The following is a 57671-nucleotide window of genomic DNA, read 5'->3' on the forward strand; positions in this document are numbered from 1 at the left end:
GCGGTATCAAAAAATGTCACACCGCGCTCAACGGCTGCGCGAACGAGTGTAATGGCTTGACGAGTATCCGTTGCCGGGCCGTAGCCTTGGCTCAATCCCATGCAGCCCAGACCTAGCGCAGATACTTCAAGCCCAGACGTTCCCAAATAACGTTTTTGCATTACTACGCTCCTACAGTTAACGGCTTTACCGATATTCAGCAAGCATAGCGCAGCACGATTAATTCGATTAGCCACGTTAATTCGCTAGGGTTTATTAACTGAATTCATTAATTACCGCCCGCGTTTGGTATTTAGCGCGAGAAGGTAGTTAACCAGCGGGTCACGGTTTCCGTGGTTCTTCGCTCCTGATCGCATTCGATAATAAGCGGTTTTTCTCGTCTGGCATGGGGTGCCAGTGTCGCTAATACCGCTTCGCTGTTACCAACGCCATATCCGCCATGGGTGATAAAAGGAACCAGCGCTTTGTCTGCCAAATTGTGGGTAGTGAGAAAGGTTTGCACCACCGGGGGAAGGGTTGTCCCCCAAATAGGAAAACCTAAATAAATCGTTTGATAATGTTCAATGTTGCTGACACTGCTTTTTAACGGTGGCCTGAAGCCACGGTCGCGTTCTATTTTTGCCTGCTCTACCGTCTGAAAATAATCATCCGGATAGGGCGTGGCAGGCTCAATCTCAAACAGATCGCTTTGCAGGCTGCGATGAATAACCCCCGCGATGACGCGTGTGTTACCACTGCGGGATAAATAAGCGACCAGAGTGCGTCGGTCTTTTAGGGGTAACTCAGCGCTGGCGCTAGCGGAGGAAGGAAGAACCATCTTCGCCACAGTTAAGCTGGCCAATGAGGTAAGCAGCGCTCTTCGAGTGCGATCGTGTTGGTGTGACATGTATGATTCTCCGCAGAAATGGATGCTAGACAACCCGCGCGGTGATGCAGGAGCAGAGCAGCATCAGCGAGCCCAAGATAACAGAAGATGTACAGTGAGATAATCGTATTGTATTGATTAGTATTATGAATATGCCTCATTAAAGGCATAGCACTGTCTCAGTGAGTGACAGTAGTGTTTCGTTATTTAACGGTGTGAGAAGTAATGTGTTAAAGAAATGGCATAATTGTCTTAAATATACATAAAAAATCATCTTAATATTTAAAGTTACACTGTATTTTTTTAAACAATATTTATATGTTTTGCGAAGAATAACGTGACGCTTGGCGTGTGATATGGGTTTTGTTTTTTTAAAGCATGCAATTATGTAATTGATCTTCTTGTTGTTTTCAAGTTTTTTGATGATTGTTTATATGTATCGTGGTATTAAAATATTAATGGTGATAATTTCATAATGTGCATAGGTGAATAGATTGTCATCCAGTCATAACCCTATTTTTAAATTTTTTATTACATTATAGAGTGTGCCGCTTTTGTATTTTTATAAATCATATTTTGTTATGTTTATTATTGAGGGCACATTTGTGTTTAATAAGTTATGAATGATAATTTAACATGTCGTTTCTTTCGGCAACTGGGGATGGTTTTCGCTTTGGTTAGTTGTTCTCAGGCGAATAAAAGTGATGAGAAAACGCACACGCCTGTTATTAAATATACAAAAGAGGATACGAGACGCCATTTGATTTCACCATCAGTCACAGATAATACCTCTATTAGGCATTCCGCTACGTCAATGAAAAGGGAAGACATGAATATTCGGGGAGAGGCACAGGCTGGTTTGGGCGCGTTTGGCCGCCAGTCTGGGAGTACCACGCTGAATGTATTACTGCCATTGCAAGAAAATGAAAAGCGCATGTTGTTCGGCCAATTCGGTGGATATCATCACAAACATAAAAACAGCGTCAGTGTGGGAGTAGGTCAGCGTCATTTTGGCAATGACTGGGGATTGGGGTATAACATTTTCTATGATGCGCAGATGTCAAAATCAATTTACCACCGCCTTGGTGTTGGCGGGGAGTTATGGTTTGATAATGCTCGTTTTACGGCAAATGGATATTATGGCCTAACCCGTAACCGGGATGTTGATGAAAAACCAGGGTATTACGCGGATGTCGCTCATGGTTATGATGTCAATTTGCAAGCGTGGATACCGGGGTATCGTCAGCTTAGTGGTCGGGTGAAATTTGAGCAATACTTTGGCGATAGCGTTGCGCTTACCAAGAAAGGGAAAGATGCCAGAAATCCACATGCGCTATCATTAGGGCTCAGCTATGCGCCTATTCCACTGCTACAGTTTGATATTGATCGCGTATTGGGTAGCCAAAAGCAGACTGAAAACCGTTTTGGGGTCTCTGTTCGTTACCAATTTGGGGTCCCCCTCTCTTTGCAACTTGATCCAACCTACACCGCATCCCAGTACTTAAAGAAAGCAAAAAATTATCATGTTGTTGATCGTAACAACGATATAAAGCTTTCGTTTCGAGAGAAGCCCTCTCAACGGATAGAAAAACCAGTAATAAAAGCCCCCGTTGCGCCAACGCCAGTACCACCAAAGGCACCACCAAAGGCACCACGAGAGGCACCACGGGAGATACCACGGGAGACACCGCGGGAGATACCACGGGAGACACCACGGGAGACGCCGCGGGAGATACCACGGGAGACACCACGGGAGATACCACGGGAGACGCCGCGGGAGATACCACGGGAGACGCCGCGGGAGATACCACGGGAGATACCACGGGAGACGCCGCGGGAGACGCCGCGGGAGATACCACGGGAGACACCACGGGAGACGCCGCGGGAAATACCACGGGAGACGCCACGGGAGGTACCACGGGAGACACCAACCCCATCAGGGGGGCCTGAATGGCCAGAACCACCCGTCTCAACGCCAGAAGGAGCTCCATGTTTAGAGTGTGAAGATTTAGTGCCAGGAGCAATCCCTCCTGTTGACGATGAAGCTTTTGAGGATGAAGACAGGGCAGTAAACCCTAAAGGGGCGCCGGAATGGCCAGAAGGGCCAAAACCACCTGTTGTAACGCCTGAAGGCGATCCATGTTTAGAGTGTGGAGACCTAGTGCCAGGAGCAAACCCTAACGATGACGTAGAACCGATTAATAGACAGCCTGATATTTATGTTTATCCACCCAGCCCTGATGGTATACCACTCAAAGCAAGCCCTGCTAAGCTGGAGCGTCATACATTAGTTGATGAAGCCGTGAATTCCGAAGGGTTTGTGATTGTTGAACCCTCGGGAACAAAAAGGGATTCGTCAGACAAGCAATATGGTTTTGAGTTTGTCGACGCCTCTTAACGTGTGGTGGCATCTGACCTGACCACCACCGCAGGGCTATAAGTAACGTGCAAGCGGCGTTCGCTAGGTGGCAGTGATGTCGATGCTATTGGAAATAGGCAATCCCTTGAGGTCTGCGTTTGTCAGGGCTGCGTCAGCAGCCCATGCCAGAAGCAGAGAGTGCTGATATTATTTCTTGTTAAGCATCGACTTCAAATCGGCAAACGGATTATAGGTGGCAGCCGCAACGTCTTTTTGCGCATCCTCTCCCGCCACAACGGTTGTGCCGTATTGGTCAGCCTCAGTGTACTTCGAGTGTTCATGATCATGGCAATACAGACACAGCAACTCCCAGTTGCTGCCATCTTCCGGGTTATTGGTATGGTCATGATCGATATGATGCACCGTTAATTCGCGCAGGTTGGAATAAACAAACTCCCGCGAGCAGCGTCCGCACACCCACGGGTAAATTTTTAGTGCTTTCTCACGGTAGCCGCTTTCCAGCCGTGCGTAGTTTTTGGGAATCAGAGCCATTGCCGATGTTACCTGTTATAAAGAGAGTGTTTACGATAGTGTCCCCAATATATCTCATAGTAGAGCAAGAGAAAAAATGAAAGCAGAAGATCCGGTTGGTTTTAATGGTACATACTCCATACCGTCACGATGCATATCGCAAAAGAATGAGAATGGCGCCGTCGACGCATTGACAGAGGAAATTGCTTGTGGAAACTTATCTGCTACATCGTGGTAGGCTTATCGATCATATTCAGCTCGTTGTAAACGACTTCGAGCTAAGCAAAGCGTTTTATCAGGCCGTACTGGCCGTTCTTGAGATCCCCATCATAAACACATCTGACGATTATTTCTGGGCAGATGAACTTGTGGTGTGTTCAGTCAAAAGCGAGGGTTCTCTGGGAAAACCGACAGGGCGTCACCATCTGGCTTTTCAGGCCAAAGATCGTGAAACCGTAAAGGCTTTTTATCATACCGCACTGACACATGGGGGGCGTGACAACGGCGCGCCTGGTGAACGAACCTACCACCCTGGGTACTACGCGGCTTTTGTGATCGATCCCGATGGGAACAATATCGAGGCGGTTTACCATGGCGAGGCAGAGCGCAGCACACACGCCGTGGAAATCCGTTTCAACCTCTAAGCTCAAAGGTTCACTGTCTCCGCACATCTCTCGCTACCGATGCCATGTGTACCGTCTGCCTGGCTGGAAGCGAGCATAACCTTTATCAAGATGTGTGACTCAAGCCGGTGCTGGTGAGGTAAAGCGCCAAACTTCAGTGTCCCGCAGTCATTTTGCCGGGTTTACCGGTTGTCGTTTTCGGGAAACACGCAGGGCGTCGACCACCAGTGAGAAAGCCGGAGACACTTGCTTACGACTCGGGTAATACAAATAGTACCCAGGAAAAGGCTGACACCACGCTTCAAGCACCCGGATCAGGCGTCCTTCTTCAATATGGGTTCCAAATTCTTCCTCAGGTAAAAAAGCGATGCCCAATCCCGCCAGCGCGGCATAAATAATATGTTCCGAAGTGTTAAACGTAACCTGCCCACTGACCCGCACGTTCAAATCACCACCGTCCTGATCAAAATCCCAGACGTAGAGCCCGCCGGATCTGACCATTCGCTGGTTAATACAGCAGTGTTGCGTCAGCTCATGCGGTGTTTGCGGAATGGGGTATCGCGAGAAATAATCCGGCGAAGCCACGGCCGCCATGCGTAATTCCGGTCCAATCGGTATGGCTATCATATCTTTATCGATGGTGTCACCAAGGCGAACGCCGGCATCGAAACGGTCGGCAACGATATCGCGGAAACCGTGGTTGGCATCGAACTCGATATGGATATCCGGGTATTCACGCAGTAGTGGCGTCAGTTTGGGTAACAACGTGGAACGCAAAACGTCTGGTCCACAGGTGATGCGCACCGTACCGGCGGGTTTGTCGCGCAACTCTGTGAGCATATCCAACTCGGCTTCAATCTCATCAAGGCGGTTGCCGATGGCCTGCAACAACCGTTCTCCGGCAGTGGTGGGCGATACACTGCGGGTGGTTCGGGTGAGGAGCCGAATTTTCATGCGTTCTTCCAGCGCGGAAATCGCCTGGCTGAGCGCAGGTTGCGTTACCCCAAGATGAGCTGCCGCACGGGTAAAACTGCCTTCGCGGGCGACGGTGACAAAATAGAGAAGGTCATTCAAGTTGCGTTTCATCTGGCAGGCGTTCCCAATTAATAATCAGGGCTTATAAGCCCATTAAGTATTCATTAGCTAGTCAGCCTACACCCGGCGTGTAAAACTTTCAGCAACAGAACATCGTGATCGGCACGTTTTATTCATGCGCTTTTTTGACGCCATTCCCGTGAATGGTGCCCGGCAGAGGCTTGCCTGAATTTGGCCGGGTCGATATTCAGAGGTAGCCGCTAATGTCCACACCGATCCGCGAAACACACCACGTAAACGAGAGGAAGTACTTCATGAAAAATATGACCCTGGCGCTGGGGCTGCTCATCAGCTCATTCGCCGCCACCGCGGTGGACCTGTCAAAAGGCGCGGACAACTTTTATAAAAGCGATAAAGTTACCCAGCAAAAAGTGACGTTTAAAAATCAGTATCAGATGAACGTCGTGGGCAATTTGTTTATCCCGAAAACGCTGAATCAGCACGCTAAAAACCCAGCGATTGTTATCGGGCACCCGATGGGCGCGGTAAAAGAGCAAAGCTCAAATCTGTATGCACAAAAACTGGCGGAGCAGGGGTTTGTAACGCTGGCGATCGACCTCTCCTTCTGGGGGGAAAGTGAAGGCAAGCCGGGTCATCTGGTTTCACCGGAAATTTATTCTGACGATTTCAGCGCGGCGGTCGACTACCTTAGCACGCAGCCGTATGTTGATTCTGACAATATCGGTGTGCTGGGGATCTGCGGCAGTGGCAGCTTTGTTATTAGCGCGGCCAAAATTGACCCACGTATGAAGGCGATAGCCACCGTCAGTATGTATGACATGGGCTCAGCGTTCCGCAATGGCCTCAATCATTCCCTGACGCCAGAGCAGCGTAAGGCCCTTATTCAATCGGCTGTCCAGCAGCGATTCGCAGAATTTAAAGGTGCAGAGAAGGCGTATATTCCAGGGACCGTGAATACGTTGGATGATTCAACACCGGCCATTCAGCGTGAATTCTTCGATTTCTACCGTACCGCGCGAGGCGGCTACACGCCGCAAGGCGAGAAAGAAGAGCTGACCACCAAGCCACTGTTAAGCAGCATCGGCAAATTTATGAACTTCTATCCGTTCAATGATATTGAAACGATTTCACCGCGCCCAATGCTGTTTATTACTGGCGATCGGGCACACTCGAAGGAGTTTAGCGAAGATGCCTACAAACGCGCGGGCCAACCGAAGGAACTGTACATCGTTCCTGGGGCGGGTCATGTTGATCTGTATGATCGTACTGACCTCATTCCATTTGAGAAACTGACATCGTTCTTCAATACCAATCTGAAATAATGATACACGCCGCACCGGCCAAGGTGCGGCGCATTTGCGCAATAGTCGGTTTGAAAGAAAAGCGATTGCTGCTACTACCATTGATATGATATTTGAGATATCAGTTGCGTGAACCGTTGGGATTGACGAGTAAAAACAGACCGTGTGAATCGGAGGCTTTGAAAGGTTTGGCGGATGCTTTTAAGTTGCGGATTTTTAGATCGTTAAGAGCCATTTGGGAGTCACTCCATTATCGAACCAATCTGACCCCAAATTTGACCACCACATTCTGCCGACACAGCGGGGAAAACGCACACGCATCGGGAAAGATTCTTGCGTTATTCTCTTGAATCTAAAGCAAAAAGCAGACGCCCGAGGACATCTGCTTTTTTGAATTTGGCTCCTCTGACTGGACTCGAACCAGTGACATACGGATTAACAGTCCGCCGTTCTACCGACTGAACTACAGAGGAATCGTGTGAACGGGGCGCATAATAACGGCGTGGTGCGGGGATGTCAAAGGAAGAACATGCAAAGGACGATCGTTTGCTGAGAGATTAGGCAGATCGCCCTTTTTTTCTGCGTTGCGGCGAAAATCAGGGCAAATCAGCGGTGTTTATCGCGGTCAACCTTGGTGCATAAAAGTGGTGGGGCATCGTTCTCAGGCAGCAATCGGGTGATGGGGCGTACCCTGATGGCTGGGATGGCGCGGAGAGTGGGCGAAATACCACTCAACGGTTTTCTTGATCAGTGCATCCGTTGCATCAATGTAGTGTTCTGGTGCTGATGTCATATCGTGCTGGAGAATTAACGGCAGCTCAGTACAGCCGAGAATCAACTTTTCCACGCCCGCATCAAGCAATCTGTCTCTGACCGGTGCCAGAAGTCGATGCGCATCGGCAATGCGGCCTGCCTTGTAGGCATAAATGCTTTCCATTACCGCCTGCTGTGCAGTGTCATCCGGGATCTGACAGGTGACACCCAGCGCGCTAAGGTTATCCTGATAAATTTTTGCTTTGCACGTGGCGGTGGTTGCCAGTAATCCAACAGCGTGCAAATGTTGCTGTTTAATCAACTCGCAGGTGGTGTCGATGATACTGATCATTTCGACATGAGTGCGTTTTTTTAATTCATCAAACCAAAAATGAGCGGTATTACAAGGAATGATAATACATTCTGCTCCGGCATTTTCGAGGATTTTCATATATTGAACCATTTTATCCAACGGTGATGCGCCATGGTTCAAAATACATTGCGTTCTATCCGGGATGTCAGGGATGGATACCGCAATGGTAGGAATATGATCCTGGTCTTTATTGGCCGGTGTGTTGTTAATTAATTTCTGCATGGCGTCAACCGTCGCCCCTGGCCCCATTCCACCAAGAATACCGATTAAATTATTCACGTTATTAACCTCAATACATGAAAGGATTGAAAATATCTTCGCACAACCAGCAGGAATGTGAATTGCTAAATTCCCATCCCCTATGTATGATTTGCATAGCCAACCCGGTGGCTATGCTTTTCCTGGTTATGCTACTGCGCAGGCTGTACAGCAGCGGTGGTGGTAGCGTCAGGCGCTGTGCGGCCTGAGGATGAATAGAGGTGAGTGTGCTTAATAACATTGAAACAAAATGGCTGTATGACTTTATTGCGTTGGAAGAACATCGCAGTTTTACGTTGGCTGCGGAAAAACGTAATATTTCTCAGTCGTCATTCAGCCGTCGAATTCGTGCGCTGGAAACGGCCATCGGCATTGAATTATTTGACAGAAATGCCACCCCGTTAAAACTGACGGAGCAAGGGCGGCTATTTCATGCCCATATTCGTAATACGCTAGACGATCTGGCCTATCAGTTAAATAAATTACACGGCGGTAGCCACTATAAAAATAAAATCACCCTGGCCGCCGCTCATTCACTATCGGTATTTATTCTTCCTGAATTGTTAAAAACGGTACCGGAACCACAGGAAAAAATATTCTATGTGGAATCTATCGATGTCGATGAGGCTGTTCTCAATCTTAAAGAGGGGAAAAGTGATTTTATTTTTTCCTTCTTTAATGAAGAGCTAATGTCTGAACCTTTTATGCACACCAAGATCCTCGAATCCCATCTCTATCCGGTCAGCGCTTGCGATAAAACCGGAAAGCCCGTTTTTAACCCCCGATCCGAAACGGTGCCGCTGCTCAATTACACCGATACCAGCTATATGGGGCGGCAGGTGAACCGTTATCTTTCTGCCACCAACAGCGAGCGTTTTTCAATAACGTTTGTTTCTTCGATGAGCGACCTGCTTAAACGTATGACGTTGCAGGGCTACGGCATTGCCTGGTTACCGGATTACTCCATTCGGGAGGAACTTAAAAATCGGGAGCTTGCAGTGCTGGATATGCCCGATGCGGTAATGCGCATGGGGGTTTACCTGTATCGAATGAATGCCAAACTCAATGTCGCGTCTGAGAAATTTTGGCGCTATATGAAGAGCTTGAATCATTAGCCAGCGGTGCGTAGTTACGCAGATAAAAAAAGCGGCCAATCGGCCGCTTTTCAGTTGTGTGCTATTTCACTGATGTTGATGGTTTAGCTGACTTTGACTTCGTCGTATTCGACTTCTTCGTCAACGTCATCTTCAATCAATCCATTTTTCTGTTCGAGCTTCGCGACCACTGCGGTGGAGATACTGTTACCCACTACGTTAGTGGCAGTACGGCCCATATCCAGGAACTGGTCGATACCGATAATCAGCAGAATACCGGCTTCCGGCAGGCTGAACATCGGCAGCGTTGCCGCCACGACAACAACAGAAGCGCGTGCAACACCCGCCATGCCTTTACTGGTGATCATCAGCGTTAACAGAATCAGGATCTGCTGAGTGATGCTCAGGTCAATGTTGTATGCTTGCGCGATAAACAGGATGGCAAAAGACTGGTACATCATCGAGCCGTCGAGGTTGAACGAATAACCCAACGGCAATACGAAGCTGGAGATCTTTTTCGGCACACCAAACTTGTTCAGTGCTTCCATGGTTTTAGGATAAGCCGATTCGCTGCTTGCCGTAGCGAAGGCCAGCATGGTGGGTTCGCGAATCAGTTTGGCCAGGTGGAAAATCGGTTTGCCGAGGAACAGATAGCCAGCGCCAAACAATACCGCCCACAGCACAGCCAGACCAATATAGAACTCGCCAATCAGTTTACCAAAGTCATAAATCAGACCCAGACCTTGCGTAGTGATAGCAGAAGCCAACGCAGCAAACACGGCGATGGGTGCCAGATTCATCACGTAGTCAGTGACGCGGAACATCACTTTAGCCAGTTCATTAATCAAAGAATCGATGGCTGTGGCTGCTTTGTTTTTCGCTTTGACATAGGCCAGCGCAGAACCAAAGAACAGTGAGAACACTAAAATCTGGAGGATTTCGTTGTTCGCCATGGCTTCTACGATGCTTTTCGGGAAGATATGGCTGATGAAGCTCTTCAACGTAAAGCCGTCAGTATTCAGTCCAGTTGCAACCGCTGTGGCTGGCGCGGTCAGGTTCATGCCTGCGCCTGGTTGGAAAATGTTGGCAAACAGCATACCGATCAGCAGTGAAATAACTGAAGCGGTAATGAACCAGGTCATCGCTTTAAGACCGACACGGCCTACATCCGATGAGTTGCCCATACTTGCCAGCCCGGAAACCAGGGTAGCAAACACCAGCGGTGCGATGATCATTTTGATCATGCGTAAGAAGATGTCGGTGACCATGTTGAAGTATGATGCAACTTCTTTTGCTCGTGCGCCATCCAGAAAATGATGACAAGCCCAGCCAATCAATATCCCTAAGATGATAGCCAGCGCTATCTGCTTAAATAACTTCTGCCTTTGCATAGTGACCTCATGTTGATGAATAAACTCAGGCAATAAACATTGTTATTGGCAGTCAGCAGATCTCGGCGGCCATGCCTGCGAAAAGCACGACCTGCTGCACCAGTCATGTTTTATGGGTGATATTGCCTGGGCCAAGATATTACAACGATTCTACGGTTTTACCTTTTTTTTCTTATACCTCGCCATGCAAAGACAGAAACAATTATGCAAAAAACGCATTTATTTTAGTTTTTTTATCTAAAATGAGAATTAAATGGTGATTGTTCATTCGTTGAGCTGAATTGAATTTATATTTAAAACAATAAGTTAATGGTTGTTGTTGTCATTGATATGCATGGTTATCATTTTTGCTTATGAAAACTGCGCTCTTAGTAATTAATAGAATGAAGAGCTGAGGGAAAAGTGTGCTGCAACAGCGCGCCGATCGCAGACAAATTCTCTGTTGCGGCATTCATTTATTGCAGTAATTTTCTGTGAGTAATATCAAAATTCGTTAATACGGGCCACCCTGGTTGTCTTCAGGAAAATGAATCACGATTCAGATCAAGCTATGGCTATCGCATCGTGTCATTTCCTGTGGTCAGCCCTTACACTATTACCCTTAAGGATTATGGTGATTAAACTGCGGTGGCTATGGCGATACATTTGACGGATTCTCCATCCCGACAGTCTATTCTCTGGCAGGATACGCTGTTAAAGGTTTCCCAATCATTGTTGCAACAACGCACAGTCGACGATCTGTTGCAGGTTTTGCAAGGGGCCTCCTTTTCGGTGGTGAGGTTTCAGCGTGTCCATCTGCTCTGGTTGAACCCCCTACATAATCAGATTCGCTTTTACCGCTACGATCCGCTTACCGACAAGGTGACGAGCAGTGAAGAGGGGGCATTGCTGGCTGAAGGGCCGGGCAGTGCGAGCTGGACCTATGCCACACTCCAGCGGCGCGATCGTTTGCATTTTTTGCGCGATTACCCTTATCTGGCGCAACATCCTGCCTATTTAGGGTTAAGCGATTACTGCCTGGTGCCACTGGTACGAACGGGTGCGGATCGCGTGATGGGTGGCCTGGAGTTTCTCAAGGCGGATGGCAGCCTGTTTGATGACAGTGAAATCGCTTTTTTTCAAGCATTGGCCAGTGTAGTGACCTGCGCACTGGAAAATATCATGACGCGCGAGCAGTCGCAGAAAGAGACAGAATCCCTGCGCCATGAACGCGATCACTACCGCATTCTGGTGGATGTTACCAATACCGTTATCTCCAAACTGGAATTAAAGGCGTTAGCGCAAGAGGTCTCGCGCGAGATCCACCGTTTCTTTGGCATTGATTTTATCGCGCTGGCGCTGGGGGATGGTGAGAACGAGGACGGGCCGTTAACCTACTATGCCACTCATTATCCTGCTGGAGAAAGTCCCGCAGGAAAAACCTCATACCACAAACAAGGCAAAGTGCCGCTGACGGAAACCCTGGCAGCGCAAGTAATGCAAAACAATGCCGTGGTGCTGAGTGCACCGGGGGAGGGGATACCCGGTACACCGACGCGTTGTTCGTTGGCGCAGCGACTTGACGGGGGCTTAACCCACGCGTGTCTATTGCCGCTAACCTTTGGCACCAGAGTATTAGGGGTGTTGGAGTTGGCCCACCGTCATGAATTGGCGGTAACCGACGCGGATATTCGGCTGTTGCGGCAAATTGCGGCACGTATCGCAATTGCGCTGGATAACGCCGTGGCCTACGAGCAGATAACCCGCCTGAAAGACAGCCTGATCCATGAAAACTTCTATCTGACGGAACAGTTGACCGAGCATGTACGTCAGCATGGCGACGATGCTTTTGGTGAAATCATTGGTTGCAGCCAGGCCATTCGTCAGGTGTTGGAACAAGTAGAGATGGTGGCCGCCAGCGACAGCACGGTGCTGATTTTGGGCGAGACGGGCACCGGCAAAGAGTTGATTGCCCGGGCCATACACCGCTTGAGCCCAAGGCAGGGCAAACGCATGGTAAAAATGAACTGTGCCGCTATCCCTTCCGGGCTTCTGGAGAGTGATCTGTTTGGTCATGAAAAAGGGGCTTTTACCGGGGCAAGTGCGCAACGTCAGGGCCGTTTTGAACTGGCGGATAACAGCACGCTGTTTCTCGACGAGGTGGGCGATATTCCACTGGAGTTGCAACCCAAACTGCTGCGCGTGTTGCAGGAGCGAGAAATTGAACGACTCGGTGGCAGTAAGGTCATCTCTGTTGACGTGCGCCTGATTGCAGCCACCAACCGTGATTTAAAACAGATGGTGGCAGATCGAGAATACCGCAGCGATCTCTATTACCGGTTGAATGTCTTCCCCATCGTCATTCCCCCGTTGCGGGAGCGCCCAGAGGATATTCCGCTGCTGGTGAAGTTCTTCACGCACAAGATAGCCCGCCGGATGAACCGCACTATCGACAATATTCCCTCTGAGGTGCTGCGTCGTTTAAGCCGCCTGCCGTGGCCGGGCAATGTGCGGGAATTGGAAAATGTCGTCGAGCGCGCGGTGATCCTCACGCGTGGCACCACCTTGAATCTGCAACTGGCGGAGTTTCAGCAGATGCCACCGTCAGCGAGCGATGTTCAAAAACCTGTTGCTGCCCCACAGGATATGCCATCCCGTCAGCCGTTACAGGACGACGAAGTGGAATCCGAGCGGCAAAAAATTATCCGCGTGCTGCGTGAAACCAACGGTATCGTCGCCGGGCCAAAAGGCGCAGCGGCGCGCATGGGGGTGAAACGTACCACGTTGTTATCGCGGATGCAGCGTATGGGGATCTCGGTGAAAGATATTGAGGAGATGGAGTAAGACAGCGTGTCTCCGCTTTTTCAACGGCGGTAATTTCATGTGCTATTGCGTAGGGTTTCGTGCGCGAAAAAAGCGGTATTTCTCTGCCTACCGCGTGGCACGCGCCCGACATGGGGCGGCTCAGTCGCCGTCGCCCCATGGCCCCTGGCTGTGCGCGGAATGACGTCGCTGCGCGATGCCTTCAGAAATGGTGGCCGCCGGACGGACCGCGCTCGACGCGTTCCTGACGCGGCGAGCGCTTTCGCGACATCCCTGTCGCTCATCCTGGCGGCAACCCTTTCCTCAGCGTCATTTAACGCGGAACGTCAACCCCTGCCGCATTGACAATCGGGGTTTACGCTCCCGCCACTTCGGCTTCCTTCCGCAGGCGGGCTTTCAATGCGCTGTATTCTTGTTGCACAAAGTTTTCAGCCCATGCCTGATTCTCAATGGCTTCCAGTTTCACCGCGCAGTGCTTGTATTCTGGCGTTTTGGATATGGGGTCAACTTCATCCAGCGTCAGCTCGTTACAGGCACCGATCCACCATTGATAGGTCATGTATACCGCACCTTTATTGATGCGTTCGCTGACCATCACGCGGCTGATCACCTTGCCACGACGGGAAGAGACCCACGCCAACTGCTGATCGCGCAGGCCAAGGTGTTCAGCGTCTGCCGGGCTGACTTGTACGTAGCCCGGTTCGTCCGCCAGCGTTTGCAGCGCAGTACAGTTGCCGGTCATGGAGCGGCATGAGTAGTGGCCCACTTCGCGCACCGTGGAGAGCACCAACGGATAATCGCTGTCGGTTTGTTCCATCGGCGGACGCCATTCCGTGGCAAACAACAATCCTTTGCCGCCAGGACGGTCGAACTTGTTACCGGCATACAGCCACGGTGTGCCGGGGCTATCCTCCGTCAGACACGGCCAGGGAATGTAGCCCAAACCGGACATTTTCTCGTAGGTTGCGCCGAAGTAGAGCGGGCACAGGTGGCGCAGTTCGTCCCAAATTTCTTGAGTATTGTTGTAGTGCATCGGGTAGCCCATCGCCGTTGCCATCAGGCTGATGATCTCCCAGTCAGGCTTGACGTTGCCTTTTGCCTGCACCGCTTTGTAGAAGCGCTGGAAGCCACGGTCAGCAGCGGAATACACCCCTTCATGTTCTCCCCAGGAGGTCGCCGGGAAGATAACGTCCGCCATTGCCGCCGTCTTGGTCATAAAGATGTCTTGTACGATCAGCAGTTCCAATTCGGCGAAGGTTTCACGCACCATCGACAAATCCGGCTCCGTCTGAAGTGGGTCTTCCCCCATCAGGTAGTTGGCCTTGATCTTACCTTCCTTGATTTTGTGCGGCACATCCGTCAGTGAATAACCGACATGTCCGGCCAGATCTTGCACGCCCCAGGCTTTGGCAAACTTGGCTCGCACGTCTGGGTCGGTCACATTCTGGTAGCCGGGGAATTGGTTCGGCAGCGCGCCCATGTCGCACGCACCCTGCACGTTGTTTTGACCACGCACCGGGCCAACGCCGACGTTGGGACGCCCCAGATTACCGGTGAGCAACGCCAGACCGGAAAGCCCTTTCACCACGTCAACGCCCTGCGTCCACTGTGTGACGCCCATGCCCCACAGGATGGTGGCAGACGGTGCGGCGGCATACATACGCATGGCATCGCGAATCAACTGCGGAGACAGACCGGTGATTTCTGCAACGTATTCCGGAGTGTATTTGGCCACCAACGCACGGTATTCATTAAATCCTTCCGTGTGCTGTGCAACAAAGTTGGTGTCGTAAAGTCCCTCGTTGATCAATACGTTGGCAAACGCGTTAACCAACGCCATGTTGGAGCCGTTTTTCAGCGGCAGCCAGAGATCGGCGATGCGGGCTGTTTCGATGTGGCGCGGATCGCACACGATAACTTTTGCGCCACGCTCTTTGGCTTTGATGATGCGACGTGCCACGATGGGGTGAGAGTCAGCGGCGTTGTAGCCAAACACCAGAATGCACTCAGTATTCTCAATCTCGCAAATGGAGTTGCTCATGGCACCGTTGCCGAGCGTCACCTGCAATCCGGCCACGGAAGGGCCGTGGCAGACGCGGGCGCAGCAGTCGATATTGTTGGTGCCGGTCACTGCGCGCGCAAATTTTTGCATCACGTAGTTGGTTTCGTTACCGGGACCGCGTGATGAACCGGTATGCATGATGGCATCCGGGCCGTACTTTTCTTTGATGGCGAGCAGCTTAGAACTGGCAAAACCGATGGCTTCATCCCAGGACACTACCTCAAACGGCGCGCCTTTTTGGCGCCGGATCATCGGTTGGGTCAAACGCGGGGTGAGCAGTTTGGTGTCGTTGAGAAAATCCCAGCCGTAGTAGCCTTTCAGGCACAGTTCGCCCTCGTTGGTTACGCCGTTCGCACCCTCTGCGCCAACCACTTTGCCGTTTTCAACCAGCAGGTTGATCTTGCAGCCTGACCCACAGTAAGGACAGACGGTAATCACTTTTTGCATGATGTTGTATCTCCTTGCACGTACCTGGACGGCACCGTTCAGAACTGGATTCCTGCGGCGTCATCAAGTGCCGCACGCCGTTGTTTTTGTTGGATCATGGTGTCGATATCATCGCGGCTGACCAGATGCAGCGCCTTGGTGGGGCACACCTGAACACACGCCGGGCCAGCCGTGCGCTCCTGACACAGATCGCATTTATGTGCTTCGGCTTTCATCCCACTCCCCATCAACTGATGATGGCTGATTCTGACGACCGGTTTACTGATCACGGTCATGGCACCGTAGGGACATGCCACCACGCAGGTCTTGCAGCCGATACATTTTTCCTGCCTTACCTGAATGCTGTCCTGCGCGCGGACAATGGCGCCGTTGGGGCACACATTGGCACAGGGGGCGTCCTCACAATGGCGGCATTGAACGGTGGTGCTGACATCAAGGCTCTTTACCACCGTGAGACGCGGTGCAAACTGCGTTGCACTGAGCGATGCCGTATTGCCATCGCCGTGGGCCAGCACGCAAGCGACTTCGCAGGTGCGACAACCGATACATCTTTTGGAATCTGCAATAACGAACCGGTTCATGACGGGCTCTCCTTCCTCGGCTCTGTACATAACGTAGGTGTCGACACTTTGCCGGTGTCGGCGGATCGCCCTACATAAAGCAGGGTTTATGCCAACCTGATAATAAAAATGTAATATGTTGATTGGTATATTAAAAAAATAAGATGTTGTTGGGTGTCGACATCCGGTGACGACACCACTGAAGCTGGATTTCGGCAGATTTGACGATGGCAGTGACGGGAATAAAGAGCGTTTTATGTAATTTGCCTCACGTTTCCTTATTCACTGCCTATACTTCAAAAGGGTGCCTGTAATGGACTCGGCGTGCATATTTTATAAAAAAGGGTTTCTTATTTAACGGTGTTCTCATTGGCCGATATTCCGGTGCAGGCAAGCTTTCAGGGCGCATGTCTGAAACTCGGTAATGTTTCCTGCTGGCTCCTGTCGGTGGGTCTGACTATACGATGGCGATTCAACCTCCTTCCGTTTTTCGGTGCAGTGTTGTGCCTTTGGGCTTGCCTGTCACTGATGTATGGGAAGGCATGATGGAGTGGTGATATGAGCTTTCTGAAGAACATCAGTATAAGAGTTATGGTGTTGATGATTGTGGCGTTTCTCTTGGCAATCTGGGGCGTAGCATCTGGCTATAGCCTGTACTCCCTGCAACAGGCGACCCAGCTTATCGCGCAAAGTGAAGTGCAAAAAAAGAGCCATGCGCAACTGCTCTACGGTGTTGAACAATCTTTTCGTGCCATGACGACGCTCGAACGGGCGGCAAACTACACGCAAAACGGTGAGGCGGAAAATGCCCGGCAGGCGCTGGCGCAGGCGCAGCCGACGATTGCCAATGTGAAATCGGCGTTGGACGCGTTCAAAAACAGCGCGCACGGCGATGTCACATCCGCTGCGGTTGAGGGCGTGGTTCGCACTTGGTCGGCGTTGGTGACTTCTGCATTGGAACCGTTACAGCAGGCGTTGCAGCAAAATGATGCGGATGCGTTACGGCAACGTCTGAACCAAACCTCTCCCATGGTGAATGCCTTTGGCGATGAAATCAAACGCTACACCGATCAGGTTGCCGCATCGCCCGCCATCGGCGAAGCGCAAGGCCACCACGAGAATAACCGTAATGCGCTGATTGCCGCCTTGCTTGTCGGGGTGTTGGCACTGTTTTTCACCGAATATTATCTGAAAAATTATCTGGTGAAGCCGATCAGCGTGCTGAAATCCCATCTGGCACAATTAACGGCGGGGCGTTTGGGCTATGAACTCACCGAGTTTGGCCGCAACTGCGCGGGCCGTCTGATTCCCGATATCAAACTGCTACAGAAAACCTTGCGCGATACCGTCACCTCTATCCGACAAGGCGCAAGCGTTGTGCAGGATCGCACGGCCAACATCAAGGAGGGGAACGATAGCCTTTCCTCGCGCACCGAGCAGCAGGCGGCGGCGCTACAGCAGACCGCTGCCAGCATGGAACAGATGAGCGCCACGGTAAAACAGAATACCGAAAACGTGCATCAGGCGCGTCGTTTGGCGCAGGATGCGTCAAATATGGCGAAACGCGGTGGTGACATCAGCAAAAATGTAATGCAAACCATGAATGACATCAGCGCCAGTTCGCGCAAGATCTCTGATATTAACACCGTGATTAATGGTATCGCGTTCCAGACCAATATCCTGGCGCTGAATGCGGCGGTAGAAGCGGCGCGGGCCGGTGAACAGGGCAAGGGTTTTGCCGTGGTGGCCGGTGAGGTGCGCAGTCTGGCGCAGCGCAGTGCTCAGGCGGCGAAAGAGATTGAAGCGCTGATTGCGGAATCAGTGACGCGTGTGTCAGCCGGGGCCAGTCAGGTGCAGCAATCCGGTGAAGCCATGAGTGGCATTATCGAGTCAGTGAGCCACGTTAATGATGTGATCAGTGAAATTGCTGCGGCGACCGAGGAGCAGAGCCACGGCATTTCGCAAATCAGCCAAACGGTGCATGAAATGGATCGTGTGACACAGCAGAATGCGGCGTTGGTGGTGCAGTCTGCCGAAGCGGCGGCCGAGTTGGAAGACGAAGCCGACGGCTTGTTGGCGGCGGTCGATGTGTTCCACCTGACGGAGTCAGCGCCTGCATCCCGACCGACACAGAGTGTCATTAAACCGCTGGTCAAACGGCCAGGCGTAGCGCCTCGACCCACGGCGCTGCTTTCCGGCGGGCAGAACTCGGCCCATGGCGGCTGGGAGAAATTCTAAGCCGCAATAGCAACGCCCCGCCTATCGCGGGGCGTTTTGCTTTTTGATATCCGTAACTGTAAATGCTTACAATCGCGCGAATCCGCCGTCACCGTGCCAGTGCGGTAACTGCTGATAAATCTGCTCTACAGCCTGCGTGACTGCGCGGTTGACCGGGCAATAAAATGCCACCAGTGCTGGCTGAATGCCGACAAAAATCACTTCCGGAATAAACGTTTGCAGCGTATCAATCATAAAGGTGAGCGGCATGCTGTGGGTATTCATCAGCATATCTTCGGCAATGCGCGTCGGATCGACGATGCGTATGGCTCCCGGTTCGAGTCCCATGTCCGTGGCGTCTACCACTAACAGGCGCTGCGGCGGCGCGGCGCGCAGGCGATGCACCGCATTTTCCGGGATGGCACCCCCGTCGATGACCGCCCAACCCGCTAGCGGGCTCTGTTGCAAGCGCTCGGCGAGCAACGGGCCTGCGCCGTCGTCACCCATCATCACATTGCCTACCGCCAGCACCATGTTGGGTGCGGAGCACTGCGTATCGGTATCAAGGGTGTCCAGACTGGCAAGATGCGTTTCCCAATCCATGGCTTACTCCTCCCTCCGTTTAACCATCAGGTACAGTGCAGACTCGCGCTCAATGGCGACCAGATAGTCGAGCAGGGTGGCGCTCCAGGCGGCAAAACGATCGCCGTTTCCCAGCGCGCTAAATGCCTGATGCAACAACCGGGTATGTGAACTGTCGAGGGTAATTTCGCCAAATTTCAGCAAGCCCGCCATTTTGCGCTGTGCATCACCGGCAGGCAATTGGGCTATCCATGTCTGATAGTCGTCGAGCGGGCACGTCAGCACCGGTTTCAGGCAGTCGATCACGCCGACATGGTGGCCGATGGCCAGCGAATAATACATGACTTGCTGCGCCTGTTCCGGCACCTTCTCTTTACTGTCGAGAAACTTTTGGCTTAGCGCGTAAAAGATGACTTTTGCACTCATAGTGGCCGAACTCCCTGCTGCCAGCCGTGATATTGCGCCAGTAAGCGCCGCACGATTTCACTCAAACGCGGATCGTTTTGGTGTGCCAGATAGGCGTTAACGCGCGCCTCCAGCATCTCCTGCGGTGACTGGAGCAGCAGGTTGATAAACGCGTCGCTGATTTCTCGGCCCTGACGATAGCCCGCCATGCGTCTGGCTTCCCGCTCCAACTGCACGCGTAAATCCAGCGGCGCGTCAGGCAACAGCAGCGCGGCCTGCTCATCTTCTCCTTGTTGCGTGCTGACGCCCTGCAGTTTCTGCTCCAGCAACCCCAGCGCCACGGCAAAGCCGTATATCGTGGCGGCTGGCGTAGGGGGGCAGCCGGGGATATACACATCAATCGGCACGATGGTATCGCTGCCGCCCCACACGCAGTAGAGATCGTGGAAGATACCGCCGCCGCAGCCGCAGGCACCGTAGGAGATACAGATTTTCGGGTCGGGTGCAGATTCATAGGCACGCAGTGCCGGGCTGCGCATCGCCCGCGTGACCGCGCCGGTAAACAGCAGAATATCGGCATGGCGCGGCGAGGCCACCACCTTGATGCCAAAACGCTCGGCATCGAAAACCGGGGTGATGGCGGAGAATATTTCGATTTCACAGCCGTTGCAGCCACCGCAGTCGACACGATAGACGTAGGCAGAACGCTGGATATCTTTCAGCAACGTTTTCTTTAACTGCTGGGTCTGTTCATCTAGCTGGATGGGCGTGCTGCGCGTATGGACCGATGAAGGAACATCTACGCCGTTGAGTGGTTCACTCATGATGGCCCCCTTGACTGAAAGCCGCCGCAGGCGGCGTGATAAAATGCTGGCTCAGCGTTACGTTACCTTTATGCGGCATGCTCTGTTTGCGTTTGCATTCCGGGCAGGTTTCGAACTGCGCGCGTCGGGCTTCTGCATCTTCCGCCGACATGCCAGCCTGTTGCAGCAGGGCTACCGTATAAGCCACCTCTTTCTCCGGGGCGAAGGGGCGGTGGCATTCGTGGCATGCCAGCAGTCGGAAGGTGGCGCGTTGAAACAGATCCGCTTTATTGGCGACAGCCATCTCAAACTCTTGCGACAGCACGATCGCACGCGTCGGGCACACTTCCTCGCAGCGTCCGCAAAAAATGCAGCGTCCGAGAAACAGTTGCCAGGTACGGGTGCCGTTCACCACATCGGTTTCCATGGTCAGCGCATTAGCCGGACAGGCAACGGTGCAGGCCGCACAGGCAATGCACTGCTCGGGGTCGTACTGCGGTTTGCCGCGAAACCCGGCGGGCACCTCGAGCGGTGCAAACGGGTATTTGACCGTACTGTTGCCCGCGTCGCGCAGGATTTTGAACAGTTTTAACATGGTGTCATCCCTCTATTTCAGCGGCGAACGCGTGCGTTCAAGCCCATAGCGCTCGATCTCTTTATAGGGCACGGTAGTGATTTTCTGTTTGCGCACGTCGATCAGCGTCACCCGATCGGTACAGGAGTAGCACGGGTCCAGGCTGCCGATGATCAGCGGCGCGTCGGACACCGTATTACCGCGCAGCATATAGCGCAGCACCGGCCAGTTGGCGTAGGTAGCGGCACGGCAGCGCCAGCGGAACAGTTTCTGGTTATCGCCGGTCATGCTCCAGTGCACGTCTTCGCCACGCGGCGCTTCTGCGTACCCCAGGGCGAACTGATAAGGTTTATACGCAAACCCTTCGGTCAACAGCGGGCCTTCGGGCAGATTGTCCAAACCGTATTCCACGATAGCCAACGAGGTCAGCACTTCGCGAATGCGCACCAGCACACGGGAATAGACGTCCCCGGCGCTCAGGTGGTGCAGTTCCATCGGCAAATCCAGGTAGGCGGAGTAGGGGTGATCGATACGCATGTCGCGTTGGAAGCCGCTGGCGCGAATCATCGGGCCCACCGGGCTGTAATCACGTGCCACCTGTGATGACAAAATGCCAATGCCCTGCGTGCGTTGCAGCATATTAGGCGTATTCAGCAGCATGTCAGAGAGTTGCATAACTTCGGTGCGCATCTCACGAATCAGCTTGATGGTTTTCAGCCTGTCCTCTTTCAGAATATCGCGGCGAATGCCGCCAATCAGGTTCAGGCCATAGGTTTTACGCGCGCCGGTCAGCATTTCGGCAATGGTCATGGATTTTTCGCGGATGCGAAAGAATTGCATAAACCCGGTATCAAAACCGACGAAGTGGCTCGACAGACCGATGTTCAGCAGGTGACTGTGCAGGCGCTCCACTTCCAGCAGAATACTGCGAATGGCGTGTGCCCGTGGCGGCACCACAATGCCCATCGCATTTTCGATCGACGTGGTGTAGGCCACGCTGTGGGTGAAACCGCAGATGCCACAGACCCGGTCGGACAGGAAGGTGACTTCGTTATAGCCCATACGGGTTTCCGCCAGTTTCTCCATGCCGCGGTGGACGTAGAACAGCCGGTAGTCGGCGTCGATAATTTGCTCGCCGTCGACAAACAGGCGGAAGTGACCGGGTTCGTCGGAGGTGATGTGCAGCGGCCCAATCGGCACCACGCGGGTGTCGCCAGTGGCTTCGTTCACAAAGGAGTAGGTTTCATTATCCTGTGTCGGTGCCGGGCGCTGGCGGTAATCCATTGCATCTTTGCGCAGCGGGTAAAGATCGTCCGGCCAATCATCGGGCAACACCAGACGGCGTTCGTCCGGCAGACCGACGGGGATCAGGCCATACATATCGCGCACTTCGCGCTCGCCCCACACGGCGGCAGGCACGCGCGGCGTCACCGAGGGAAATTCAGGGTTGATCGGGTCTACCAGTGCCTTGACGATCACCCAGCATTTTTCTCCCTGTTCCATCGACAGCACATAGTAAATGGCAAAATAGCCGTTCAACGTCCGCTCATCGTTACCAAACAGGACTGACAGCCAACCGCCATGCTGATAGTAGAGATGCTCCACCACATCCGGCAGGCTTGCCAGTTTCACCGTCAGCGTCAACTGGTCGTCGGTTTGCCACGCCTGTTCCAGTATGGCGTGGGGGAACCGCTGCTGCACCTGCGCGGCATAACCCGCGCCGCGTTTGGCGTTGGTTGCAGCAGCCACGGGGGGAGTAGGATGTTCATTCATCACGGGACGTCTCCTGACGAGAAAGGGTAAGCGGTGCGCGTTCGATCGGCGACAGTGCCGTGGCAGTGGCGGCCTCGGTGGTGTGCGATTGCAACACCAGCGCGCTGGCGCTTTCCAGTAAACGGGTAACGGGTTGTGGAATATGCGTGCCCATCAGCAGCATTAATGCCAGCAGAATCGCCATCGGTGCGGTGGTCAGAATGCCTAACTCACCTTTGCTGACGGCAGCGGGGCTGTTGCCCAACACGGTGCTGGCGACCATGCGTACCAACCCAGCCAGCACGATAGTCAACAGAAACAGCAACACGATAACCAGCCACAGATAGCCCGCATTGATGCCGGCGGTGACGGTCATAAACTCGCTTAAAAACAGATTGAATGGCGGCATGCCGCCCAGCGCCAGTGCGCCACCGGCCAGCAGCGCGCCGGTAATCGGGGTGACACGCAGGATGCCCTTCACCGCATCCATATCGCGCGTGCCATATTTAAGCAGCACGTTGCCGGAGCCGCAGAACAGCAGGGTTTTCGCCAGACTGTGATTCAGCGTGTGCAACAGTGCCGCCAGCACGCCGAGCGGGCCACCAATACCGAGCGCCACGGCAATCAATCCCATATTTTCCACGCTGGAGTAGGCGAGCAGACGTTTCATGTCGCGCTGAACCAGAATCAGAAACGCGGCCACCGCGACAGACAGCAGCCCGAACACCAGCAACAGTCGCTGCGGAAATACCGGGCCGATGGCGGCGCTGACGATCATGGTATAACGCACGATAACCAGCAGCGCGCAGTTGAGCAGCACGGCAGAAAGCAGGGCGCTGGTCGGGCTGGGCGCTTCGCTGTGGGCATCCGGTAACCAGGCGTGCATCGGGAACAACCCGGTCTTGGTGCCGAAGCCGATGATGACGAAGATAAACGCCAGATGCATCAGCGTGCTGTCCAGTTCGGAAGCGTGTTGCAGCACGTCGGTCCAGAAGATGGCATCACCCGGTGTTGCCATCACGTTGGCGGCGTTGGCGTAGACCAATACGGTGCCGTATAACCCAAATGCGACCCCGACAGTACAAATGATGACATACTTCCAGGCGGCCTCCAGCGACGAGCGCTGGCCGTACAGGCCAACCAGAAATGCAGAGCTGAGCGTGGTGGCCTCAATCGCGGCCCACATCACAATCAGGTTGTTACTGGTGATCACCAGTAACATGGTGAACAGAAACAGGTGGAAGAAGCCGTAGTAGTGGCACAACGTCGGGACAGAGACCTCGCCGCTGTTCACTTCATGGTTCATATATCCCACTGAGTAAAGCCCGGTGAGAAAGCCGATAATGCCGAGAATGGCGAGAAACAGCGCGCTCAGGCTATCCAGATGCAGCCAGCGATGTGCTGCCAGAATCTCGCCCTGAGAAGCAATCATGCCCACCACGTACAGCGACAGCACCAGCAGCAGGCTGATGCCGCACAGGTGAATAATGCTCACCGCCGTGCGCGCCGCGCCGCCGCACCAGCGGCAGAGAAACGCCAGCAGCGCGGTGATGAACGGCGTGGCAAGCAGGGTGAAAAGCAAGGTCGAACTGGTCATGCGCTTACCCCTTCAGTGCCGTAAGTTGTTGAACATCCAAGGTATGCAAGGTGCGATGGATTTTGCGTGCCATCAGCGCCATGACGATAACGGCAAAGATGGCGTCGGTGGCGATACCAATCTCCACCAGCTCCGGCGCGCGGTGCGCCAGCAGCGCCAATGTCAGATGCGCGCCGTTCTCCATCAGGCAATAGCCAAATACCTGTTTGAGGATGTTACGTTGGGTGACGATACACAGCAGACCGATCATAAAGTGACCGAGCGACACCGCGAGCGCCGGTTTGAGCGCACTGACCATCGGCAGTTGCACCGGGGCCACCACAAAGTAGCTCAGCACCACAATCAATACCGCCAGTAGCAAGATAGCCACCGGGCTGATAATGCCGCCGTCGGCGCTGGGGTCGTCAAGTCGACGAAAGGCGCGATACATGATGGCGGGCACCAGAATCACTTTGGTGACCAGCGCGGTCAGCGACCAGAGATACAGCTCGTGCGCTTGCAACAGGTTTGCCAGCGCGACGAATATCAGCACCAGCACCAGCGATTGCAACGCGTAGAGTAACGATGAGGTGGTAGGCCGTTTGGCGACGATCACCAATAGAGAGGTGATGATCAACAGTCCGGCCAAATTGTTGACGATAAGCGAACCAGTCATTTCATTTTCTCCTTTCGCCCGTGCCTATTGCAGCCACAGCGCAGCAAACACGCTGGAACACAGCGACATGATGATTAACACCACCAACACGCCCTGCATGGTGACAGGGAGCGGTGCCGCCGTTGCCACCTCTTCCGACGGCTCACCCGGTACCGTGCGTCCGAACCAGTAAAGGAACCAGGCAAAGCTGGCGACGGACTCCACTAACGCGATCGCCAGTAGCGGTAACAGCCAGAGGTGCTCTGCCGAAAGCGAGAAACCGGCGGCAAACAGCGGGAATTTGCTGAAGAAACCGTTAAACGGCGGCACCCCGGTAATCGCCAACGCGGCCACGCAAAAACCAATGCCGAGCAACGGCGTTTTACGCATCAATCCTTTCAGTCGTGGCAACATGCGGGTGCCGCAGCTGTAGCTGAGCGCACCGGCGACCAGGAAGAACAGGCTCTTGGCGAACGCGTGGTTGAAGATGTAGGCAATCCCAGCGTCAAACGCCATGCGTGAGCCGAAGGTCGCCAGTGACAGTGCGAAAAAGATGTACGACAGTTGGGTGATGGTGGAGTAGGCCAGCAGGCGTTTCATGTCCTTCTGCGGTAAATACATCAGAAAGCCGTACACCAGCGTGAAGGTGGCCATTACCAGCCCGACCACGCCGATCACATGCGGGATGTCGTCCGTCGCCAGAATGGCGCGGGCAAAAATATACACGCCCACTTTCACCATCGAGGCGGCGTGCAGATAGGCACTGACCGGCGTCGGTGCTTCCATCGCATCCGGCAGCCAGACGTGCAGCGGCCACTGGGCCGATTTCCCCCAGGCGGCGAACATGATGCCAGCGAACACCACAATTTTGTCGGCACTGTCTAACTGGCTGATGGCGCTCAGAGCAAAGGTGCCGGTTTTGGCAAACAGCCAGGCGGTGGCAAGGTAGAGGCCGATAGAGGCCACGTGGGTGATCAACAGCGCTTTTAACGCCGAGCGCAGCGGCTTGGGTTGCTGGTAGTAACCAATCAACGCCCAGGAACACCCGCCGGTGATTTCGAAAAACAGCAACTGCCCGAGCAGCGTTGAGGAGAGCGTCAGGCCTGCCATCGCCCCGATGAACACCAGCAGAAACGCATAGTAGCGATTGGTGCCTTCGTGCGGGTGCTCCCGGTTGCCTGAGGTCAGATAGCCGCAGGAGTAGACGCTGACCAGCAGGCCGAGGAACACCACGGCAAAACCAATGAGCAGGCTGACGCGGTCAAACACAAAGCCGAACAGCTCGGCGTCGCCGTAGCGATACAGCGTAATCACCGTATCGTGCTGCCCTGCCGCATGCCAGCCCCAGGCCAGCGACGCCATACCTAACGTCGCCAACAGGGCAAACAGACTGCACAGCACTTTGGCGTGACGCTGTGGCGCAATGGCAATCCACAGCGCGCCGATAAAGGGCAGCAGCAGCGTCGCCAGCGCGCGACTTTCTATAACGAACGTATCCATAATCGCGATGGGCTCCTATAGACCGGTGAGGTAAAAAACAAAGGCCAGCGCGGCGATACCGAATCCGAGCCAGGTAACGCGCCCGGTCAGCAGAAAGCGCCCGCGCGCCAGGCTGTTTTCAAACACCGCAGCGGCGACAAACACCAGCAACAGCTTTAATAGCAGCGTGATGCTGCCCCACAGCATGGCACCGAGGGTGAAGCTGTCCGCCTTGCCAAACGGCACGAAAATGGAGAGAAACAGCACCGCTACCACTACCTGCTTGAGGCTGATCCCCCATTTCACCAGAGCCAGTCCGGCACCAGAATATTCGGTCAACGGGCCTTCCTGTAGCTCCTGTTCAGCCTCGGCAACGTCGAAAGGAATTTTCCCCATCTCGATAAAGGTGGCGAAAGCGCAGGCCAGCAGCGCCAGACCGGTCGCGGTAGGCGAGAGCCAGGCCCCCTCTGCCAGCACATGGCTGATATTGCCGATATTGGTTGAACCGGCAATCAGCGCCACCACCAACAGAGACAGAATCAAAATCGGCTCGACCAAAATACCGAGCGTCAGTTCGCGGCTGGCACCGATACCGGCAAACGGGCTGCCGGAATCCAGTCCTGCCAGTGAAAAGAAGAAGCGAAACAGGGCAAACAGATAGAGCAGGGTGATGATGTCGCCACCGGCACCAAACGGCGAACGCAGCGTCACGGCCGGCAGCGTCATGGCAACCAACAGCATGGAGCCGATCAGCACAAAGGGCATCAGGCGAAACACGCCGCCAGCGTGCTCCGGCGCGACGGATTGCCGCTTCAGCAGCTTGATGATGTCGCGGTAGTCCTGTAACAGTCCCGGCCCTTGACGCGAATGCATCTTGGCGCGAATCACCCGCGCCAGCCCGGAGAACAGCGGGGCAAGCGCGAAGAGCGCCAGCGCCTGTAACAAGGCGCACACCAGACGGATGAGGAGCGGGGCGGCACCGGATAACGTGGTTTCAGTAAACATCGGATTCTCCTTATGCCATCGTGATCAGCAGCAGCACCACCAGCGCCGCTACCACGTACAGGCAATAGAGCCGGAAATCGCCGTGTTGGATCCACTGCATCGCACGGCTCACCCGCTGCAAGGCGCTGGCTAGCGGCATCACCACGCGGTTATCCAGCATGGGCTCGGCGTTTTCAGCGGCACGCGTCGTCTGTTCCAGCGCCCGTTGTAGCATCGGGCCCGGTGCCAAGGTTTTCCGTATGCGGTAGAGCGGCGCAAACAGCACGCGCAGCGGCTGGGTAAAGCTGCCCGCCGAAGCGGCCATGGCACCTTCGTACTCATAGCCGCATGCCCAGGGCGTGCCACGCTGGCGAAATGCCTGACGACCGCCTTTTGCGCCCACGTAGAGCAGCAGTGGCAACAGCGGCAGCGCCAGCAGCAAAATAAAGATCAACGGGGTCGACAGCGAGGTTTGTGCCGGATTGCCGGGGAACAGTGTCAGCCCGTGTGCCACCACCGGAGCAGCTGTGCCGGTCAGACTGACGGCAACCTGGGTGATAATCGGTGCCACCAGACTGGCACCGACGCCCAGCGCGACACACAGCAGCGCCAGCAGGCCCATGGCGAGGGTCATCGGCCAGGGCACTTCCCGTGCCCGATCGGCTTTCTCACTGCGCGCGGCACCGGAGAAGCTGATGCCATACACTTTAACGAAACACATGGCGGCCAGCGCACCGGTGATGGCGAGCATCACAATGGCAATCGGGGCAATCAGTCGCAACCCAAAGCTCCCCTGATGACTCAGGGTGAACAGCGACTGATAGGTGAACCATTCGCTGACAAAGCCGTTGAGCGGTGGCAGCGCGGAAATCGCCATACAGCCGACCAGAAACGCCAGCGCGGTATAAGGCATGCGGCGGGCAAGGCCGCCCATCTTTTCCATGTCTTTGGTGTGCAGCCGGTAGATCACCGCGCCAGCGCCAAGGAACAGCAAGCCTTTAAACAGTGCATGGTTCAGCAGGTGATACAGCCCGCCCAGCAGGCCTAACGCGGCCAGCAGCGGCTGATGCGTGGCGATACCAATCATGCCAACGCCGACGCCCATCAGAATGATGCCGATGTTTTCTACCGTGTGATAAGCCAGCAGGCGCTTGATATCGTGCTCTGCCAGCGCGTACAGCACCCCCAGCACCGAAGAGACCGCGCCGAATGCCAGTACCACCACGCCCCACCAGGCTGCGGTGGCACCGAGCAGATCGATCCCCACCTTGATAATGCCGAAGATGCCGATTTTCACCATCACGCCCGACATCAGCGCAGAGGCGTGTGACGGTGCGGCGGGGTGGGCGCGCGGCAGCCAGCCGTGCAGCGGCAACATCCCGGCCTTTGCGCCAAAGCCGAAGAATGCCAGCAGGAACACCACGGAAGCCTGTAGCGGCGGCAGTTTTGCCTGACGGAAATCGGCAAAATCCAAACTGCCGCTGGCGCGGTAAAGCAGGAAGAATGCCACCATGATCAGCACCGATCCGGCATGGGCGATCAGGAAGTAGAGCAACCCGGCGTTGATGGCTTCGTCATCCTGATCGGAGATCACCAGGAAGTAGGAACTGAGCGACATCACTTCAAACAGGATGATGAAATAGAAGGCGTTATCCGTCACCACCAGCGCCACCATCGAGGCGATAAACAGGTTCATATAGAACCCCATCGCCCCGGCGCGTCCGCGGTACTCTTGCAGATAGGCTAACGAATAGAGGGCGGTGATGGTCGCCAGCAGTGAAATCACCAGTACCATAAAGGCGGCCAGTGCATCCAGTCGCAGCGTTAATCGCGCGAACGCGACAAACGGGCCATCGAACGTCGCCAGTAACGGCTGGGCACTGGTCAGCACCGGAAGCGCGGCGGTGACACCAGCGAGTCCGGCGAGCAATGCAGCGGCGCCACTGAGCTTGATCGCCCAGTCGTCGTTGCGGGCCAGACAAAGCGATAACAGCGCGCCCGCCACATAGAGCGCCAGTGAGAGAGCCAGCCATGCAAAGGGGGTCATCATGATTTTGGCTCCCATTCCGTTGCCGCAAAGGGTTGATTGCCCTGCGGCCACATCATTGCCTGACGGCGCTTGGCCTCGGTAGCGGCGGCAATATGTGACTCATCCACTACAAAGAGTGCCTGCGTTGGGCAAACACGCACACATTCCGGTCTATCCTGAAAGGCACACAGGTCGCATTTTACCGCCACGCTTTTCACACCCGCATTCCACGACAGGAACGGATTGATGGAGGCAACGCTGACGGGCACGTCCGTTAATGCTTCAACGGGAATGTGGTGAGCGAAGGTCTGCGGCACGGCCAGCGGTTTGCTGCCAGATGGGGTTATCGCGCCGAACGGGCACGCGATGGCGCACAGCTTGCAGCCGATACAGGCCACTTCATCCAACACCACAGAATTATTGCGCTGCGTGATGGCGTTAACCGGGCATACCTGTGCGCACGGCGCATCCTCACAGTGGCGACACAGCACGGGGGCGGTGCCTTGGGCATCTCGCTCCACCGTCAAACGGGGATGGGTTTGCAACCCATGCTGGCGGTGTACCTGCGTACAGGCCGCCATACAGGTGTTACATCCGATACAGCGTTTGGGCTCCGCAATGACGAAGCGATTCATAGCCATACCCTCCGGGGCTTTCTCCTATTGTTGGGCTGCGTGAAGCATATTCTGTGCCACGTCAGCGAGTTAGCCGGAGAGGCCCGTCCTTGCTCGGGTGCTGTGCTGCGGCGTCCGTCGGTGACGGCATTGACGATGTCGGTTTCGACATTAGTGACGAGAAGGGTGACGATGGCGTGACGCACCGGCTTACCGGAATTGCCTTATCATTTTCCACTGAAGAGGGATAAAATATTTCTGTCTGTGTTTAATCGTCCTAAAATTGTTTTCTTGAAGGGTCGGCGATAATTATTGTGTACATTAGTGTTTTTACTGAGGTGCACGATGTTTTTCATAAATACTCAATCTCGAATTGATGTTAAAAAAGACACAATCTATTCCGCGTTGCTGAAAAAAACCAATAACAATACCCTTTCCTCGAAAACATTAAAGAAGTTAGCGAAAATAGCCACTACTTCCTTCGAGTTGTCCAAGTCGGATGCCAAGGGGATTTTTATACATAATAAACCCGTTATACCATCGGGTCCGTCGATAATATTGGCGTATAATATCTATAAAGCACTGGCACAAGTGTCTAATGATAATCTCAGGCCGCAATTGAAGGTGTTTATCGCGCATTGCGGAAGACCCTCTATGGATAGCCATCAAAGAACAGGGATCCCGAACTCTGCGTCATCATGTACAGCCACTACATCTGAATTTATAGAAAAAAATAGCGGTAGAATCGGAGCTACGCTGGGTGAGGGGGCGCAGGCCATTGTGGTCGAAGATAACAAAAACCCCGGGAAAGTGTTGAAAATTTTCTTTGATGATGTTTCGGCCGATGAGGTCGCGCGGCAAGCAGATTCTTTCCGGCTATTTTATGGAAAGAATTCTGCCTGTATTATTGCGCAGGGAATTATTCAGTTGGATAAAATTGATGGTGTTCCTTTGTCCAAGGTTGATTATTTTTATGATAATGCAGCGGAGGATTTTATTTTGTTATTATACGAAATGTGTGAAAAAGGTTGTCCTCCCACAGATATGTCGGAAAATAACTTTTTATACAATGCCTCAAGGAACCAATTTTACCCTGTTGATATCTCCTATTTCCCTGGAGACAACATTGACAGTAGCGGTTTGCATTATATTCTCAAGTTCATCGAAGAAAAAAGCAAACCTCAGCCAGTTGGGGCATCGACAATGACGGGTATAGCGATATAGGCGGAAACATTGATTGTATCGTTGGCATAAACATTGCTAAATCGGTATACGGCAGCCCATATTCATCAACAAGGATCATCACCATGTGTCTCGGCATTCCCGGAAAAGTCATCGCATTAGCGGACAACGTACAGGATACGGCGTGGGTGGATGTCTGCGGCGTTAAGCGTGAAGTGAATGTCGCGCTGGTGGCAGACGGCGTTGACGCTGCCAGCCTGATCGGCAGTTGGGTATTGGTACACGTCGGATTTGCCATGAGTCGGCTGGATGAACAGGAGGCGCTCGACACGCTGGCAGCGCTGCGCCAAATGGAAGAGGTAGAGCACGATGTTACAATATTTCTGAAACAGTGAGGCATTTTGTGATTTACGTCAAGAAATGTAAATGTTAAAACGTGATAATGAAAATAACTCTCATTGTCGATGACCATCGTATTTATGTCTATATGGCAGAAGTGTTTGATTGTACTGTGTTTTGTGTTTTCCAGCCTGTCGGCATTTGCCGCAACGGATTACAACACCTTCATCCATGACATTCAGGGCCGCCTGGATAAGACCGCTGAGCTCTACCAGCAGCAGAAACCGGATGAAGCCCGTACCGAAGTTCAAATGGCCTACTTCGAGGTGTTTGAAAACCTGGAAGGGCCGATTCGTATCAATATCTCCGCACAGAAAAGCTATCAACTGGAAGCCACCTTTGGTGAAATTCGCCGCATGATTGGCGAAGGTAAGCCGCAAGCCGACATCCAGGCCAAGGTGAACTGGCTGAAAAGCGAGCTGGACAGCGTGCTGCCGGTGTTGACTGACGGTCACAAATTGGTGGCGCAGGAGCAGCATGGGGCCTATGGCAACAGCGATATCGCCCTCTACTGGCAGCAAAGCTTCAAGACCATTGATGATGGGTTGGCTCAAGCGGTGGCTGACTATCAGACGGGTGATTATCAAAAAGCCAGTCAAAGCGTACAGCAGGCACACTATCAGGGATTTAAAAACTCCGAGATGGAAATGTCGGTGCGCCAAAACCGCTCCTCGCAGCAAGCCGCGTCTATCAACCAGCAATTTAGTGCACTGATTGCGCTGACTACTCAGCCGGATCAAATGAGCGAAGTGGCTTATCGGGTCACTACGCTGCTGCAAGATATTGAAGATGTGCTGCCGGGCTTGCCCACCACCCGTGACGATCAGCCGGTGTCAGCGGCACCGGATAACAGCATGGCTGGCGCTGACGTCCCGGATGCGGACTGGGCCAGCGTGGTGAACAACATCAATCAGGCTATCGCGGCAGCGATTGCTCAGTATGAAAGCGGGCAGGCGAAACCGGCCATTATGGCGGTGCAGGATGCCTACTTCGATCTGTTCGAAGCCAGCGGTATGGAGAACAAGGTCGGCTCGCGTGATTCCGCGTTCAAATCCACGCTGGAAGGCTACTTCACTCGTCTGGTCAGTATGATGAGCGCCGGACAGCCGGTTTCTGCGCTGCACGCGCAGGCCGATGCGATGCAACAGGATTTGGCTAACGCGGTCACCATGCTGGGCAGCGGCAGCGAAACGCACTGGAGCCTGCTGATTTACAGTCTGTTGATCATCGTGCGTGAAGGGCTGGAGGCGCTGCTGATCGTGGCTGCCATCGTGGCCTATCTGGTGAAAAACAATCATCATGACAAGCTGCCGTTAATCCGCCAGTCGGTGTATGTGGCGCTGGTGTGCAGCGTATTGACCGCCGTGCTGTTCCAGATGCTGTTCAGCAATTCCGGTGCCAGCCGCGAATTGCTGGAAGGGTTCACCATGCTGATTGCGGTGGTGATGTTGTTCAGCATGAGTTATTGGCTACTGTCGAAAGTCGAAGCCCGACACTGGAAAGCCTACCTGGAAGGAAAACTGTCGCACTCCCTCAGCAGCGGTTCGGTGATTGGGTTGTGGCTGACCAGTTTCCTGGCGGTATACCGCGAAGGCGCGGAAACGGTGCTGTTCTACTTTGCATTAGTGGGGGATGCCAGCAACGTGGCGGGGCACCTCTCTATTCTGGCGGGCTTCCTGATTGGCTGCGTGATTTTGCTTATCGCTTATCTGGTGATGCGCTTTACCGTGGTCAAACTGCCGCTGAAGCCCTTCTTTATGTTTACCGGTTGTTTCATGTACCTGATGGCGTTTGTGTTTGCCGGTAAAGGTGTACTGGAGTTAATCGAAGGCAAGCTGTTCGAGCCCACGCTGTTGACGTGGGTTCCGGAAATCAGCGTATTGGGGATTTACCCCTACGTAGAAACGCTGATACCACAAGTCGTATTGGTGTTCGCTGCTCTGGCCGCGCTGTGGATTATGCGTCGGCGCGCTGAGACGTTCGAATACGGGAAGCAATGATAAGCAAAAATCAAAAACAACATGATAGTGATGATATGAGGATGGGTTTGATGAAGATGCAAAAGAGTTTGATTGCCAGCGCGATTATTGCCGGAGTATTAACGGCACCTGCCGCGTTCGCGTTTACCGAACATCCGGCTGGTGAGCCGATCACCATTAACGAACTGGAGATCGCTGCGGTCTACTTGCAGCCGATCGACATGGAACCGCGCGGCATGGGTCTGCCTGCGGCTAAATCCGATATTCACCTGGAAGCCGATATCCACGCCGTGGAAGGCAACAAAAACGGCTTCGGTGCAGGTGAATGGATGCCGTACCTGACCATCGCTTACACCCTGGTGAACACCGATACTGGTGCCAAGCAGGAAGGGACCTTCATGCCGATGGTCGCGAGCGATGGCCCGCACTACGGTGCCAACATCAAAATGATGGGCGTTGGTAACTACAAAGTGACCTACCACATCGAGCCGCCGTCAAAAGCTGGTATGCACCGCCATACCGATGGCGAAACGGGTGTTGGTCGCTGGTGGAAACCGTTTGATGTCAGCTACGACTTCAAATATGTTGGTCTGGACAAATAATTCGATTCTGGATTGCGTAAGGCCGTTACGGAAATTCCCCCTGCCGCCCTGGGCGCGGGGGGCTTCGCCTGAGTGTGCGCTATGAGTCATTTTTTTGTTACCGTGCTACAAGCGTTTCTGCCTGTTGCACTGCTGTTAGGGCTCCACTGGAGTCACCGTTCTGCCCCTCGTCTGCGCCCGTTGGTGTGGACCACGCTGCTGGCCCTGCTGGTCGGTACCCTGGTGGGAATTCGCCTGCCTTCAAGCCAAACCGTTCAACTCATATTTACCTTGATTCAACTGGTCGCGCTGGCGCTGTTTTTGCTCAGCCAGCTAACGCAGAGTAGCAAACTCGGCTATCTCTGGCAGGGGCTGTTGATCATCGGGGCCGCAGTGCATTGGGGCGACGATCCCAATCTGACGGCACTGACTACCACCCACGTGGTGAATACCGATTTACTGTTGAATATCAGTGCGGTGATCCTGGCCTTTGGCTGGGTGGCTTTCAGCGCCGTGCTGTGCGGCATGATGGTGCGGCGTTTACCGCGCCTGCGCTGGCCGCTACTGTTGCTGCTGGTGGCACTGTTGGTGCTGCCGCTGAGCGGCGGCCTGATGTTGCTGTTGATGAAGCTGCAAGCGTTGGGATTGACCAAACCGCGCCTGAGCTTTGTGGCGCGCGTCACCAATAACGGCGCGGCGCTTAACTACCTTTGCGCATTGCTGCTGGCGCTGCTGTCGGCGGGGTTCATGCTGCCGCTACTGAAAACCCGTCAGCAGATGCAGGCAACTGACGAAGCGATCGCCAAACGCAAGGCAACCGCCGATTACCGTAATACGCGCCGGACCTTTACCGCCGCGTTGGTGGCGCTGCTGGTGGTGGCGCTGGGGCAGCTTTATTGGGATCAGGTAGCCTCGCAGCCGCCGCGCTTGTCGGAAGCGCAACCCGTGACGCTCGGTCCGGATGGCAAAGTGCATATTCCTATCGAACAGGTGCGTGACGGCAAGCTGCACCGCTTTGTCTGGATTGCCGATGACGGCAAAGCCGTTCGCTTCTTTGTGATTAACCGCTATCCTGACCGGCTTCGCCTCGGCGTGGTGTTTGATGCCTGTCTGCTGTGTGGCGATCAGGGCTATGTGATGGAAGGCAACCAGGTGATTTGTGTCGCCTGCGGTGTGCGCATCTTTATTCCGTCTATTGGTAAAGCCGGTGGATGTAACCCGGTACCGATTGAAGGCTGGAGCAACGACGACAACGAACTGGCGATCAGCTATGCGTCGCTGGCGGTGGGGGCGAACTACTTCACCACGGTGGTATCCATGGATGTGGTGGATCCGGTCGACGGCAGCAAGCTGACCAACCTGAAAGCCGAGCACAAATACCGCTATGCCGGCAAGACCTACTTCTTTGCGTCGGAAGCCAACTACAACAAGTTCCGTGACAACCCCCGCAGCTTCGTGACAGCACATTCTGCGGGTAATACCGAGTCTGCGACGGATAACGCCGCAGCGGACGAGGAGGAGTAATCATGTTATGGCGCATGCTACGTCAGTCATGGAGCCGCAATGTGCGGCGCAAATCGCTGGCGGTATTGACGGTGTTTCTGGCCGCCGGGTTGATCTCGGCGCTGCTGGCGGTATCGATCGATATTGGCGACAAAATGGCGCGCGAGCTGAAATCCTACGGTGCCAATATTCTGGTGGAGCCTGCCGGTCAGGCGGCGCTGCCGGCGCTGTTTGGTGAAAACAGCAATCCGCTGGCCAGTGAGGAATTTCTTGATGAATCAGAACTGCCCAACATCAAGGATATCTTTTGGCGTAACAATATCGTTGGCTTCGCACCTCTGCTCAGCGGGGATGTGATCGTCGCCGGCAAGCACATTTCCGTGCTGGGCACCTTCTTTTCGCAACCGATCACCATCCCGGACGAAGAGGATTACCACACCGGGCAACAGAGCGTTAGCCCCTACTGGCAGGTGACCGGCAACTGGCCGAGCGAACCGGTGAGCGAAAACGCCTTGCAGAGCGGGCAGGGGATCGACGTGTTGGCGGGAAAACAGCTGGCACAGCAAAACGGTTGGCAGGTGGGGCAAACCTTACGTTTGCAAGGGCCAGAACACGCGCTGGAGGTGCGTATCAGCGGTATTCTCGCCAGCGGTGGCGATGAAGAAAACCGTCTGGTGATGCCGCTGGCGGCGGTGCAGAACATGCTGGGGCTGGAAGGGAAGATTCAGGCCGTGCGTGTGTCTGCGCTGACGGTGCCGGAAAACGAACTGTCACGCCGGGCGCGCGAGAATCTCGAAGCGCTTAACGCCGAAGAGTACGACCTGTGGTACTGCACCGCGTACGTGTCGTCGATTGCCCACCAGTTGGAGGAAGCCATATCAGGTTCGGTGGTTCGTCCTATCTGGCAGGTGGCGGCGTCAGAAGGGGTGGTTATCGACAAGATTCAGTTGCTGCTGGGCGTGGTGACCTTTGCCGCACTGGTCGCTGCTGCCATGGGCATCGCGTCATTGATGACCAGTACCATTATGGAGCGTTCCAAGGAAATCGGTTTGATGAAAGCGCTTGGCGCACGGCAGTGGCAGATCATGCTGCTGTTCTATCTTGAAGCGGCAATGAGCGGCCTGCTCGGCGGCGCACTGGGCTGCATTGCAGGCTGGGGATTGGCGCGCGCGATTGGCCTGATGCTGTTCGGCGTACCGCTCAGCTTTGCCTGGGTGGTGATCCCGTGCGTGCTGGTGATCGCCATGCTGATTGCCATCATCGGCACCTGGTTCCCGGCGCGGCGCATTGCCCGTCTCTATCCGGTGGAGGTGCTGTATGGCCGTTAATCCATCGGGTTCAGATCGCTGGATCGGCAGTATGTTCTGGCGGCTGGTGATTCGCGCATTGCGCTTGCGCATGCAGCGTGTCAGCGTGGTGTTTGCCGCACTGACCGTTGGTGCCGCCATCGTTACCGCCATGTCGGCGGTGTACTTTGATATCAATGCCAAAATGAGCCAGGAACTGCGTACCTTTGGTGCCAACTTTTATATTGGTCCGGCGCACGGCGGCTCCCTGGCACAAAGCGGGTTTCAGCCGATTCTCGATAACGCCCCGCCGGGGTTGATCAATGCCGCCAGCCCGTATTTATACGGTATGGCGCGTACCGAGTTGGAGAAAGTGGTTTTGATGGGCGTGTGGTTTGACGCGCTGCGTCAACTCTCTCCCTACTGGCAGGTAACCGGCGACTGGATCGGCGTCAAGTTTGACGATCGTAACGCGATGATCGGCGTCAAGCTGGCGGAGCGACTGCATGTCAAAGTCGGCGATAACGTTACGCTGATCGATGGCAGCGAGCGTCAGCGCTTGCGCATCAAAGGGATCGTTGAAGCCGGTGACGCTACCGACAATATGCTGATCGTGAATCTGGAGCTGGCGCAAAAATGGCTGCAAAAGGAAGGCACCATCAGTAACGCCCTGTTGAGCGTCAGTAACGATCTGGGGCAAGTAGATCGCTTTGCGGCCAGCCTGCAACAACAATATCCCGATCTGGAAATTCGGCCTATCCTCAAGGTTTCCGCCTCGGAAGGGCAGGTGCTGGACAAGATTAAAGGGCTGATGGGACTGGTTTCTGCCGTCATTCTGGTGCTCTCTTCACTGTGCGTGAACACCACTTTGATGGCGATTGTCGGCGAACGTGCCAAAGAGTTTGCGTTGCAGAAGGCGTTGGGCGCGAGCGGTAAAGATATCGTGCGCCAGATGCTGGCCGAAACTGGCGTGATTGCGCTTGCAGCGGTGGTCTGCGGTTGCCTGCTCGGTTATCTGTTGGCTCAGGTGCTGGGACTGACGGTGTTCAACGCCAGCATTTCGCTGCGTGCGCCGGTGCTGCCGCTGACGCTGCTGCTGTCCTTGCTGGTGGCCGCCGCCGCCGCTGTGTTTCCTACCCGGCGCGCGATCCACGTCGAGCCCGCAAAAGTGTTAAAAGGGGAGTGATTCAATGGGTGTTGCACATAACCCGCAAGAGGCGGTGATTGAAACCCGCCAACTGTACAAACGCTTCGGGCAGGTCACTGCGCTGGAAAACATCAATATTTGTATTCAGCGCGGTGAATTTGTCGCCATCATGGGGGCATCCGGCTCGGGGAAAACCACGCTGATGAATATCCTCACCTGCCTTGATACCGTGACGGAAGGACAGGTGCTGCTGGATGGCGTCGATGCTGCCGCGTTGGATGAAGAAGGTCGGCGACGCTTTCGCGCGGACAAAATCGGGCTGGTGTTTCAGCAGTTCCACCTGATCCCGTTCCTCACCGCGCTGGAAAACGTGATGCTGGCGCAGCACTACCATAGCGTGGTGGATGAAACGGCGGCGCGTCAGGTGCTGGCGCAGGTCGGGCTGGAGCACCGCACCGATCACCTGCCTAGCCAGCTTTCCGGTGGGGAACAGCAGCGCGTCTGTATTGCTCGGGCGCTGGTGAACGAGCCGCCGGTGATTTTTGCCGATGAACCGACCGGTAATCTGGACGAAGAGAACGAACAGCGCGTGCTGGCGTTGTTGCAGGATCTTCATCATCAGGGACGTACTATTGTGATGGTGACGCATAACCCGGAACTGGGGCGGTTTGCCGATCGTATTATCCGCTTGCAGCACGGCAAGTACCTGAGTGAGGAGGTTCAACAACATGCAGTGGCGTAAACTGATAACGCTGGGGTGCCTGATGGGCGCGCTGGCACTGCTGTCGGGCTGCAAAGAAGAGCAGGTACAGGTTGGCGCACGCGCGCCTGCGCTGGCGGCCTACGATCTGACCGGTCAACAGGTGGAACTGGCACGCTGGCAGGGCAAACAGGTCTATCTTAACTTCTGGTCTTCCGGCTGTGGCGGATGTCTGGCGGAGATGGGCACGTTGGAAAAACTGAGCAAAACCTACGCGGATAACGTGGTGGTAGTGGCGGTGAATACCGATCCTGACGGGGTGGACATTGCCGCGCTGTTGGCCCAGCAGCACATCAGCTATCCGGTCATCCGCGACCAACTGGGCATTACCAAAGAGCGCTATCAGGTGGTGGGCACGCCGACCTCGTTCGTGATTGACGCGTCTGGCAACGTGACAGCCCAGCATGAAGGGGCGCGCAATGAGCAGCAGCTAACGGCGTTGTTCAAACAGCTAGCCACCGGGGCTTAATGCCCTTTTAGCGCGTGGCGCAGAGGGAACCCTGCGCCACCGTCAGGTTTATTTTTCCTGTGCCGCCGTCTCCACCTTCACCACCACGGGTTTTGGCTTGATGCGCATGGCACCCACCACACCCACCAACAAACAGCAGATACCGCACAGCGTCAGCAGCGGCGGCCATGCCTGGCGCAGCATAAAGGTGTAGGTCAGCCCTGCCAGCGTTTCGAACACGATCAGCGGCCCCACCAGCACCGTCGGCAGACGTTGGCTGGCTTGGTTCCAGCAGAAGGTGCCAAGCCAGGAGCAAAGCAACCCGATCGCCAGCATCAAGCCAATAAACACCAGCGGACGCGGGCCAAACGGCAGGGAAAAATCCGGTTTGGTCAGCGCAAGTTGCCCGCTGACAAGGACGTAGGCCAGCAACGCCATCGGCAACGTCACGATCCCTTGTGCGGTGGCCCAGGTGGTGGATTTTTTATCCAGATTACGACGCAGCCAGCGCGCATTACGCAGTGGATACCAGGTCCAGCAGATCACGGCGACGACCGCCATACCGATCCCACCGAGATAACGCTCCATATCGACCTGCTCATCCTGGGCGCTCAGTTCCGCCAGATTCACACATAACAGTCCAAGCAAAATCAGCACCAGCGGCGGCGTTAATCGCCACCAGGAGAGCGCGCCTTCCTGTCGTCCGTACAGCAGATTAGCGGTAACGGCAATCACCACCGGCAGCGTGCCGATGATCATGGTAGAGACCGGAGCGCCGGTACGCTGGATGGCGCTGGCAAGGAAAAAGTAATAGAGCAGATTACCCACCGCCGAGAGCTTCAGCGCTTCGGTCCAATCTGCCCGGCTTAAGCGGCGCAGACGTGTTCTGTCAGCCCATGCCAACGGCAGTGCGATCAGCCCAAACGCTACATAGCGACCCGCAGACTGCAACGCGGCAGGATATTCCGGCACCATCAACGGGCCCACGAAAATCAGCCCCCACATCAAACCCGCCGTCAGGGCGAAAACGATACCGCTTAACATATCACACCCGTTACCCATTTATGCTTGAAGGGCCAGGCCCTTGTGTTGTCGTATCAACGGCAGCCTAACCGGTAAGACGGATAACATATTGTAGGATATTGCGCTTTTTTTAGCGGTGGCGGCTGTGCGGCGCAACCTGTTTTTGATAGCGCACCGGCGTAATGCCGTAACGTTGGGCAAAGCTGCGCGTCAGATGGGCTTGATCGGTCAGTCCGACCTCCGCAGCCACCTGCGCGGCAGGCATACCGCGGCACAGCAGCTGTTTGGCCCGCTGCAAACGGATCGCCATCAGCATCTGGTGCGGGGTGACGTGGTAGTGCGCTTTGAAACGCCGCAGGAAGTGGTAAGGGCTGAGGGCGGCGACGGCGGCCAGCTGGTTAAGCGTGACTGCCTGCGCAAAGTTATCGTTAAGGTAGTGCTTCACCTCGTCAAAACGCGACAGGGCTTGCGTTTGCAACGGCTGTGCCACGCGGGCAAAGGGCCGAAAAATATCGATGATGCTCAGCATCAGGCTATCGCAGGCCAGCGGGTCGTGAGCACGCCACAGCGCAGCCAGCAGAGCAGACAGTTGGCGGGCTGCCAGTGGGTCATGACGCACCACATCGTTGAACCACCAGCCTTGCTCACCGGAGAGCGCCTCCAACTGCACAGGATCAATATAGATCATGCGGTAACGCCACCCTTCCTCGCCGACGGCCTGCCCGGTATGCAGTTCGTCAGGATTCATCAAAACCAGCGTATCCTGCGCTGCCACGTGCTGAGCACCCCGATAGCGAAAGCGCTCAGCACCAAAGTCAATGGTGCCGATACCAAAGGCGTCATGGGTATGGGGTTCAAAAGCACAGCGGGCAATGTGCGCCTGATATAACTCAACGCCGGGTTGCTGTGGCACATGGCGAAATTGCGCGCGATCCAACGGACCTTGAAACATCTCGCGATCGACGCCTTCTTTTTTATCCAGTAATGAGAGCGGGGCGTTATTCATGTGCAGGTCCATGACGTTTTTTTGAATGGATAAGACTGGATTTGTATAAATCATAACAAAAAGATTTATCGTTCCGCGATGAAAATTAAATCCACAGAAAAAGTAATTATATTAATGTGTTGATTTTTAAGTGTTTTACTGGCTTATGCGCCGCAAGGAATAACTCAACCTGTCTCTGCTTATTTTCTTAGTAGAAAATAATATAACACCATCCGATTGCTTATTTGTCGCGGCATTTTTTCCCCCGTATCTATATGGTGTTAGGGTAAAACGATGCAGAGATGGAGAACCAAGTGAATTTTCAACAACTGAAGATTATTCGAGAATCGGCACGGCGTAACTATAATCTGACGGAAGTCGCCAATTCGCTGTTTACGTCTCAGTCGGGCGTGAGTCGCCATATCCGTGAACTGGAAGAAGAGCTGGGCATCGAAATTTTTATTCGCCGTGGCAAACGACTGCTTGGCATGACCGAGCCGGGCAAAGAGTTGCTGGTGGTCGCTGAACGTATTCTGAATGACGCCAACAACATTCGCCGTCTGGCTAATGTGTTCACCAACAACGATGTGGGTCAACTGGTGATCGCCACCACGCATACTCAGGCGCGTTACAGCTTGCCCAATGTGATTAAAGAGTTTCGTGCCATCTATCCGCAAGTACGCCTGGTGCTTAACCAGGGCACGCCGGACGATATTGTTGCCATGCTGCACTCCGGTGAAGCGGATATCGGCATTGCCAGCGAGCAATTGATGAATGACGCCACGCTGGCGGCATTTCCCTACTACCGCTGGCATCACGCTATCCTGGTGCCGCAGCAACATCCCCTGATAGACGTGCCAACGGTGACGCTGGATATGCTCAGCAAAGTGCCGTTGATCACTTACCGGCAAGGGATTACCGGGCGTTCTCGCGTCGATCGCGCTTTTCTGGCGGCAGGCATGACGCCGGATATTGCCCTGAGTGCTCAGGATTCGGATGTGATTAAAACCTACGTTGAATTGGGCTTGGGCGTGGGGATTGTTGCCGATCACTCCTACGAACCGGCGCGTGATAAAGGGCTGGTGCGCCTGAATGCTGAGCACCTGTTTGAAGGTAACACGGTGTGGATTGGGCTAAAGAAAAGCCAGCTACAGCGCAATTATGCCTGGAAATTCCTGCAACTGTGCAACAGCGAGCTTTCGCTGGATGAGATCAAGGATAAAGTCTTCTCGGATAACGGAGAGTCCGTTATCGACTATCAGATTTAGCGCCTATTCCAATAGGCTCTCACCCCCCAAACTCTCGGCACTAACGGTTTGCTTGATATCGATCAAGTGAACCGTTGTTGGCTGCCGTTATGCATCCTGCTGCTTCTTATGCCTCCGCCTGACATATCTTCTTTATCTTTTCTTTATCACGGTGAATAACTGCTTTTTTCACGCGTTTTTCAGTGTTTTATCACATTTTTTTGACATAACTGTGACTTTTAACCCGATTTGGCTGCTTGATCTCACGGAAATGGGATAGTAGTATCCCCGGCCATAACAATAACGTATGTCTGATGTTTTGCTTTCAGATACAGTCACTTGTCAATCCATTCAACGCTATTGCGGGCATATTCGAGCGCGCGCCGCAGCGCAGGGTTATCAAGGCGTGCTGCATCGGCATTCACATTGGTCGCATTTTATCTCAGTCACCCGTGTGCGCCGTTCAACCGGAAGAGAGGCGCAGTGGCCGTGCGTTCGCGGCGCCGGGTGGTGTTGCAATGGAATTCACTATGAAATCAGTCAAAATCAGCCTTGCCTGGCAAATCCTTATTGCGTTGTTCCTCGGCATCCTTGTCGGTGCCGTACTGCACGAAAGTCCCGATGACCGCCAGTGGCTTATCAGTAACATTTTGATGCCTGCCGGTGATATTTTTATCCGGCTGATCAAAATGATCGTGGTGCCGATTGTGATCGCAACGCTGATTGTGGGTATCGCTGGGGTAGGGGATGCCAAGAAGCTGGGGCGTATCGGTCTTAAGACCATTGTCTATTTTGAAGTGATCACCACCTTTGCCATTATCCTTGGCATCACGTTGGCAAACCTGTTCCAACCCGGTCACGGTATCGATATGTCGTCATTGACCACGGTGGACATCTCTCAATACCAAAAGACCACCGAACAGGTGCAGAGCGGGTCGCACAGCTTGGTGGTGACCGTGTTATCGCTGATCCCGCCCAACATCTTTGCCGCGATTGCCAAAGGCGACATGTTGCCGATTATCTTCTTCTCCGTCCTGTTCGGGCTGGGGCTGTCGTCGCTGCCCAAAGCGCATCGCGATCCGTTGCTGAACGTGTTTCGCGGCGTATCGGAAACTATGTTTAAAGTCACGCACATGATCATGTGCTATGCGCCGGTTGGGGTGTTTGCGCTGATTTCGGTGACCGTCGCCAACTTTGGTTTTGCATCGCTGTGGCCGCTCGCCAAACTGGTGATTCTGGTGTACGTCGCCATTCTGTTCTTCGCATTGGTGGTATTGGGTATGGTGGCACGCTTGTGCCGTCTGCGGGTCACCATGCTGATCCGTATTTTGAAAGATGAATTGATTCTGGCCTACTCCACCGCCAGTTCAGAAACCGTGTTGCCGCGTATTATTGAAAAGATGGAAGCCTACGGTGCGCCAAAATCGATCACCAGTTTTGTGGTGCCGACGGGCTACTCATTTAATCTGGATGGCTCCACGCTTTATCAAAGTATTGCCGCCATTTTTATTGCTCAACTGTACGGCATCGATCTCTCACTGTGGCAAGAGATTGTGCTGGTGTTAACCCTGATGCTGACCTCCAAAGGGATTGCCGGTGTGCCGGGCGTTTCGTTTGTGGTGCTGCTGGCAACCCTGGGCAGTGTCGGCATTCCGCTAGAGGGTCTGGCCTTTATCGCCGGTGTGGATCGCATCATGGACATGGCGCGCACGGCGCTGAACGTGGTGGGCAATGCGCTTGCCGTACTGGTCGTCGCGAAGTGGGAAGGGCAGTTTGATGAAGAGAAAGCCCGAGCCTACGAGCGTGAAATCAAAGGCACTGGCGAAACGCTGGTACAGCGCAAGGTTTGATCGGCGCGTTGGACAGACTATAAAAAAACCGCCCGAGAACCGGGCGGTTTTTTTTGTGTGGCAAGAATCAGAGGAAGCCGTACATGGCGGCAAATACCCAACCAAACACACAGGATGTGGATACGCCAATCAACCCCGGCAGAATAAAGCTGTGGTTGATAACGAAGCGACCAATCTTGGTGGTCCCGGAGCGGTCAAACTGGATGGCAGCCAGATCGCTTGGGTAGGTTGGCAGAATATAGTAGCCGTAACAGGCTGGCGCTGAGGCGACGATATACGCCGGATCCACTCCGATGGCTAACGCAACCGGCACGATCGCTGCCAGTGCTGCCGCCTGAGAGTTAACAAACTTCGACACCAGCAGCAGGATCAAGGCATAGGCCCACGGGTACTGTTTCACCAGGGTACCCAGCGTGGCCTTGATTTCCTCCAGATGCGCACCGAACATGGTCTCTGCCATCCAGGCAATCCCATATACCGCAACGATGGCGATCATCCCAGAGCGGAACACCTCGTTTTTGGAGATATTGGCTGGGTTGGTTTTGGTGGCAATGATAATGATGGCACCCGCGAACAGCATGAACATCTGGATGACCAGCACCATGGAGAGCGGTTTGCCGCCAAAGCTTGGACGCAAACCTTCATCAGCACCGAGAATCGCTACCGCAGCGATAGCGGCCAGGAAGATCCACATGGCGACCCAGTTGCTCTTGGGCAGTTTTTTATCCAGCAGCGTCGCGGTATCACCGTAAACGTAATGCTTGTTTTCCGGCACGGAGATAAATTTCTGGAAGTCTTCATCTTTATCCAGATCTTTACCGCGGAACCAACTGAAAATACCAATTGCCAGAATACCTAACAGCGTGGACGGAATGGTAATGGCCAGCAGGTCGAGAAATTCCAGATGGCGACCGTTAAAGGTAAAATTCCCCAGCATGGCGACCAACGAAACCACCGCCACGGAAACCGGGCTGGCGATAATCCCCATTTGCGCGCCGATCGAACTGGCGGCCATGGGGCGTTCCGGGCGGATATTATTTTTGATGGCGACATCATAAATAATTGGCAGGATGGTATACACCACATGCCCTGTACCGCAAAGAATGGTCAGGATACAGGTGACAAACGGTGCAATGACAGAAACATATTTCGGGTTGCGGCGCAGCAGACGTTCTGCGATTTGCAGCATCACGTCCAACCCGCCGGAGGCCTGGAGGGTGGCGGAAGCAGCAACCACCGCGATAATCACCAGCATAACGTCGACGGGCGGCGTGCCGGGTTTGAGTTTAAACACAAAGACCAGAATAACCAGCCCGATACCACCGAGCAGGCCGAGCGCTATACCGCCTTTTCTTGCCCCGTAAAAAAGGCAGATCAGAACGATCACTAATTGTAAGATAAAATCCATAAGTACCCCATTGCTCAATATTGACGAGTTAAATTAATTAAGTTGGCTTACTGTCGTCGTGGGTACTATAGGGATTATTCGATTATTATTTATTTGATCCATGTCTACAAATTTTTATATTTATAAACTTTAATTCAAATAAAAGAAGCAGATCCCAATAATAATTATTATTTGGTTTATTTAGTTATTTAACACTAAAAATAATTATATTAGAGAAATTAAAACAGAAGGTGAATTTATTGCGTTAATTATCTTAATTAATGTTCATTATATTTTTCAATGTTGTTTTTGATTTGTTGTTTTATTGCTTTACTTAAGTATGTTTTTTGCTGCCAAATGGATAATGAAAATAAGGCAGGGTGTTTTGTCACGGTGTTTATTACCTATGATAATGATTTTCAATGCCTTTACCTCTTTGGTGGTAAGAGGTTTTTTTTTCGTTACCGTTACGCCATTGCAGCAATCATTGTGCCAGTTGTCATGTTATGGCTTTCGCTAAAATCGTTTTTCACCTTTATTGCGTTTTCTGATGCAGAAGTGGAAACCGATAACGGTGTTTTTTTATAGCATAATCGGTTATTAAAAAAATTATTTACTGTCTGATTTAAGAATAACTTTAGTTAGCGTGAAGAAAATATTCAGACAGTGCCTGCAAGGCTCGCCGATTTGCCATTGTTATCGTCGTGCCGCGATGAGCAGGCCGAGATGTTCGACTACACTTAAGGGTCAAAGACGCAGTCAGTAACAGGCGGAAGAGGTCAATATGGCAGAGCAACAAGCGGACGATCCCAAAGCGGTTACGGTAGGGGATGGATTAGCCAAAGTGCACGAAGCGGCAGAGCAGTTAACCGAAGAGGAGATCGACGCGTTGGCGGATGCTGCGCGTGCAGCGGCGCAAAATGCTAATAAAGAACGTCCGGATTGATCGCAGGGTGGTGAACGAAAGTGGCAGGTTTTTTGCACACTTAGCACCACAATGCAGAGAAACCCTATGCAGACAACAGACTGATTTCTGGTGACGAGGACGCGATGATGGACGACAAACTGCTGATAGACGGTAAGCTCGAAGCGGGCCAGGGCGCTGCGCTGACGGTGTTCAACCCCGCGACGGGGGAAGAGATTGCACGTATACCCCAGGCAGACCTGCACCAGGTTGATGCAGCCGTGCGTGCTGCGGAGAGCGCTTTTGCGCAATGGGGGCAGACCACGCCAAAAACCCGCTCGTTGCTGCTGTTGGCACTGGCGGATGCTATCGATCAGCACGCAGAATCCTTTGCGCGTCTGGAGTCGCTGAACTGTGGCAAACCCTACCACGCCGCGTTAAATGACGAACTGCCCGCCGTGGCGGACGTGTTCCGCTTTTTCGCCGGTGCAGCAAGATGTCTGAGTGGTTCTGCCGCCGGTGAATATCTGGAAGGGCACACCTCAATGATTCGACGCGATCCCATCGGCGTGGTGGCATCCATTGCGCCCTGGAACTACCCGTTGATGATGGCCGCCTGGAAACTGGCACCCGCGCTGGCGGCCGGTAACTGTGTGGTATTGAAGCCGGCGGAGCAAACGCCGCTCACCACGTTTCATCTGGCATCTTTACTGGCCGACATTTTCCCTGCGGGTGTGGTCAACGTGGTATTCGGTACCGGAGCGGCCATCGGCGACGCGCTAACCGGGCATCCGCTGGTGAACATGGTGTCGCTCACCGGATCGATTGCAACCGGGGCACACATTTTGTCGCATACCGCCCCCAGTATTAAACGCACGCATATGGAACTGGGCGGCAAAGCGCCGGTAATCGTGTTCGATGATGCCAATATCGATCAGGTAGTAGACGGCATCCGCAGCTTTGGTTTTTACAACGCCGGGCAGGATTGCACGGCGGCCTGTCGCTTGTATGTGCAGCGCGGCGTCTATGATGAGGTGGTCAGCAAATTGGGTCAGGCCGTCGCCAGCCTCAATATGGGCGACCCTAACAGCGAGGATACTGAGCTTGGGCCGTTGATCACCGCCGCACAGTTGGAGCGTGTCGCCCACTTCGTCGAGCAGGCCAGCGCGTTGCCACACATTCAGGTGGTTACGGGGGGGCAACGCGTTGAAGGGCCGGGGTACTACTTCCAGCCGACCGTTCTGGCGGGCGCACAGCAGGATGATGATATTGTACAAAAAGAGGTGTTTGGCCCGGTGGTGTCGATTACCCCGTTTGACGATGAGGCGCAAGTCGTCGCCTGGGCCAATGCGTCCGGCTACGGGCTGGCGTCCTCGGTGTGGACGCGCGACGTGGGGCGGGCGCATCGTCTGGCGGCCTGTCTGCAATATGGCTGCACCTGGGTCAATACCCACTTTATGCTGGTGAGCGAAATGCCGCACGGTGGGCAGAAACTGTCCGGCTACGGCAAAGACATGTCGATGTATGGATTGGAGGATTACACCGTCGTGCGACATATAATGATTCGTCATTGATCGTTGCGAGGTTGTGTTTCGTAAATGTTAATGTAAACCGCTGTTATCAGTGTTGATATCCGGCGTCAGGGGCAATAGAGGCACTGACGCCAGCGCCTTTTAGGGGGTTATTCAGATGCCCCATCGTGGGGCAATATGCGCGATAATGGGGCAATCATGTTGTTTTTCCATATATTTACTCCCATTAGCGTTTCCGATACGGTAGTTAATTCCGATAAGTACGCATAATCCCACCGCTTTGTTCTTGCTGGCCTTCCAATGTAAAAATTTTGTTTCAAAGTGCGCCTTTTGACAGACAATTGGCGTGTTCTGTGCATTAATTAAATTGATATCACATGATATCCGTTGCGAAGGAGCACAGTTTGTCCAGACTACGCACTACACTCACCCCGTTAGAGTGTTCTCAACGGGCGCTACAGTGGGTCCATAAAGAGACCCTCACGCAAGAAGAAACCATCGCATTAAATCAGGAAGTGCTGAGCAACTTCCGCGATTACGTCAATCCGGGTTTTCTGAGCTACAGAAAATCCGTCACCTCTGGGGGGGACTTTGGCGCCGTAGAGTGGCGCGCCAGCGGTCCGAATACGCTTGTTGATACGCAAGGAAAGGAATATCTCGATTGTCTGGGGGGGTATGGCATTTTCAACGTTGGCCATCGTAACCCGACGGTGCTTGCGGCAGTAGAGAGTCAGTTGGCCAAGCAGCCGTTGCACAGTCAGGAATTGCTCGATCCGATGCGTGCCATGTTGGCGAAAACGTTGGCGGCGCTTACGCCGGGCAGTTTGCAGTACAGCTTTTTCAGCAACAGCGGCACCGAAGCGGTGGAAGCGGCGCTGAAATTGGCTAAAGCCTATCAGGCACCGCGCGGACGCTTCACTTTTATCGCGACCAACGGTGCCTTTCACGGCAAATCGTTAGGTTCATTATCCGCAACGGCCAAACCGGCATTCCGTCAACCGTTTATGCCGCTGTTGCCCGGTTTTCACCATGTGCCCTTTGGCGACATTGAGGCCATGAAACAGCAGGTTGCCCTGTGTGAAAAACGCGGAGACGGCATTGCGGCTATCATCCTGGAGCCAATTCAGGGAGAAGGCGGTGTTATCGTTCCCCCCGCTCACTACCTGCCGGCGGTTCGCGCGCTGTGCGATGAAATTGGCGCGTTGCTGATTCTGGATGAAGTGCAAACCGGAATGGGGCGCACGGGTAAAATGTTTGCCTGTGAGCACTATGGTGTGCAGCCGGATATCCTCTGTTTGGCGAAAGCGCTGGGTGGCGGTGTGATGCCCATCGGCGCGACCGTGGCGACAGAAGCGGTCTTTTCCGTGTTGTTCGATAATCCGTTCCTGCATACCACGACGTTTGGCGGTAACCCGTTGGCCTGTACTGCGGCGTTGGCGACCATTAACGTTTTGCTCACGCAGAATCTGGCGGACAGAGCCGCACAACAAGGGGCGTTTTTACTGGATGGATTACGGCAGTTAGCCACCGACTATCCAGAACTGATTGTCGAGGCGCGCGGTTTAGGATTGCTGCAAGCGATCGAATTCAGAGAAAACGAAATTGGCTACGCCTTCGCCAGTGAGCTGTTTAAACGCGGCATTCTGGTGGCGGGTACGCTGAACAATGCCAAATCGGTCCGTATCGAACCGCCGTTAACCATTACCCACAACCAGTGCGCACAGGTTTTGCTGCAAGCCGGTGAGGTGTTGAAAAAACTGCGGGGTGCACAACCGAATGACATTCAACTTAAGGAATACGCTGTAGGGTGAAACGCTACCTTGATACGCTGAGTAAAACTCATGCACGAAAGCCGGTCTGCAACCAGACCGGCTTTTTTTATGCGCCGCGCTGCTCCAGTGCGGTTAACAGTGTGTCTAACAGGCCGGGGAAAAGCGCATCCAGATCGTCACGTCGCAGCGAAAGGAGGTTTTCTCGGCCATTAGGGCGTTGCCAAATCACGCCACTGTCGCGCAATACCCGCCAATGGTGCGACATGGTGGATTTTGCTGCCCCTTGCGAAAGGGCTCCGCAGGATTGCTCCCCCTGCTGGGCTAAAATACGTACTACTTCTAACCGTACCGGGTTACCCAAAGCCAGTAAAACGTTCTCTAATCGAATCTGCTCAGGTTCGGGATGGTGAGCGATCATAGTACTCCGTATCCATTTATTAACGACGCCGTCTGGTCGCCGTAACCGTTCGTCAGCGGTCACTATAGCGGGAGTGTTTGATGATGTCATCCTGACGTGTGTTTTACGCCTTGCTGTAATTATCCTTGCTCCAGAATTCATTCTCAATGGCACTATTGAGTTGATGTTGAGAAAAGAAATCAGCAATCAGCGCGCGATCAATCTCAAGCTGCATTTTTTTTAATACTATTTTTCCCGCATTTATTTCGGCATCTGGGATATTTTTTAATATGTTCTTTCGCAGCAAATCATCAACATTTTTTTGGTATTCAAACTCCAGCATATGGTATCTTTTCTCCTGAGCGGCCCGTATTTTTTCTGGCGCAAGCCGTTCAATCAACGCATGTAACGGCTCCCACTGTGCGAGCCAGGCTGGAAATTGAATGTTTTCATTTTTTTTAATGGTTTTCTCCGCCGAGATTAGGTCCTCTGCTGAAATTTTTGAGCAAATAAAACTGTGCATATCTGGCGCGAAGTGTTGCAAATCTAACGCGCTGTGCAAACGGGTTTGGAAACCGAGGTAAACTTCAACTTCATCCGTGTTAGGATGCCGCTTCATATGCTGATTGGCCATTATCGTTAATTGTCTGGTGCGATAAACGCGTCTGGCTATGGTAATCAACGCATCCAGTTGGTTGTCATATTTTCCCTTGTTAATGTCGTCAACAATCATCACTTGCTGCATCTGGTTGTAAGTAAACAGGGTCTTGTCGTTGCAACTGGCGGTTCCGTCATAGGCGATAGCAAACAAGGTTTCTGCCAACGAGGGTGATAAAACAATATTGTCCAGAAACGTTCTGATGTGCTGTTTAAATTCCGAAGAGTGAGTAACGACATCACAGGCTCTGAGTTTACTCAAGAATTGGGAAAATGATGTACTGTTGCTGTTTTTAGCAAGCGTCTCCCAGTGTGCCAATTTCGTTAGGTGTGGTTGTGATACCAGAGGTTTGCTGTTTAGATCTTCTGGCGTATACCAATGGTGGATCTCCATAAGCAACATTCTACCCTCTGTGGCAGTGTTTATATTTACCTCTGAGGGAAAGTAATTTAACTGCGGCTGGAAAAGAATTCTCAGTATATCTGCCGTGGTATTTCCTGCATTCACAGAAGGGCGGGGCGGGGCGCTGATGGGTATTTCATGGCTTAACTCTGAGAGATTGCCGGGATATATGGCGTTATACTGTAGTTGAAGATATTCGTTTTGTGCACGATTGACCCGTGTTAAAAAAATACCGGCTCTGATTGGGTTTCTATTACTCCATCTGGCGTCTGATGTGAACGTGAGATGATCTGCTAATTCATTAACATGGGAGTAGGGCATGGTGATATCCTATCAGTCAAAGGATTAATATCTTTTTTTTTGATAGCCATGTCTTGCATATTCCACTTTTGTTTTTAGGGATAAATAAAAGTTATTATTCACGCTTTTGTTTATATTATGGTTTTTATAAAAAGCGTTTCGAGTTAGGCCCGTTTTTTGTAACCAAAACCTATCACCGATTGCAGGGAATGTTGCTGAGGCGTAGGCTGCAAGTGGGCCATCCTCCAGACGTCCATCAACGCGCAACGGATCGCGATTGGGCAACCTGTTGAATGACATTTTCAAAAAAATAGTTCGAATATACTCGAACAGTTGTACTATAATCGTCGCCGTTATCAATCCGGGTTCTCCCTGCGACAGTTCACTGCCACGTCCGAACCCTTTCGTTATTAAGGACACATCATGGCTCGTACAACGTCTATTGACCGTTACCGCAACATTGGCATCTCTGCACACATCGACGCGGGGAAAACCACCACCACGGAGCGCATCCTGTTTTACACCGGGATGAGCCATAAGCTGGGTGAAGTGCATGACGGTGCGGCCACGACTGACTGGATGGCGCAGGAGCAGGAGCGCGGGATCACCATTACCTCTGCGGCAGTGACCTGTTTTTGGCAGGGGATGGACAACCGCTTTGACCAGCACCGCATCAATATTATCGACACCCCAGGGCACGTGGATTTCACCATCGAGGTAGAGCGCTCGATGCGCGTGCTCGACGGCGCGGTGATGGTGTATGACGCTGTGGGTGGCGTTCAGCCGCAATCGGAAACCGTCTGGCGTCAGGCCAATAAGTACCGGGTTCCGCGTCTGGCGTTCGTGAATAAAATGGACCGCGCCGGTGCCGATTTTTTCCGCGTGCGCCAGATGATGGTTGAGCGCCTGAAGGCCAATCCGGTGCCGATCGTCGTGCCCATCGGCAGCGAAGAGCATTTCAGCGGCGTGGTCGATTTGGTGAAGATGCGTGCCATTTTTTGGGATGATGCCACTCAGGGGATGACCTTCAGCTACCAGCCCATCCCGGCTGAGGTGGTGGAAACGGCGCAGGTATGGCGTGAGCAGATGGTGTCTGCGGCGGCGGAAGCCTCCGAGACGTTGATGGATCGCTATCTTGAGCAGGGCGATCTGAGCGAAGCGGAGATCGTACAAGGCTTGCGTCTGCGCACCATTGCCGGTGAGATTCAGCCTATGCTGTGCGGCAGCGCGTTCAAAAACAAAGGGGTGCAGCGCCTGCTGGATGCCATTGTGGAACTGATGCCTTCACCGCTGGATATTCCGGCGGTGCAGGGGGTGGATGAGCAGGGCGCACCCGCAGAACGCCATGCCGATGACGATGACGCGTTCTCGGCGTTGGCATTCAAACTGATGAGCGATCCGTACGTCGGTCAATTGACTTTCGTGCGTGTTTATTCGGGCGTGCTGAGCAAAGGCGACAGCGTCTATAACCCGGTGAAGGGCAAGCGGGAACGTATTGGCCGTATCGTACAAATGCATGCCAATACGCGGCACGAGGTCGATGAGATCCGCGCCGGTGATATCGCCGCCTGTGTCGGACTTAAGGATGTCACGACCGGTGATACCTTGTCCGATCCCGATACGGTTATCACGTTGGAACGGATGGTCTTCCCGGAACCGGTGATCGCGTTGGCGATCGAACCGAAAACCAAAGGCGATCAGGAAAAGATGGCGCTGGCCTTGCAGCGATTGGCGGCAGAAGACCCGTCGTTACGCCTGAAAACGGACGAAGAGTCAGGCCAAACCCTGATTGCCGGTATGGGGGAACTGCATCTGGAGATCATCGTTGATCGCATGCGACGTGAATTTGGCGTGGAAGCGAATGTCGGTCGACCGCAGGTGACCTATCGCGAAACGATACGCCAGACGGTAACGGACGTAGAAGGCAAGTTTGTGCGCCAATCCGGCGGTAAAGGACAGTATGGTCATGTGGTGCTGTCACTCGAACCGCTGGCCGCCGGTGCCGGGTTCACCTTTGTGGATGCCACCAAGGGCGGCGTGGTGCCGCGTGAGTACATCCCCTCGGTGGAAAAAGGGGTGCGGGAAGCGATGAGCAACGGCGTGTTGGCGGGTTATCCGCTGGTGGATGTGAAAGTCACGCTGACGTTTGGTTCCTATCATGAAGTGGACTCGTCAGAAATGGCGTTTCGCATGGCGGCGATCTTCGGTTTTAAAGAGGGAGTAAAACGCGCGCATCCGGTGATTTTGGAACCGATGATGCAGGTGGAAGTGGAAACACCAGAACCCTACGCCGGGAACGTGATGGGGGATTTATCCTCACGGCGTGGCATGGTGCAAGGCATGGAAGAACGGCTGGGTGACCGGGTGATTCGCGCCGAGGTGCCGCTGTCAGAGATGTTTGGCTATGCCACCACGCTGCGTTCCATGACCCAAGGGCGCGCTACCTTTACCATGGAGTTCAAGCATTACGCGGAAGCACCGCGCAACGTGATGGAGGCGATTATCACGGCGCGCGCCAAAGCCTAGTGCACCCTTTCATGTGAGTGAAAAACCCCGGCAAACGTTGCCGGGGTTTTCTTTTTTTTGCACTTACCACGGCATACCCATTATCGCGCTGTTTCATTTCGATATTTCTGTTTTTTCATACCGAACTTTGGCTTACCATAGCTGTATCCTATCATTTGGCGTTAAATGGCTTTCTGATGCGTTATTTGGCTGTTGTGTTACCCCTGCTGTTGGCTGCCTGTAGCAGCCATGCCCCCGCACCTTCGGCGGCAGATCCTGCCACCCAACCGCCGGTAGCCGGTGGCTTTCTGTTGCAGCCTGAACATACCGGGCCACTGCAACAGGGTGATTTTGCATTCAATAAAGAAACAGACCGTTTTGTTGCACGTATGGTGCAAGAGCACGGTTTCGATCGCCAGCAATTGCACGATGTCCTGATACAGGCCAAAAAGCTCGATTGGGTGATCCGTTTGATGGATCAGCAAGCACCGGTCTCAGCCGGTGGACCTCCGACGCCAAACGGGGCTTGGGTGCGTTATCGCAGCAAGTTCATTACGCCGGATAACGTGCAAAATGGGGTGCTGTTCTGGAATCAATATAACGACGCATTACAACGCGCCTGGCAAACCTATGGTGTGCCGCCCGAGATCATCGTCGGCATTATTGGCGTGGAAACCCGCTGGGGCCGGGTGATGGGAAAAACCCGCATCATTGACGCCCTGGCGACGCTGGCGTTTGCCTACCCGCGCCGCGCCGACTATTTTGCCGGTGAGCTGGAAACCTTCCTGCTGATGGCGCGCAAAGAGGGAGACGATCCGCTCTCGCTCAAAGGCTCCTATGCGGGTGCCATGGGCTACGGCCAGTTTATGCCATCGTCGTTTAAGCAGTACGCGGTCGATTTCAACGGTGACGGGCATATCAACTTGTGGGACCCGGTCGATGCCATTGGCAGCGTGGCCAACTACTTCAAAGCGCACGGCTGGACCGCCGGTGCCGAGGTAGCCATCCCGACACAAGGGCAGGTGCCCAACACCTGGGACAGCGGTTTCAAAACGCGTTATCCAGTGGCGACGCTGACGGCGGCCGGGCTGCGTACTGCCCAACCGCTGATTGGTCATACCGAGGTCAGTTTACTGCGCTTGGATATGGGCAACCAATTCCAATACTGGTTCGGCTTGCCGAATTTCTACGCCATCACCCGCTATAATCACAGCGTCCACTATGCGATGGCCGTGTGGCAACTGGGGCTGGCGGTGAAGCAGGCCAGCCAGGGTAACGCCGTACAGGCAATGCCCACCCGTCAGCCGACGAGTGGGGCGCAGCCTAGCCTGCGCTGGGAATAAACGTCACGCTGGGGCGTTGCCGTTATTGCGGATCAACGCCTGATACCAGTAGAAGCTGTCCTTCTTGATGCGCGTCAACGGGGTGGGATCGAACTCACCCCGATCGATATAGACAAAGCCGTAGCGCTTCTTAAAACCATCGCTCGAACTGAGCACATCGATAAAGGTCCAGGGGTTGTAGGAGATAACCTGTGCACCGTCCTGAATGGCGAGCCGCATCTGCTCGATGTGATCGCGAATATAGGCAATGCGATAGTCGTCGTGCACCTTACCGTCCGGCGTGAGTTCATCGCGTGTACCCAATCCATTCTCTGTCACCATCAGCGGTAGCCGATAGCGTTCATGCAGTTCACGAAATGCCAGGCGAAAGCCAATCGGATCGATCTGCCAGCCATATTCTGTTGCCTTCAGGTAGGGGTTCTTTTCACGCTGATAGTAACCGGGGATTACGGACGCCAAACGATCGCCCGTTTCGTCTTTGATGCGCTCAATGTCCTGTACGCTGATGTCTGCCGGGCAGGCGCTGGCAACGTTGGTGCGATAGTAGTTAAAGGCGATGAAATCCGGCGCATGCTGGCGCAGATAGTCAAAATCACCGTCTTCCACCTGCGGATACCAGCCGTGCTGTTGCAAAAATGCGGTGTAGTAACCGGGATAGTCGCCATAGCAATGCACGTGCAGCATGGCGTGGTTGCGCAGATCGTGGTTGTGACGCGCGGCTAAAACATCTTCAGGGCGCGGTGATGCCGGGTAGATAGGCACATAGGAGACCGCCGGACCAATCTTCGCCTGTGGCAGCAGTTCATGGCAGGCTTCAATCGCCTTAGCGGTCGCCAGAAACATGTGATGGTTCATCTGATAGCGGCGGCGATCGGCCTCGTTGGCGTCCAGACCCTGCAATCCCATAAGCACATCCACTGACAGCATCAGGTTCTGTTCGTTAATGGTCAGCCAGTATTTCACGCGGTCGCCAAAGGCGCTAAACAAGGTGCGCGCATATTTCTCGAAATCGGCGATGGATTCACGCGCCAGCCAGCCTCCGTACTTTTTATTCAACCCTTCCGGAAAATCGAAATGGTACAGGGTGACGATGGGTTCAATGTGGTGGTGGCGCAGTTCATCAATCAGTGCCAGATAAAAATCAATCCCAGCCTGATTCGGCTCGGCTTCATCGCCATTGGGGAAAATACGGGTCCAGGCGATGGAAAAACGGTAAGAGCGCAGGCCCAGTTCGGCCATCAAGGCGATATCTTCCCGCCAGTGGGTGTAGTGTCCACTGGCAACTGTGGTATCAGCCTGTTGATGAGATTTCAGCAACGCGCGCGTGTCCGCGGTGGAAAGCCCTTTGCCATCCTCCAGATAGCCACCTTCTACCTGAAAAGCGGAGGTGGCGGCGCCCCACAGAAAGTCGGCGGGAAAGTCAGTTTTTATCTTGTTCAGCATGCAATCACCTTGGTGTAGTAGAAAATGGTCATGAGTAAATGTGTTCTCGCACGGTGCGGCTTTTTACCGCCTGTGCCTGATACAGCGCCACGTTGTCCGGCTGCGGCGAGAAGCGCCATGTGTGTTGATGGCGGGCAATCTGTTGGTGGGCTTGCGCGTAGCTGCGGTAGTGTTGCAGCGTGACCACCGCAGAGATCCAGGCACCCGCCGCCGTGGCGTTATCCTCGAGTGCCACCACCGGGCGGTTGTAAATATCTGCCTGAATCTGGTTGAAGGTGCCGAATTGGGTGATGCCACCCGCGGTGTAGATATCGGTTATTTCCCCCACCAGCGGGGCGATGCCCTGAATCTGGTGATGAAGTTCATGGGCAATTCCTTCCAGAATGGCGCGGGCGAAATCCCCCCGTGTGTGGTGCAAGGCGATGTCATAAAAGAACGCTTTTGCTTCACCGGGCGATTGCTGGACGAGCTTCCCTTTGAAAAAAGGCGACAG

Annotated in this window: 49 protein-coding genes, 1 tRNA gene and 1 pseudogene (2 of these 51 cut by a window edge); 23 read left to right on the top strand and 28 right to left on the bottom strand. The window is 53.9% G+C overall.

Translation table 11 applies throughout. The annotated features are described in order from the left end of the window. Both J5067_RS00495 and J5067_RS00500 read right to left on the bottom strand, forming a co-directional pair. Nucleotides 1-161 carry the start of an aldo/keto reductase gene (locus tag J5067_RS00495; protein ID WP_264645959.1) on the bottom strand. Its footprint begins 829 nt before the window's first position, so the window shows 161 of its 990 coding nt (coding positions 1-161); its start codon is at nt 159-161; the stop codon falls past the left edge of the window. Nucleotides 162-292: 131 nt separating this feature from the next. Further along, nucleotides 293-886, bottom strand: a complete 594-nt coding sequence (locus J5067_RS00500) for a flavodoxin (protein ID WP_264628215.1) — start codon at nt 884-886, stop codon at nt 293-295. Nucleotides 887-1484: 598 nt separating this feature from the next. On the opposite strand from J5067_RS00500, the gene J5067_RS00505 reads away from it, so the two are divergent. Beyond that, the gene (locus tag J5067_RS00505; protein ID WP_264650179.1) at nt 1485-3263 is read left to right on the top strand and encodes an inverse autotransporter beta domain-containing protein; all 1779 of its coding nucleotides are present in this window, start codon (nt 1485-1487) and stop codon (nt 3261-3263) included. A gap of 168 nt (nt 3264-3431) precedes the next feature. Here J5067_RS00505 and yajD read toward each other — a convergent pair whose 3' ends face one another. Then, nucleotides 3432-3776: an HNH nuclease YajD gene (yajD, locus tag J5067_RS00510; protein ID WP_264626531.1), complete on the bottom strand. Its 345-nt coding sequence runs from the start codon at nt 3774-3776 to the stop codon at nt 3432-3434. Between the two features lie 188 nt (nt 3777-3964). Between yajD and J5067_RS00515 the strand changes: the two genes are divergently transcribed. Then, nucleotides 3965-4399 carry a VOC family protein gene (locus tag J5067_RS00515; RefSeq protein ID WP_264645962.1) on the top strand — a complete coding sequence of 145 codons (435 nt, stop codon included), beginning with the start codon at nt 3965-3967 and terminating at the stop codon, nt 4397-4399. Nucleotides 4400-4546: 147 nt separating this feature from the next. On the opposite strand, the gene J5067_RS00520 is transcribed toward J5067_RS00515, so the two are convergent. After that, a complete protein-coding gene (locus tag J5067_RS00520) occupies nt 4547-5464 on the bottom strand; it encodes a LysR family transcriptional regulator (protein ID WP_264645963.1) in 918 nt (305 codons plus the stop codon). Between the two features lie 263 nt (nt 5465-5727). On the opposite strand from J5067_RS00520, the gene J5067_RS00525 reads away from it, so the two are divergent. Further along, nucleotides 5728-6756 carry an alpha/beta hydrolase gene (locus J5067_RS00525; protein ID WP_264645964.1) on the top strand — a complete coding sequence of 343 codons (1029 nt, stop codon included), beginning with the start codon at nt 5728-5730 and terminating at the stop codon, nt 6754-6756. 103 nt (nt 6757-6859) lie between these two features. On the opposite strand, the pseudogene J5067_RS00530 reads toward J5067_RS00525, so the two are convergent. The 3 genes and pseudogenes from J5067_RS00530 to J5067_RS00540 form a co-directional block, all read right to left on the bottom strand. Continuing rightward, nucleotides 6860-6970: pseudogene (locus tag J5067_RS00530) on the bottom strand (Arm DNA-binding domain-containing protein); the annotation flags it as partial. A gap of 162 nt (nt 6971-7132) precedes the next feature. Beyond that, a tRNA-Asn gene (locus J5067_RS00535) sits at nt 7133-7208 on the bottom strand. Nucleotides 7209-7396: 188 nt separating this feature from the next. Then, the gene (locus J5067_RS00540; RefSeq protein WP_264650180.1) at nt 7397-8140 is read right to left on the bottom strand and encodes an aspartate/glutamate racemase family protein; all 744 of its coding nucleotides are present in this window, start codon (nt 8138-8140) and stop codon (nt 7397-7399) included. A gap of 206 nt (nt 8141-8346) precedes the next feature. Here J5067_RS00540 and hypT point away from each other — a divergent pair, with 206 nt between their 5' ends. Beyond that, on the top strand, nt 8347-9234 hold the full coding sequence (gene hypT / locus J5067_RS00545; protein WP_264643668.1) for a hypochlorite stress DNA-binding transcriptional regulator HypT: 888 nt from the start codon (nt 8347-8349) through the stop codon (nt 9232-9234). Nucleotides 9235-9317: 83 nt separating this feature from the next. Here the strand turns inward: hypT and J5067_RS00550 are convergent, their stop codons facing one another. Continuing rightward, the gene (locus J5067_RS00550) at nt 9318-10604 is read right to left on the bottom strand and encodes a dicarboxylate/amino acid:cation symporter (RefSeq protein WP_264641938.1); all 1287 of its coding nucleotides are present in this window, start codon (nt 10602-10604) and stop codon (nt 9318-9320) included. A 633-nt stretch (nt 10605-11237) separates the two neighbouring features. Between J5067_RS00550 and J5067_RS00555 the strand changes: the two genes are divergently transcribed. After that, nucleotides 11238-13427, top strand: coding sequence for a sigma 54-interacting transcriptional regulator (locus tag J5067_RS00555; protein ID WP_264650181.1), 2190 nt, complete (start codon nt 11238-11240; stop codon nt 13425-13427). A 334-nt stretch (nt 13428-13761) separates the two neighbouring features. On the opposite strand, the gene fdhF is transcribed toward J5067_RS00555, so the two are convergent. Then, complete coding sequence (gene fdhF / locus J5067_RS00560; RefSeq protein WP_264641940.1) at nt 13762-15915, bottom strand: formate dehydrogenase subunit alpha; 2154 nt, start codon at nt 15913-15915, stop codon at nt 13762-13764. A gap of 38 nt (nt 15916-15953) precedes the next feature. Beyond that, nucleotides 15954-16496 carry a 4Fe-4S dicluster domain-containing protein gene (locus tag J5067_RS00565; protein ID WP_264641941.1) on the bottom strand — a complete coding sequence of 181 codons (543 nt, stop codon included), beginning with the start codon at nt 16494-16496 and terminating at the stop codon, nt 15954-15956. A 537-nt stretch (nt 16497-17033) separates the two neighbouring features. On the opposite strand from J5067_RS00565, the gene J5067_RS00570 reads away from it, so the two are divergent. After that, complete coding sequence (locus J5067_RS00570) at nt 17034-18713, top strand: methyl-accepting chemotaxis protein (protein ID WP_264650182.1); 1680 nt, start codon at nt 17034-17036, stop codon at nt 18711-18713. 66 nt (nt 18714-18779) lie between these two features. On the opposite strand, the gene hycI is transcribed toward J5067_RS00570, so the two are convergent. The 11 genes from hycI to J5067_RS00625 form a co-directional block, all read right to left on the bottom strand. After that, the gene (gene hycI / locus J5067_RS00575) at nt 18780-19226 is read right to left on the bottom strand and encodes a hydrogenase maturation peptidase HycI (RefSeq protein WP_264650815.1); all 447 of its coding nucleotides are present in this window, start codon (nt 19224-19226) and stop codon (nt 18780-18782) included. 72 nt (nt 19227-19298) lie between these two features. Then, nucleotides 19299-19700: a formate hydrogenlyase maturation HycH family protein gene (locus J5067_RS00580; RefSeq protein ID WP_264650183.1), complete on the bottom strand. Its 402-nt coding sequence runs from the start codon at nt 19698-19700 to the stop codon at nt 19299-19301. Then, nucleotides 19697-20503, bottom strand: a complete 807-nt coding sequence (locus tag J5067_RS00585; protein ID WP_264650184.1) for an NADH-quinone oxidoreductase subunit B family protein — start codon at nt 20501-20503, stop codon at nt 19697-19699. The genes J5067_RS00580 and J5067_RS00585 overlap by 4 nt, the downstream gene beginning before the upstream one ends. Beyond that, nucleotides 20496-21077, bottom strand: a complete 582-nt coding sequence (gene hyfH, locus J5067_RS00590) for a hydrogenase 4 subunit H (protein ID WP_264641945.1) — start codon at nt 21075-21077, stop codon at nt 20496-20498. The genes J5067_RS00585 and hyfH overlap by 8 nt, the downstream gene beginning before the upstream one ends. 12 nt (nt 21078-21089) lie before the next feature. Beyond that, nucleotides 21090-22829 carry an NADH-quinone oxidoreductase subunit C gene (locus J5067_RS00595; RefSeq protein WP_264650185.1) on the bottom strand — a complete coding sequence of 580 codons (1740 nt, stop codon included), beginning with the start codon at nt 22827-22829 and terminating at the stop codon, nt 21090-21092. Continuing rightward, nucleotides 22822-24405 carry a hydrogenase 4 subunit F gene (locus tag J5067_RS00600; RefSeq protein WP_264650186.1) on the bottom strand — a complete coding sequence of 528 codons (1584 nt, stop codon included), beginning with the start codon at nt 24403-24405 and terminating at the stop codon, nt 22822-22824. The genes J5067_RS00595 and J5067_RS00600 overlap by 8 nt, the downstream gene beginning before the upstream one ends. 4 nt (nt 24406-24409) lie before the next feature. Then, complete coding sequence (hyfE, locus tag J5067_RS00605; RefSeq protein ID WP_264641948.1) at nt 24410-25060, bottom strand: hydrogenase 4 membrane subunit; 651 nt, start codon at nt 25058-25060, stop codon at nt 24410-24412. Nucleotides 25061-25084: 24 nt separating this feature from the next. Next, complete coding sequence (locus tag J5067_RS00610) at nt 25085-26539, bottom strand: hydrogenase 4 subunit D (protein ID WP_319802372.1); 1455 nt, start codon at nt 26537-26539, stop codon at nt 25085-25087. A 15-nt stretch (nt 26540-26554) separates the two neighbouring features. Next, the gene (locus tag J5067_RS00615) at nt 26555-27523 is read right to left on the bottom strand and encodes a respiratory chain complex I subunit 1 family protein (protein ID WP_264641949.1); all 969 of its coding nucleotides are present in this window, start codon (nt 27521-27523) and stop codon (nt 26555-26557) included. Between the two features lie 10 nt (nt 27524-27533). Continuing rightward, nucleotides 27534-29552 carry a hydrogenase 4 subunit B gene (hyfB, locus tag J5067_RS00620; protein WP_264650187.1) on the bottom strand — a complete coding sequence of 673 codons (2019 nt, stop codon included), beginning with the start codon at nt 29550-29552 and terminating at the stop codon, nt 27534-27536. After that, on the bottom strand, nt 29549-30166 hold the full coding sequence (locus tag J5067_RS00625; protein ID WP_264650188.1) for a 4Fe-4S dicluster domain-containing protein: 618 nt from the start codon (nt 30164-30166) through the stop codon (nt 29549-29551). The genes hyfB and J5067_RS00625 overlap by 4 nt, the downstream gene beginning before the upstream one ends. 324 nt (nt 30167-30490) lie before the next feature. Here J5067_RS00625 and J5067_RS00630 point away from each other — a divergent pair, with 324 nt between their 5' ends. From J5067_RS00630 to J5067_RS00670, 9 genes are all read left to right on the top strand, one after another. Then, on the top strand, nt 30491-31369 hold the full coding sequence (locus tag J5067_RS00630) for a hypothetical protein (RefSeq protein WP_264650189.1): 879 nt from the start codon (nt 30491-30493) through the stop codon (nt 31367-31369). Nucleotides 31370-31452: 83 nt separating this feature from the next. Beyond that, entirely contained in the window at nt 31453-31722 is a 270-nt protein-coding gene (gene hypC / locus J5067_RS00635; protein ID WP_264641953.1) for a HypC/HybG/HupF family hydrogenase formation chaperone, read from the top strand. Between the two features lie 84 nt (nt 31723-31806). Further along, nucleotides 31807-33726 (top strand): FTR1 family protein, encoded by a 1920-nt coding sequence (locus J5067_RS00640; protein WP_264650190.1) that lies wholly within the window; start codon nt 31807-31809, stop codon nt 33724-33726. Between the two features lie 50 nt (nt 33727-33776). Beyond that, nucleotides 33777-34307 carry an iron transporter gene (locus J5067_RS00645; RefSeq protein WP_222160176.1) on the top strand — a complete coding sequence of 177 codons (531 nt, stop codon included), beginning with the start codon at nt 33777-33779 and terminating at the stop codon, nt 34305-34307. Between the two features lie 81 nt (nt 34308-34388). Next, the gene (locus tag J5067_RS00650; protein WP_264650191.1) at nt 34389-35810 is read left to right on the top strand and encodes a Fe-S-containing protein; all 1422 of its coding nucleotides are present in this window, start codon (nt 34389-34391) and stop codon (nt 35808-35810) included. A gap of 2 nt (nt 35811-35812) precedes the next feature. Then, nucleotides 35813-37117: an ABC transporter permease gene (locus tag J5067_RS00655; RefSeq protein WP_264650192.1), complete on the top strand. Its 1305-nt coding sequence runs from the start codon at nt 35813-35815 to the stop codon at nt 37115-37117. Continuing rightward, a complete protein-coding gene (locus tag J5067_RS00660; RefSeq protein WP_319802373.1) occupies nt 37107-38261 on the top strand; it encodes an FtsX-like permease family protein in 1155 nt (384 codons plus the stop codon). Before J5067_RS00655 ends, J5067_RS00660 begins: the two co-directional genes overlap by 11 nt. Nucleotides 38262-38265: 4 nt before the next feature. Further along, complete coding sequence (locus tag J5067_RS00665; RefSeq protein WP_264641957.1) at nt 38266-38964, top strand: ABC transporter ATP-binding protein; 699 nt, start codon at nt 38266-38268, stop codon at nt 38962-38964. Continuing rightward, the gene (locus J5067_RS00670; RefSeq protein ID WP_264641958.1) at nt 38951-39451 is read left to right on the top strand and encodes a TlpA disulfide reductase family protein; all 501 of its coding nucleotides are present in this window, start codon (nt 38951-38953) and stop codon (nt 39449-39451) included. Before J5067_RS00665 ends, J5067_RS00670 begins: the two co-directional genes overlap by 14 nt. Nucleotides 39452-39499: 48 nt before the next feature. Here J5067_RS00670 and J5067_RS00675 read toward each other — a convergent pair whose 3' ends face one another. After that, nucleotides 39500-40474: a DMT family transporter gene (locus J5067_RS00675; RefSeq protein WP_264650193.1), complete on the bottom strand. Its 975-nt coding sequence runs from the start codon at nt 40472-40474 to the stop codon at nt 39500-39502. 109 nt (nt 40475-40583) lie between these two features. Then, entirely contained in the window at nt 40584-41405 is an 822-nt protein-coding gene (locus J5067_RS00680; protein ID WP_264650818.1) for an AraC family transcriptional regulator, read from the bottom strand. A gap of 347 nt (nt 41406-41752) precedes the next feature. On the opposite strand from J5067_RS00680, the gene cbl reads away from it, so the two are divergent. Both cbl and gltP read left to right on the top strand, forming a co-directional pair. Next, nucleotides 41753-42706 carry an HTH-type transcriptional regulator Cbl gene (gene cbl / locus J5067_RS00685; RefSeq protein WP_264641960.1) on the top strand — a complete coding sequence of 318 codons (954 nt, stop codon included), beginning with the start codon at nt 41753-41755 and terminating at the stop codon, nt 42704-42706. 509 nt (nt 42707-43215) lie between these two features. Beyond that, the gene (gene gltP / locus J5067_RS00690) at nt 43216-44535 is read left to right on the top strand and encodes a glutamate/aspartate:proton symporter GltP (protein WP_264650194.1); all 1320 of its coding nucleotides are present in this window, start codon (nt 43216-43218) and stop codon (nt 44533-44535) included. 67 nt (nt 44536-44602) lie between these two features. Here gltP and J5067_RS00695 read toward each other — a convergent pair whose 3' ends face one another. Further along, nucleotides 44603-45943: an anaerobic C4-dicarboxylate transporter gene (locus J5067_RS00695; RefSeq protein ID WP_264641962.1), complete on the bottom strand. Its 1341-nt coding sequence runs from the start codon at nt 45941-45943 to the stop codon at nt 44603-44605. A 336-nt stretch (nt 45944-46279) separates the two neighbouring features. Here J5067_RS00695 and J5067_RS00700 point away from each other — a divergent pair, with 336 nt between their 5' ends. The 4 genes from J5067_RS00700 (at nt 46280) to ygjG (ending at nt 50169) form a co-directional block, all read left to right on the top strand. Then, nucleotides 46280-46510, top strand: a complete 231-nt coding sequence (locus J5067_RS00700; protein WP_264641963.1) for a hypothetical protein — start codon at nt 46280-46282, stop codon at nt 46508-46510. 196 nt (nt 46511-46706) lie between these two features. After that, nucleotides 46707-46868, top strand: a complete 162-nt coding sequence (locus J5067_RS00705) for a hypothetical protein (RefSeq protein ID WP_264641964.1) — start codon at nt 46707-46709, stop codon at nt 46866-46868. A gap of 107 nt (nt 46869-46975) precedes the next feature. Further along, a complete protein-coding gene (gene patD, locus J5067_RS00710) occupies nt 46976-48400 on the top strand; it encodes an aminobutyraldehyde dehydrogenase (protein WP_264643673.1) in 1425 nt (474 codons plus the stop codon). 362 nt (nt 48401-48762) lie between these two features. Then, nucleotides 48763-50169, top strand: a complete 1407-nt coding sequence (gene ygjG / locus J5067_RS00715; protein ID WP_264641965.1) for a putrescine aminotransferase — start codon at nt 48763-48765, stop codon at nt 50167-50169. 67 nt (nt 50170-50236) lie between these two features. On the opposite strand, the gene J5067_RS00720 is transcribed toward ygjG, so the two are convergent. Next, nucleotides 50237-50548, bottom strand: a complete 312-nt coding sequence (locus tag J5067_RS00720) for a helix-turn-helix transcriptional regulator (protein WP_264628262.1) — start codon at nt 50546-50548, stop codon at nt 50237-50239. Between the two features lie 103 nt (nt 50549-50651). Continuing rightward, the gene (locus tag J5067_RS00725; RefSeq protein ID WP_264650195.1) at nt 50652-51908 is read right to left on the bottom strand and encodes an NEL-type E3 ubiquitin ligase domain-containing protein; all 1257 of its coding nucleotides are present in this window, start codon (nt 51906-51908) and stop codon (nt 50652-50654) included. Nucleotides 51909-52310: 402 nt separating this feature from the next. On the opposite strand from J5067_RS00725, the gene fusA reads away from it, so the two are divergent. Together fusA and mltB are read left to right on the top strand one after the other, a co-directional pair. Next, nucleotides 52311-54413, top strand: a complete 2103-nt coding sequence (gene fusA / locus J5067_RS00730) for an elongation factor G (protein ID WP_264650196.1) — start codon at nt 52311-52313, stop codon at nt 54411-54413. Nucleotides 54414-54589: 176 nt separating this feature from the next. Next, nucleotides 54590-55735 (top strand): lytic murein transglycosylase B, encoded by a 1146-nt coding sequence (gene mltB, locus J5067_RS00735; protein ID WP_264641968.1) that lies wholly within the window; start codon nt 54590-54592, stop codon nt 55733-55735. A gap of 3 nt (nt 55736-55738) precedes the next feature. Here the strand turns inward: mltB and J5067_RS00740 are convergent, their stop codons facing one another. Together J5067_RS00740 and J5067_RS00745 are read right to left on the bottom strand one after the other, a co-directional pair. After that, nucleotides 55739-57178: a glycoside hydrolase family 1 protein gene (locus J5067_RS00740; RefSeq protein ID WP_264628026.1), complete on the bottom strand. Its 1440-nt coding sequence runs from the start codon at nt 57176-57178 to the stop codon at nt 55739-55741. A gap of 28 nt (nt 57179-57206) precedes the next feature. Next, nucleotides 57207-57671: the 3' portion of an FGGY-family carbohydrate kinase gene (locus J5067_RS00745; RefSeq protein WP_264650197.1), read on the bottom strand. 1005 nt of this gene lie beyond the right edge of the window; 465 of the gene's 1470 nt are visible here — the last part of the coding sequence; its start codon lies beyond the right edge, outside the window; its stop codon occupies nt 57207-57209.

It is taken from the genome of Candidatus Symbiopectobacterium sp. NZEC151 (assembly GCF_025962655.1).
Taxonomy (GTDB): domain Bacteria; phylum Pseudomonadota; class Gammaproteobacteria; order Enterobacterales; family Enterobacteriaceae; genus Symbiopectobacterium.

Excerpts from the sequence above, each read along its gene's own strand:
- J5067_RS00610 (WP_319802372.1), bottom strand. The coding sequence starts at position 26,539 with ATGGATACGTTCGTTATAGAAAGTCGCGCGCTGGCGACGCTGCTGCTG.
- hyfE (WP_264641948.1), bottom strand. The coding sequence starts at position 25,060 with ATGACTGGTTCGCTTATCGTCAACAATTTGGCCGGACTGTTGATCATC.
- J5067_RS00740 (WP_264628026.1), bottom strand. The coding sequence starts at position 57,178 with ATGCTGAACAAGATAAAAACTGACTTTCCCGCCGACTTTCTGTGGGGC.
- J5067_RS00630 (WP_264650189.1), top strand. The coding sequence starts at position 30,491 with ATGTTTTTCATAAATACTCAATCTCGAATTGATGTTAAAAAAGACACA.
- J5067_RS00670 (WP_264641958.1), top strand. The coding sequence starts at position 38,951 with ATGCAGTGGCGTAAACTGATAACGCTGGGGTGCCTGATGGGCGCGCTG.
- J5067_RS00665 (WP_264641957.1), top strand. The coding sequence starts at position 38,266 with ATGGGTGTTGCACATAACCCGCAAGAGGCGGTGATTGAAACCCGCCAA.
- hypC (WP_264641953.1), top strand. The coding sequence starts at position 31,453 with ATGTGTCTCGGCATTCCCGGAAAAGTCATCGCATTAGCGGACAACGTA.
- J5067_RS00500 (WP_264628215.1), bottom strand. The coding sequence starts at position 886 with ATGTCACACCAACACGATCGCACTCGAAGAGCGCTGCTTACCTCATTG.
- J5067_RS00705 (WP_264641964.1), top strand. The coding sequence starts at position 46,707 with ATGGCAGAGCAACAAGCGGACGATCCCAAAGCGGTTACGGTAGGGGAT.
- J5067_RS00585 (WP_264650184.1), bottom strand. The coding sequence starts at position 20,503 with ATGAGTGAACCACTCAACGGCGTAGATGTTCCTTCATCGGTCCATACG.
- J5067_RS00675 (WP_264650193.1), bottom strand. The coding sequence starts at position 40,474 with ATGTTAAGCGGTATCGTTTTCGCCCTGACGGCGGGTTTGATGTGGGGG.
- J5067_RS00615 (WP_264641949.1), bottom strand. The coding sequence starts at position 27,523 with ATGTTTACTGAAACCACGTTATCCGGTGCCGCCCCGCTCCTCATCCGT.
- hyfB (WP_264650187.1), bottom strand. The coding sequence starts at position 29,552 with ATGATGACCCCCTTTGCATGGCTGGCTCTCTCACTGGCGCTCTATGTG.
- J5067_RS00555 (WP_264650181.1), top strand. The coding sequence starts at position 11,238 with ATGGCGATACATTTGACGGATTCTCCATCCCGACAGTCTATTCTCTGG.
- J5067_RS00595 (WP_264650185.1), bottom strand. The coding sequence starts at position 22,829 with ATGAATGAACATCCTACTCCCCCCGTGGCTGCTGCAACCAACGCCAAA.
- J5067_RS00695 (WP_264641962.1), bottom strand. The coding sequence starts at position 45,943 with ATGGATTTTATCTTACAATTAGTGATCGTTCTGATCTGCCTTTTTTAC.
- J5067_RS00660 (WP_319802373.1), top strand. The coding sequence starts at position 37,107 with ATGGCCGTTAATCCATCGGGTTCAGATCGCTGGATCGGCAGTATGTTC.
- J5067_RS00565 (WP_264641941.1), bottom strand. The coding sequence starts at position 16,496 with ATGAACCGGTTCGTTATTGCAGATTCCAAAAGATGTATCGGTTGTCGC.
- hycI (WP_264650815.1), bottom strand. The coding sequence starts at position 19,226 with ATGGTGCTGGCGGTAGGCAATGTGATGATGGGTGACGACGGCGCAGGC.
- J5067_RS00650 (WP_264650191.1), top strand. The coding sequence starts at position 34,389 with ATGAGTCATTTTTTTGTTACCGTGCTACAAGCGTTTCTGCCTGTTGCA.
- fdhF (WP_264641940.1), bottom strand. The coding sequence starts at position 15,915 with ATGCAAAAAGTGATTACCGTCTGTCCTTACTGTGGGTCAGGCTGCAAG.
- J5067_RS00505 (WP_264650179.1), top strand. The coding sequence starts at position 1,485 with ATGAATGATAATTTAACATGTCGTTTCTTTCGGCAACTGGGGATGGTT.
- J5067_RS00600 (WP_264650186.1), bottom strand. The coding sequence starts at position 24,405 with ATGACCAGTTCGACCTTGCTTTTCACCCTGCTTGCCACGCCGTTCATC.
- J5067_RS00570 (WP_264650182.1), top strand. The coding sequence starts at position 17,034 with ATGAGCTTTCTGAAGAACATCAGTATAAGAGTTATGGTGTTGATGATT.
- hyfH (WP_264641945.1), bottom strand. The coding sequence starts at position 21,077 with ATGTTAAAACTGTTCAAAATCCTGCGCGACGCGGGCAACAGTACGGTC.
- J5067_RS00655 (WP_264650192.1), top strand. The coding sequence starts at position 35,813 with ATGTTATGGCGCATGCTACGTCAGTCATGGAGCCGCAATGTGCGGCGC.
- J5067_RS00720 (WP_264628262.1), bottom strand. The coding sequence starts at position 50,548 with ATGATCGCTCACCATCCCGAACCTGAGCAGATTCGATTAGAGAACGTT.
- J5067_RS00520 (WP_264645963.1), bottom strand. The coding sequence starts at position 5,464 with ATGAAACGCAACTTGAATGACCTTCTCTATTTTGTCACCGTCGCCCGC.
- J5067_RS00580 (WP_264650183.1), bottom strand. The coding sequence starts at position 19,700 with ATGAGTGCAAAAGTCATCTTTTACGCGCTAAGCCAAAAGTTTCTCGAC.
- J5067_RS00640 (WP_264650190.1), top strand. The coding sequence starts at position 31,807 with ATGTCTATATGGCAGAAGTGTTTGATTGTACTGTGTTTTGTGTTTTCC.
- J5067_RS00680 (WP_264650818.1), bottom strand. The coding sequence starts at position 41,405 with ATGTTTCAAGGTCCGTTGGATCGCGCGCAATTTCGCCATGTGCCACAG.
- J5067_RS00725 (WP_264650195.1), bottom strand. The coding sequence starts at position 51,908 with ATGCCCTACTCCCATGTTAATGAATTAGCAGATCATCTCACGTTCACA.
- J5067_RS00625 (WP_264650188.1), bottom strand. The coding sequence starts at position 30,166 with ATGAATCGCTTCGTCATTGCGGAGCCCAAACGCTGTATCGGATGTAAC.
- J5067_RS00700 (WP_264641963.1), top strand. The coding sequence starts at position 46,280 with ATGGATAATGAAAATAAGGCAGGGTGTTTTGTCACGGTGTTTATTACC.
- gltP (WP_264650194.1), top strand. The coding sequence starts at position 43,216 with ATGAAATCAGTCAAAATCAGCCTTGCCTGGCAAATCCTTATTGCGTTG.
- J5067_RS00525 (WP_264645964.1), top strand. The coding sequence starts at position 5,728 with ATGAAAAATATGACCCTGGCGCTGGGGCTGCTCATCAGCTCATTCGCC.
- yajD (WP_264626531.1), bottom strand. The coding sequence starts at position 3,776 with ATGGCTCTGATTCCCAAAAACTACGCACGGCTGGAAAGCGGCTACCGT.
- patD (WP_264643673.1), top strand. The coding sequence starts at position 46,976 with ATGGACGACAAACTGCTGATAGACGGTAAGCTCGAAGCGGGCCAGGGC.
- mltB (WP_264641968.1), top strand. The coding sequence starts at position 54,590 with ATGCGTTATTTGGCTGTTGTGTTACCCCTGCTGTTGGCTGCCTGTAGC.
- J5067_RS00645 (WP_222160176.1), top strand. The coding sequence starts at position 33,777 with ATGAAGATGCAAAAGAGTTTGATTGCCAGCGCGATTATTGCCGGAGTA.
- fusA (WP_264650196.1), top strand. The coding sequence starts at position 52,311 with ATGGCTCGTACAACGTCTATTGACCGTTACCGCAACATTGGCATCTCT.
- J5067_RS00550 (WP_264641938.1), bottom strand. The coding sequence starts at position 10,604 with ATGCAAAGGCAGAAGTTATTTAAGCAGATAGCGCTGGCTATCATCTTA.